The 44,229-nt window shown below is 72.1% G+C and carries 39 protein-coding genes and 1 pseudogene; 14 read left to right on the forward strand and 26 right to left on the reverse strand.

The annotated features are described in order from the left end of the window. Positions 1-147 precede the first annotated feature (147 nt). From AB0K34_RS21770 to AB0K34_RS21790, 5 genes are all read right to left on the reverse strand, one after another. Positions 148-837: an RDD family protein gene (locus AB0K34_RS21770; RefSeq protein ID WP_138639534.1), complete on the reverse strand. Its 690-nt coding sequence runs from the start codon at positions 835-837 to the stop codon at positions 148-150. Between the two features lie 88 nt (positions 838-925). Continuing rightward, complete coding sequence (locus AB0K34_RS21775) at positions 926-1,375, reverse strand: DUF2752 domain-containing protein (RefSeq protein ID WP_240808288.1); 450 nt, start codon at positions 1,373-1,375, stop codon at positions 926-928. A gap of 404 nt (positions 1,376-1,779) precedes the next feature. Next, positions 1,780-2,565, reverse strand: a complete 786-nt coding sequence (locus tag AB0K34_RS21780; protein WP_138639535.1) for a protein phosphatase 2C domain-containing protein — start codon at positions 2,563-2,565, stop codon at positions 1,780-1,782. Between the two features lie 36 nt (positions 2,566-2,601). Continuing rightward, positions 2,602-3,294: a response regulator transcription factor gene (locus AB0K34_RS21785; RefSeq protein WP_364550509.1), complete on the reverse strand. Its 693-nt coding sequence runs from the start codon at positions 3,292-3,294 to the stop codon at positions 2,602-2,604. Beyond that, on the reverse strand, positions 3,294-4,433 hold the full coding sequence (locus AB0K34_RS21790; protein WP_138639537.1) for a GAF domain-containing sensor histidine kinase: 1,140 nt from the start codon (positions 4,431-4,433) through the stop codon (positions 3,294-3,296). The genes AB0K34_RS21785 and AB0K34_RS21790 overlap by 1 nt, the downstream gene beginning before the upstream one ends. Before the next feature lie 223 nt (positions 4,434-4,656). Between AB0K34_RS21790 and AB0K34_RS21795 the strand changes: the two genes are divergently transcribed. From AB0K34_RS21795 to AB0K34_RS21820, 6 genes are all read left to right on the forward strand, one after another. Then, positions 4,657-5,325: an SDR family oxidoreductase gene (locus tag AB0K34_RS21795; RefSeq protein ID WP_138639538.1), complete on the forward strand. Its 669-nt coding sequence runs from the start codon at positions 4,657-4,659 to the stop codon at positions 5,323-5,325. An 83-nt stretch (positions 5,326-5,408) separates the two neighbouring features. After that, positions 5,409-6,695: an MFS transporter gene (locus tag AB0K34_RS21800; protein ID WP_240808289.1), complete on the forward strand. Its 1,287-nt coding sequence runs from the start codon at positions 5,409-5,411 to the stop codon at positions 6,693-6,695. After that, positions 6,692-7,708 carry an S-adenosylmethionine:tRNA ribosyltransferase-isomerase gene (locus tag AB0K34_RS21805; RefSeq protein WP_364550512.1) on the forward strand — a complete coding sequence of 339 codons (1,017 nt, stop codon included), beginning with the start codon at positions 6,692-6,694 and terminating at the stop codon, positions 7,706-7,708. Before AB0K34_RS21800 ends, AB0K34_RS21805 begins: the two co-directional genes overlap by 4 nt. 63 nt (positions 7,709-7,771) lie before the next feature. Then, on the forward strand, positions 7,772-8,995 hold the full coding sequence (serB, locus tag AB0K34_RS21810) for a phosphoserine phosphatase SerB (RefSeq protein WP_138639541.1): 1,224 nt from the start codon (positions 7,772-7,774) through the stop codon (positions 8,993-8,995). A 29-nt stretch (positions 8,996-9,024) separates the two neighbouring features. Next, positions 9,025-11,178 (forward strand): hypothetical protein, encoded by a 2,154-nt coding sequence (locus AB0K34_RS21815; RefSeq protein ID WP_364550514.1) that lies wholly within the window; start codon positions 9,025-9,027, stop codon positions 11,176-11,178. Between the two features lie 72 nt (positions 11,179-11,250). Continuing rightward, positions 11,251-13,500: an FUSC family protein gene (locus AB0K34_RS21820; RefSeq protein WP_364550516.1), complete on the forward strand. Its 2,250-nt coding sequence runs from the start codon at positions 11,251-11,253 to the stop codon at positions 13,498-13,500. A gap of 2 nt (positions 13,501-13,502) precedes the next feature. Here the strand turns inward: AB0K34_RS21820 and AB0K34_RS21825 are convergent, their stop codons facing one another. From AB0K34_RS21825 to AB0K34_RS21840, 4 genes are all read right to left on the reverse strand, one after another. After that, positions 13,503-13,970 (reverse strand): histidine phosphatase family protein, encoded by a 468-nt coding sequence (locus AB0K34_RS21825; RefSeq protein WP_364550518.1) that lies wholly within the window; start codon positions 13,968-13,970, stop codon positions 13,503-13,505. Positions 13,971-14,326: 356 nt separating this feature from the next. Continuing rightward, complete coding sequence (locus AB0K34_RS21830) at positions 14,327-16,789, reverse strand: sodium-translocating pyrophosphatase (RefSeq protein ID WP_138642175.1); 2,463 nt, start codon at positions 16,787-16,789, stop codon at positions 14,327-14,329. 868 nt (positions 16,790-17,657) lie between these two features. Further along, positions 17,658-18,098 carry an ATP-binding protein gene (locus tag AB0K34_RS21835; RefSeq protein WP_138642076.1) on the reverse strand — a complete coding sequence of 147 codons (441 nt, stop codon included), beginning with the start codon at positions 18,096-18,098 and terminating at the stop codon, positions 17,658-17,660. A gap of 18 nt (positions 18,099-18,116) precedes the next feature. After that, on the reverse strand, positions 18,117-18,470 hold the full coding sequence (locus tag AB0K34_RS21840) for an STAS domain-containing protein (protein WP_021597910.1): 354 nt from the start codon (positions 18,468-18,470) through the stop codon (positions 18,117-18,119). Between the two features lie 235 nt (positions 18,471-18,705). Here AB0K34_RS21840 and AB0K34_RS21845 point away from each other — a divergent pair, with 235 nt between their 5' ends. Continuing rightward, entirely contained in the window at positions 18,706-21,018 is a 2,313-nt protein-coding gene (locus AB0K34_RS21845) for a DEAD/DEAH box helicase (protein WP_138642077.1), read from the forward strand. 14 nt (positions 21,019-21,032) lie between these two features. Here AB0K34_RS21845 and AB0K34_RS21850 read toward each other — a convergent pair whose 3' ends face one another. The 3 genes from AB0K34_RS21850 to abc-f form a co-directional block, all read right to left on the reverse strand. Next, the gene (locus AB0K34_RS21850; protein ID WP_138642078.1) at positions 21,033-21,404 is read right to left on the reverse strand and encodes a hypothetical protein; all 372 of its coding nucleotides are present in this window, start codon (positions 21,402-21,404) and stop codon (positions 21,033-21,035) included. Between the two features lie 138 nt (positions 21,405-21,542). Beyond that, a complete protein-coding gene (locus AB0K34_RS21855; protein ID WP_364550521.1) occupies positions 21,543-22,307 on the reverse strand; it encodes a CatB-related O-acetyltransferase in 765 nt (254 codons plus the stop codon). Positions 22,308-22,343: 36 nt separating this feature from the next. After that, positions 22,344-23,963, reverse strand: coding sequence for a ribosomal protection-like ABC-F family protein (gene abc-f, locus AB0K34_RS21860; protein ID WP_364550522.1), 1,620 nt, complete (start codon positions 23,961-23,963; stop codon positions 22,344-22,346). Positions 23,964-24,097: 134 nt separating this feature from the next. Here abc-f and AB0K34_RS21865 point away from each other — a divergent pair, with 134 nt between their 5' ends. Continuing rightward, complete coding sequence (locus AB0K34_RS21865; protein ID WP_301173903.1) at positions 24,098-24,691, forward strand: TetR/AcrR family transcriptional regulator; 594 nt, start codon at positions 24,098-24,100, stop codon at positions 24,689-24,691. A 612-nt stretch (positions 24,692-25,303) separates the two neighbouring features. Here the strand turns inward: AB0K34_RS21865 and AB0K34_RS21870 are convergent. The 11 genes and pseudogenes from AB0K34_RS21870 to AB0K34_RS21920 all read right to left on the reverse strand — a co-directional run bounded on the left by AB0K34_RS21870 (position 25,304) and on the right by AB0K34_RS21920 (position 35,300). Continuing rightward, positions 25,304-26,557: a hypothetical protein gene (locus AB0K34_RS21870; RefSeq protein ID WP_364550523.1), complete on the reverse strand. Its 1,254-nt coding sequence runs from the start codon at positions 26,555-26,557 to the stop codon at positions 25,304-25,306. A gap of 207 nt (positions 26,558-26,764) precedes the next feature. Further along, positions 26,765-27,232, reverse strand: coding sequence for an Rv3654c family TadE-like protein (locus AB0K34_RS21875; protein WP_364550525.1), 468 nt, complete (start codon positions 27,230-27,232; stop codon positions 26,765-26,767). A 752-nt stretch (positions 27,233-27,984) separates the two neighbouring features. After that, positions 27,985-28,111: pseudogene (locus AB0K34_RS21880) on the reverse strand (alanine racemase); the annotation flags it as partial. Between the two features lie 7 nt (positions 28,112-28,118). Continuing rightward, positions 28,119-28,499, reverse strand: coding sequence for a TadE family type IV pilus minor pilin (locus AB0K34_RS21885; RefSeq protein ID WP_364550527.1), 381 nt, complete (start codon positions 28,497-28,499; stop codon positions 28,119-28,121). An 11-nt stretch (positions 28,500-28,510) separates the two neighbouring features. Then, entirely contained in the window at positions 28,511-28,705 is a 195-nt protein-coding gene (locus AB0K34_RS21890; RefSeq protein WP_364550529.1) for a DUF4244 domain-containing protein, read from the reverse strand. A gap of 88 nt (positions 28,706-28,793) precedes the next feature. Next, complete coding sequence (locus tag AB0K34_RS21895; protein ID WP_364550530.1) at positions 28,794-29,618, reverse strand: type II secretion system F family protein; 825 nt, start codon at positions 29,616-29,618, stop codon at positions 28,794-28,796. Between the two features lie 359 nt (positions 29,619-29,977). After that, a complete protein-coding gene (locus AB0K34_RS21900) occupies positions 29,978-30,487 on the reverse strand; it encodes a type II secretion system F family protein (RefSeq protein ID WP_364550532.1) in 510 nt (169 codons plus the stop codon). Positions 30,488-30,669: 182 nt separating this feature from the next. Next, complete coding sequence (locus tag AB0K34_RS21905) at positions 30,670-31,821, reverse strand: TadA family conjugal transfer-associated ATPase (protein ID WP_301173902.1); 1,152 nt, start codon at positions 31,819-31,821, stop codon at positions 30,670-30,672. Positions 31,822-31,885: 64 nt separating this feature from the next. Beyond that, on the reverse strand, positions 31,886-32,962 hold the full coding sequence (gene ssd / locus AB0K34_RS21910; RefSeq protein ID WP_138641057.1) for a septum site-determining protein Ssd: 1,077 nt from the start codon (positions 32,960-32,962) through the stop codon (positions 31,886-31,888). An 895-nt stretch (positions 32,963-33,857) separates the two neighbouring features. Then, positions 33,858-34,475 (reverse strand): pentapeptide repeat-containing protein, encoded by a 618-nt coding sequence (locus AB0K34_RS21915; protein WP_138641058.1) that lies wholly within the window; start codon positions 34,473-34,475, stop codon positions 33,858-33,860. A 33-nt stretch (positions 34,476-34,508) separates the two neighbouring features. Next, positions 34,509-35,300, reverse strand: a complete 792-nt coding sequence (locus AB0K34_RS21920; protein ID WP_138641060.1) for an oxidoreductase — start codon at positions 35,298-35,300, stop codon at positions 34,509-34,511. A 283-nt stretch (positions 35,301-35,583) separates the two neighbouring features. Between AB0K34_RS21920 and acs the strand changes: the two genes are divergently transcribed. The 5 genes from acs (at position 35,584) to AB0K34_RS21945 (ending at position 40,892) form a co-directional block, all read left to right on the forward strand. Beyond that, positions 35,584-37,551 (forward strand): acetate--CoA ligase, encoded by a 1,968-nt coding sequence (gene acs, locus AB0K34_RS21925; protein WP_138636937.1) that lies wholly within the window; start codon positions 35,584-35,586, stop codon positions 37,549-37,551. 220 nt (positions 37,552-37,771) lie between these two features. Beyond that, complete coding sequence (gene nhaA / locus AB0K34_RS21930) at positions 37,772-39,010, forward strand: Na+/H+ antiporter NhaA (protein WP_301173899.1); 1,239 nt, start codon at positions 37,772-37,774, stop codon at positions 39,008-39,010. Between the two features lie 13 nt (positions 39,011-39,023). After that, positions 39,024-39,482, forward strand: a complete 459-nt coding sequence (locus tag AB0K34_RS21935; RefSeq protein ID WP_301173898.1) for a phage holin family protein — start codon at positions 39,024-39,026, stop codon at positions 39,480-39,482. Positions 39,483-39,490: 8 nt separating this feature from the next. Beyond that, complete coding sequence (locus AB0K34_RS21940; RefSeq protein WP_138636939.1) at positions 39,491-40,414, forward strand: alpha/beta hydrolase; 924 nt, start codon at positions 39,491-39,493, stop codon at positions 40,412-40,414. A 22-nt stretch (positions 40,415-40,436) separates the two neighbouring features. Then, entirely contained in the window at positions 40,437-40,892 is a 456-nt protein-coding gene (locus AB0K34_RS21945; RefSeq protein WP_364550536.1) for a DUF309 domain-containing protein, read from the forward strand. A 167-nt stretch (positions 40,893-41,059) separates the two neighbouring features. Here the strand turns inward: AB0K34_RS21945 and AB0K34_RS21950 are convergent, their stop codons facing one another. The 3 genes from AB0K34_RS21950 to nth all read right to left on the reverse strand — a co-directional run bounded on the left by AB0K34_RS21950 (position 41,060) and on the right by nth (position 43,882). Then, on the reverse strand, positions 41,060-42,256 hold the full coding sequence (locus AB0K34_RS21950) for a MarP family serine protease (RefSeq protein ID WP_171069032.1): 1,197 nt from the start codon (positions 42,254-42,256) through the stop codon (positions 41,060-41,062). A gap of 164 nt (positions 42,257-42,420) precedes the next feature. Beyond that, positions 42,421-43,080, reverse strand: a complete 660-nt coding sequence (locus AB0K34_RS21955; protein ID WP_301173896.1) for a CoA pyrophosphatase — start codon at positions 43,078-43,080, stop codon at positions 42,421-42,423. Positions 43,081-43,141: 61 nt separating this feature from the next. Further along, positions 43,142-43,882 (reverse strand): endonuclease III, encoded by a 741-nt coding sequence (gene nth / locus AB0K34_RS21960; RefSeq protein ID WP_138636941.1) that lies wholly within the window; start codon positions 43,880-43,882, stop codon positions 43,142-43,144. 119 nt (positions 43,883-44,001) lie between these two features. Here nth and AB0K34_RS21965 point away from each other — a divergent pair. Beyond that, positions 44,002-44,229: hypothetical protein (locus AB0K34_RS21965; RefSeq protein WP_364550538.1), on the forward strand; the 228-nt coding region annotated here is incomplete at its 3' end.

The following is a 44,229-nucleotide window of genomic DNA, read 5'->3' on the forward strand; positions in this document are numbered from 1 at the left end:
GGTGTCTTCCGCGAAGCTCCAGCGGAGCGGAAGACACCCTCAACCCGCGCCGCGGGGGGTGTGGGGGGTCGCCCCCCCACACACACAGAGCGGAAGACACCCTCAACCCCCGCCGCGGGGGGTGTGGGGGGTCGCCCCCCCACAATGTCAGGCCCGAACGACGATCGTGTTGCAGATCTTGTCGGCGAAGGTCTGCTTGCGGTCGTCCCACAGCGGCCAGAGGAAGCCGATGTAGCACAGGAAGCTGTCGGCGATGTGGGCGATCTTGCGGACGAACGCCATGCCGAAGCCGATGGGCTGGCCGGTCTGCGCGCTCACCAGGCGGATGCCCATCTGGCGCTTGCCGATGGACTGGCCGGTGGTGCCCTCCTGGTAGCAGATCCACAGGCCGCCCGCGATGGACAGCGCCATGCCGACCAGCATGAACAGCAGGCCGAGCACTGCGGCGCCGCCGCTGCCGGAGCTGGTCAGCAGCATGCTGAGCAGGTAGAGGACGAAGACCGGACCGGCGAAGATCAGGTAGTCGATGATGTAGCCACCGGCACGCGAGCCCCATTCGGCCAGTTGGCCGGTCGAGCCGTAGTGGTGGTGGTGGACCTCCTGGTAGCCCGGCTGGGCGGGAGGCTGCTGGCCGTAGCCCGGCTGCGCGGGGGGCTGCTGGCCGTATCCGGGCTGCGCCGGGGGCTGGCCGTAGCCCGGCTGCGCGGGCGGCTGGCCGTAACCGGGCTGCGCCGGGGGCTGGCCGTAGCCGGGCTGGGCCGGGGGCTGCTGGCCGTACCCGGGCTGTTGCTGCCCGTAGCCCGGCTGCTGACCGTACGGGTCGTAGGGGTTACCCACACTTGCTCCTTTTTGATTGACCCTGTGGTTATGTGACGCCCGCCGGACCCGGTGGGCTCCGCAAGTCTGGCCGAGGTTCGACTTCGGCTCAAACCCGCAGGACGTCCAACCGGACGAGCTGCCACAGCTCCGACCCCACGAGGGCGGTGCCGAGCATCCAGGCACGGGTCTTCGGCTGGAGTGCCCACCACCGTCGTCCCAGGCCCAGCGGTGCGGCGGCGACGGCGATCGCGCCGGTCAGGGCGACCGGGTTCGCGAGGACGGCCTGGACCGGACGGCCCGAGCCGAGCTCGATGAACACGGTCGTGCCCCCGCACATGGGACACGGGATTCCGGTGAGCGCCCGTAGGGGACAGAGCACGCCGGGGTCGTTGACGCGGTGGATCCATGACGCGCCGATGGCCGCGACGGCCATCGCCGCAACGCGCAGCGCCGTCCCCAGGGGGCCGTGCCGCGCTGCGGTGAGGGTCCGGCTGACGATCCCGCCGAGCGCACCTTGCGGTGCACCGGTGGCCGCCGCCCCGGGCGCTCCCCCCAACGAATCCTCCGCCTCGATGACATACAGGTGAGTGCACCCGTATATCGGGTGCACCCGGAGGCAGGTCAAGTGCGGGCAACGATCCGCGACAGGACCGTTACGGAGTGCACGGCGACTCCACCCCAGGGGTAAGAGTAAGACAAATGGGCAGGTACGTGGGCACTCTTTCTTGCTAAGAGTTTCATGAATCGTCGGCGGCGCACGCGTGGGGGAAAGCAGGGGCGCGAGAGGAACGCGTGCGGAACGCGCCGGCCGAGATCACGATGCCTCGTACCGAGATCACCGTGCCACGTACGAGGAGGACCCGACGTGCGGTGAGAACCCGACGTGCGGTGAGAACCCGCCGTGCGGTGAGAACCCGCCGTGCGGTGAGGGCCCCGGTGCGACGCGAGGCCCCGGGGGCGTCAGCTCTGCGCGGCGGCGCCGACCACAAGCGGACCGCCGGGGGCGGGCAGGTGCTCGGCCTCGACGACGTCGGCGATGACGGCGGTGATGTTGTCGGGGCCGCCGTTGTCGCGGGCCAGCTCGATCAGCCGGTCGACGGCGCGCTGCGGATCGGCCTCCGCCGACACGACCTCGTAGATCGCCTGCGCGTCGACCGGGCCGCTCAGGCCGTCCGAGCACAGCAGGTACCGGTCGCCGAGCCGGGCCTCGCGCAGGCGCAGGTCGGGCTCGCGGTCCTCCCGGCCGTCCAGCACCCGGTACAGCACGTGGGAGAGCCGCGACGTCTCGGCGGGGTCGGCCTGCTGGCCGGCCTGCTCCGCCTCCGCCTTCAGCAGCTCGTCCATCGTGTGGTCCTGGGTCATCTGGAACAGCTCGCCGTCGCGGAGCAGATAGCCGCGCGAGTCGCCGACGTGCGCCAGTGCCACGGACTCCCCGGACCAGAGCATCGCGGTGAGCGTGGTGCCCATCCGGCTGAGGTCGGGACGTTCCTCGCGGACGATGCGGAGCTTCTCGTTGGCCTCGGCCACCGCGCGGCCCAGCATGTCAACAAGATCGTCCTTGGGGGCAGCGGTGTCCAGCGAGCGCAGTGAGCCGATGACGGTCGAGCTCGCGACCTCGCCGCCCGCATACCCGCCCATGCCGTCCGCGACCGCGATCAACCACGCACCGGCGTACCCCGAGTCCTCGTTGTTCTCGCGGTTGCACCCGATGTCGCTGCCTGCTGCGTACCTGATTGCTACGTTCATACCAATTTCGATGACGATCCTGTCAGAGGAGTTGTATCAGTAGCGGACAGTGGATTCCCCGGTTTCCCCGGCGGAGCCGGACGATCCGACACCGTGCCGGACCGCGTACAGCGCCGCCTGCGTCCGATCCTGGACTCCCAGTTTCATGAGCAGATTACTGACGTGCGTCTTGACCGTCTTCTCGGACACCACGAGCGCGCGCGCGATCTCCCGGTTGGACCTGCCCCGCGCGATGTGCACGAGCACCTCCCGTTCCCGTTCGGTCAGCGCGGCCATGCCGCGGTCGTCGTCCCGCTCCGCCGTCCCGTCCCGCAGCATCGCCTCGGCCGCGTCCGGCGCGAACAGGACGTGCCCGTCGTTGACCGCCCGGATCGCCTGGACGAGCGCCTGCGGATCGACGTCCTTGTACAGGTACCCGGCCGCACCCGCCTGCACGGCCGGCAGCACCTGGCCCCGCTCCGTGACGCTGGTGAGGACCAGGACCCGTGCCGTCACCCCACGAGCCCGCAGCTCCGTCAGCGCGGCCAGACCGTCGGCGCCCGGCATCTTGAGGTCCATGAGCACGATATCGGGCTCCAGCGATTCGGCCAGTGTCACGGCCGACGCGCCGTCCTCGGCCTCGCCGACGACCTCGATGTCGTCCTGGATGCCGAGGAACGTGCGCAGCCCCTGCCGGACGACCGGATGGTCGTCGGCGATGAGCACCTTGATGACACCCGGCTCCGCCATCACAGCGCCACCTCCAGCCGGACGGTCGTGCCCCGGCCGGGCACAGCGTCGATCGTGAGCTCACCGCCGATGGAGTGCGCCCTGGCGCGCATGGAGGCGAGCCCCAGCCCGCCCTGGGGCTCGGTGTCGGACGCGTCGAAACCGGTCCCGTCGTCGGCGACCTCCAGCACGGCCTGGCCGTCCGCCGTGGCGAGCCGTACCTCCACAGTGCTCGCGCGGGCGTGTCGCAGCGCGTTGTAGAGCGCCTCCTGGGTGACCCTGAACGCGACGGCCTCGTGCTCCTCCGGCAGGACGACGGCCTCGTCGGCGGAGAAGCGCACCTCGGCCTCGTGCGCCCGGTCGAGGACCTCGACGTGCTTGCGCAGCGACGCGACCAGGCCGTCCGCGAGGTCGGCGGGGCGCAGCTCGAAGATCACGGCGCGCAGCTCGGCGAGGGCCGCGGCGGCGAGCCGCTCGACCTGCGCGAGCTCCTGGACGGTCCGCGCCGGGTCGCGCTCGGCCAGCGCGGACGCGGTGCGCGCCGTCAGCCGCAGCGAGAACAGCTTCTGCGCGACGGCGTCGTGCAGCTCGCGGGCCAGCCGGTTGCGCTCCGCGACGACGGTCAGCTCGCGGTTGTGCTCGTAGAGGCGGGCGTTCGCCATCGCGATCGCGGCGTGCGCGGCGAACAGGGTGAGGAGTTCCTCGTCGCCCTCGGTGAAGCCGCCGGGGGTGCGCTTGTTGGCCAGGAAGACGATGCCGAGCACGTCCTCGCCGTCGCGTATCGGCACGCCCAGGAAGTCCTTCAGGACGGGGTGCGCGACCGGCCAGCCCTCGAACTCCGGCTCCCGGCGGATGTCGCCGAGCCGCTTCGGCACGTCGCCCTTCAGCATCGCGGCGAGCATGCCGTGCTGGCGGGGCAGCGGGCCGATCCGCTCCCACTCCTCCTCCGACACGCCCTCGACGACGAACTCGGCGAACGACCCCTCGTCGTCGGGCACGCCGAGCGCCGCGTAGCGGGCGTCCAGCAGCTGCGCCGCCGCCCGCACGATGACCTGCAGCACCTCGTGCACGGACAGGTGCCGGGTCACCGCGAGCACGGCGGAGCTGACGGCGTGCAGGGTCGCGCCCTGGTCGCCGCGGCACCCGTCGTCGGTCTGCATCCCGGCCTCTCGTCCTCCCGGGCCGCCCCTCGCGAGCGGCCCGGATGAGCTCCCCGCGGTGCTCACTGCTGAAGACCGTACTCTCTGGGCGGGTCTTCCCGAATCAGCCTGGACGAGTATCCCCGCCGCCGGAGCGGGACCCGGGTCCTACGACCATCAGACGAGCCGCCGGGGAACCGGCGGCCGATGCCGCCGGACGCCCCGGATTCCTAGCGTCGGTGACATGAAGACGGCACTGATCACAGGAGGCTCCCGGGGCCTCGGGCGGGCGCTCGCCGCCGAGCTGGCGCGGGACGGCTGGACGCTCGTCATCGACGGCCGCGACCCCGTCGTCCTGGCGGCCGCCGCCGCGGAGACGGGCGCGACCGGCATCGCCGGGGACGTCGCCGACCCCGCGCACCGGGCCGCCCTCGTCCAGGCCGTGTCCGGCGGGCTCGACCTGCTCGTCAACAACGCGAGCACCCTCGGGCCCACGCCGATGCCCCGGCTGGACGCGCTGCCGGTGGCCGACCTCGCGGACACGCTCGCGACGAACGTGCTGGCGCCGCTCGCCCTGATCCAGGAGGTCCTGCCGAGCCTGCGGGGGCGGCGCGGCGCGATCCTCAACATCACGTCGGACGCGGCCGTGGAGGGCTACGAGACATGGGGCGGCTACGGGACGTCCAAAGCGGCGCTGGAGCAGCTGTCGAACGTCCTCGCGGCCGAGGAGCCCGACGTGGCCGTGTGGTGGGCGGACCCCGGCGAGATGAACACGGACATGCTGCGCGCGGCCGGCGAGGACGCGGACGCCGCGCCCCCGCCCGCCGAGGCCGCCGCCGCCCTGCACCGGCTGATCGCCGACCGCCGCCCGAGCGGCAGGTACCGCGCCTCCGACCTGGTGAGCGGGCGATGACGGCCGTCCTGGACCATGATCGCGTGGTTGATTCGGGGCGAAGTGTCCTTTCTGCAGGTTTTCGTGGTCCGACGTTCGGGATCGTGCTGGTCGTCACGCTGCTGGCGTTCGAGAGCATGGCCGTCGGCACCGTCATGCCGGTGGTCGCGTCCGACCTGGACGGCCTGGCGCTGTACGCGTGGGGGTTCAGCGCGACGCTGATCAGCAGCCTGCTGTCCACGGTCCTGGCGGGCGGCTGGGTGGACCGGTCCGGCCCGGCGCGGCCGCTCATGATCGGGCTGAGCACGTTCGTCGTCGGGCTCGTGGTCGCGGGCGCGGCGCCGGCCATGGGCGTCTTCGTCGCCGGCCGCGCGGTGCAGGGCCTCGGCACCGGCGTCTCGCTCGTCGCGATCTACGTCGTGATCGCCCGCGTGTACCCGGAGGCGCTGCGGCCGCGGGTGTTCGCGGCGCTGTCGGCGGCGTGGGTGCTGCCGTCGCTGATCGGCCCGGCGGTCGGCGGCGCGGTGGCCGAGCACGCCGGCTGGCGGTGGGTGTTCCTCGGGCTGATCCCGCTGGTGATCCCGCCCGCGCTGCTGCTGGTGCCCGTGATCCGCCGCGTCAAGCCGGTGGACGCCGCCGCTGGGGCCGGCGCCGGGGCCGGCAAGGCGCGGTACGTCGCCGCCGTGGCCGTCGCGGGCGGCGCCGGCGTCCTCCTCTACGGCCTCGACGGCGCGGGCTGGGCGATGCTCCCCGCCGCCGTGGCGGGCCTCGCCGGGCTCGCGTACGGCCTCCCCCGGCTGCTGCCCGCCGGGACGCTCCGGCTGCGCCGCGGGCTGCCCAGCGTCGTCCTCGTCCGGGGCCTGCTGTCGGGCGCGTTCGTCGGCACCGACGTGTTCATCCCGCTGGCGCTGACGAAGCTGCACCACTTCAGCCCGACGCAGGCGGGCATCGTCCTCACGGTCGGCGCGCTCGGCTGGTCGGCCGCGGCGCAGATCCAGGGCCGCTCCCGGCGCCCCCGCGAGTTCTACGCACTCCTCGGCGCCGTGCTCGTCACCGCCGGGATCGTCCTCGCCGCCGTCGCGCTGCAGCTGTCCGGCTGGCTCGCCGCCCCCGCGTGGATCGTCGGCGGCGCCGGGATGGGCTTCGCGATCGGCAGCCTGTCCGTCCTGCTCCTCGCCCTGTCCCCGGAGGACGAGCAGGGCGTCAACTCGTCCGCGCTCCAGATCAGCGACACCCTCGGCTCCTCCCTCGTGGTCGGCGCCGCGGGCGCGCTCGTCACCGGCTTCGGCGTCGACCGGCTCGGCACCGGGCTCGCCGTCGCCGGCGTGCTGTTCGCCGCGATCGCCCTCCTCGGGGTCGTCGCCGCTCTCCGGCTGGAGGTCTCGAAATGACCGTCGACTTCACCCTGCCGCCCGCCCTCGAAGCCCACGAGCCGCCGGAGGCGCGCGGCCGGACCCGGGACGGCGTCCGCCTCCTGGTGTCGCGGCGCGCGTCCGGCGCGGTCTCCCACCACGCGTTCCGCGACCTGCCGGCGCTGCTCGACCCCGGCGACCTGCTCGTCGTGAACACCTCGGCGACGCTGCCCGCCGCCGTCCGGCTCGACCGGATCAGCGTGCACTTCTCCACCCCGGTGCCCGGCGGCGACGACCGGCTGTGGCTCGTCGAGCTGCGCCGCCTCGCCGGGAAGGCCAGCCGCCCCTACGCCGGCGGCTGCCCCGGCGAGTGGATCCCGCTGCCCGGCGGCGCCACCCTCACCCTCGTCGAGCGGCACACCCGCCGGCTGTGGCGGGCGCGGCTCAGCACCGACGTCGTGCCCTACCTGCGGCGCCACGGGACGCCGATCAGGTACGGGTACGTCCGCCGCGACTGGCCGGCCGCCGCCTACCAGACCGCGTTCGCCCACGACAGGACGACCGGCAGCGCCGAGATGCCGAGCGCGGGCCGCCCGTTCACGCCGGAACTGGTGACGGAGCTGGTCTCGCGCGGCGTCCTGATCGCCCCGATCACGCTGCACACCGGCGTCGCGTCCCCCGAGGCGCACGAGCCGCCGTACGCCGAGCGCTACCGCGTCCCGGAGCCGACCGCGGCGCTGGTCGAGCACGTCCGCGCCCGGGGCCGGCGGGTGATCGCCGTCGGCACGACCGCCGTCCGCGCCCTGGAGACGGCCGTGGACGCCTCGGGACGCGTCCGCCCGTCCTCCGGGTGGACCGAGCACCTCGTGACGCCGGAGGGCGGCGTCCGAGCCGTGGACGGCCTCCTCACCGGCCTGCACGAGCCCGCGTCGTCCCACCTGCGGATGCTCACCGCCATCGCGGGCCGCGACCTGCTGGCCGCCACCTACGCGGCGGCCCTGGCCGAGCGGTACCTGTGGCACGAGTTCGGCGACCTCAACCTGATCATGTAGCCGTCTCGCATGCCGGACCTGCCGCACGCCCCCCACGTCAGGGCCGGTACCGTGAAAACAGTTATGGACGGGTCAGCACAGCGCACGCTCCTCATCACACTCACCGGACGCGACCGCCCCGGCGTGACCTCGCGCCTGTTCCGGACGCTCGCCGACTTCCCGCTCACGGTCGCCGACGTGGAGCAGGTCGTCATCCGCGGCCGGCTCGTCCTCGGGGTCCTGCTCGCCTACAGCGAGGGCGCCGACATCGGCCGCGTCTGGAACGCCGCCGAGCACGTCGCGAACGACCTCGACATGGAGATCGAGCTCTCCACGGGCCGCAACCGGCGGATGCCGAAGCGCACCGGGCGGCTGCACGTCACCGTCCTCGGCGCCCCGCTGAAGCCCGCCGCCATGGCCGGGATCTCCGGGCGGATCTCCGCGCACGGCGCCAACATCGACCGCATCGAGCGGCTCGCGCAGACCCCCGTCACCTGCATCGAGATGGACGTCTCCGGCGCCGACCCGGACGCGCTCCGCGCCGCCCTCACCGCCGAGGCCGCCGAGCAGCAGGTCGACGTCGCCGTCCAGCAGAGCGGGCTGAGCCGGCGCGCCAAGCGGCTGATCGTCATGGACGTCGACTCCACCCTCATCCAGGGCGAGGTCATCGAGCTGCTCGCCGAGCACGCCGGCTGCCTCGACGAGGTCGCCAAGGTCACCGAGGCCGCGATGCGCGGCGAGCTCGACTTCGAGGGCTCCCTCCGCGAGCGCGTCGCGCTGCTCGCCGGGCTCGACGCCGCCGCCATCGACGACGTCCGCGAGAAGCTGCGGCTCGCCGCCGGCGCCCGCACCATGGTCCGCACGCTGAAGCGCCTCGACTACAAGTTCGCGATCGTCTCCGGCGGCTTCACCCAGGTCACCGACGCCCTCGTCGACGACCTCGGCATCGACTACTCCGCCGCGAACACGCTGGAGATCGTCGACGGCAAGCTCACCGGCCGCGTCACCGGCCGCGTCATCGACCGCGCCGGCAAGGCCACCGCGCTGGAGCGCTTCGCCCGCGAGGCCGGCATCCCGATCAGCCAGACGGTCGCGATCGGCGACGGCGCCAACGACCTCGACATGCTCCAGGCCGCGGGCCTCGGCATCGCCTACAACGCCAAGCCGGTCGTCCGCGAGGCCGCCGACACCGCCGTCAACGTCCCCTACCTCGACACGATCGTCTTCCTCCTCGGCATCTCCCGCGAGGAGGTCGAGGCGGCCGACGCCGCCGACGCCGCGGCCGACCGCCCGAACCCCGCCGCGTAGGCCCGCCGCCCCCGCTAGGGTCGCGGGTCATGATCTTTCGGCGTACGGGCGGCGCCGGGGCGGTCGACTGGGCCTCCCTCCGGCACGCGTGCGGCCCGGCGGACGACGTGCCGCGGCTGCTGCGCACCGCCGTCGGACGCGACGACGGCGCCGCGCGGGAGGCGCTGGGCGAGCTGGCCGCCCGCCTCGCCCACCAGGGCACCCCGTACCCCGCCACGGCGGCGGCGGTGCCCGTCCTGATCGAGCTGGCCGCCGCGCGGCGGACGCGGCGGCGCCCGGAGCTGCTGTGGCAGCTCGCCGTCATCGCCGAGAGCACCGGCGCCGCACCCGAGCTGGTGGAGGAGATCCGGGCGGCGCTGCGCGCGGGCGCGCGGCGGCTGCTGAAGCTGCACGCCGACCCCGACGTCCGGGTGCGGCGGATGGCGTCCTACACGGTGGGGCAGCTCCCCGCCGACGGCGTGCCCCTCGCGCGGCTGCGGGAGATGCGGGACGCCGAAGGCGACGACGAGGCCGCGGCCGAGCTGCTGCTGGCCGCCGGGGCGCTGCACCCGAAGGAGGCGGCGCCGTGGCTGGCGGACGAGCTCGCGGCGGGACGTCCCGTCCTCACGCGGGCCGCCGCCGCCTGGTCGCTGGCGGTGTACGGCGAGTCGTTCGGCCCGGCCGCCGTGGCCGCCGTCCGGGAGTGCTGGGCGAAGTACGACCCGTTCCGCGACAGCCCGTGGTCGGACGGCTCGCTCAGCGAGATCATCTCCTCCGCTCCCCTGGAGGACGCCGTCGAGCTGGCCGGCGCCTTCCTGCGGGACGAGCCGGGGGAGAACGCCTCGCGGGTCGTCGGCGGAATGCGGTGGCGCTGCCTGTTCTTCCGGTCCGCCCGGACGGGGTTCGGGGACGTGCTCGCCGAGGCCGTCTCCCATCCCGACATCGAGGTGCGTGCGGCGGCGGCCGCGCTGCTCGTGGAGGTCGGGCAGGCCGTCCCCGCCGCCGTCGCCGTACTCGCGGAGTACGCGAAGGCGCCGCCGGAGACCGCTCTCACCGACCGGCGGCACTGGCTCCACGGCCTGCGCACGTCCGAGGGGCGCCTCCTCGCCGCCGCGCTCCGCCTGCTCGTCATGGCCGACCACCCGGACTGGCGGCCCGCCGTCCTCGGCGCCTTCGGCGCGGGATGGTTCGACGGCGAGACCGTCGGCCTGCTCGCGGAGCGCGGGCTGCCGCCCGACCCGGCGCTGCTGGACGTCCTGCGCCCGCACCTGGCGTCCGCCGAGAGGGAAACGCTCATGGCCCACGAGCCGGACGTCGCCATACCCGCGCTCCTGACCGCCTGGGGCCCGGACGCCGCCGCCGCGACGCCCGAGCTGGCCGGCCTCGTCTCCCACGAGCGGCTCGCCGCCGTCACGACGCTGCGGGCGATCGGGCCGGGCGCCTCCGCCGCAGTGCCCGCCCTCACCGAGGCCGCGACCGGTTCCGGCTCTTGGGATTTCCGCGAGGCGTGCGCCGAGGCGCTCGCCGCCATCACCGGCGACGGCGAGCACCTCGCCCGGTTCGTGCGAGACGCGGCGGCCGCCGGCGAGACCGTCCCGGCGGCACGCCTCGCCCGGACGCACGGGCTCCCGCTGGACGACCTCCTGCCCGCCCTGCGGGACCTCGCCGCGACCGACACGGCGGACTTCGACGGCTGCGAGCGGCGGATCGGCGCGGCCGAGATCGTCCTGGACCTCACCGGCGACACCGCCACCGCCCTGCGCGCCGCCGAGGCGGTGCTGGCGGACGGCCGCGCGCCCGCGATCCGAGCCGCCCGGCTCGCCGGACGGCTCGGCGCGGAGGCCGCCGCCCTCGTGCCCGCCCTGCGCGCGATGGACGACGACGTCACGTCCCACTACCCGGCCGCCCTGGCGATCAAGGAGATCACCGGGGAGAGTGGTCCGCTGCTCGACGCCGTCGCCCGCCGGCTCCTGGAGCACGGCGCGGGCCCCTGGCTCGCCGAGGCCGCCCGCGAACTGGGCGACGCGTTCGAACCGCTGGTTCCGGGCCTGCGCCGGCAGGCGGGCATGGACCGCAACACCCTCCCGCCGACGTCCCTCGACACCCTCATCCCCGGGGACCTGGAGCAGCTGTCCGTCCTCGCGGACGTGCTCGCCGCCTGGGACGGCCGCGACCGCCCGGCCGATCCGGGCCTTAGGCAGTGATCATCGGGGTACGGGTGAGGCGCGGGGAGAGGGCTCTCCGCGGGCGGGCGACTGAAGGCGGAGGGACCGGCGGTGCTGCAGCGTGCGCGCGAGGCGTACGTTCAGGCGAACGGGCAGGCGACGCCCATGTACGGGGTCGCCGCGGCCGTCGCCGTGGCGGTGCCGTTGATCGCCGGGGCGCTGACCGGGCACGCCGCGCAGGGCTCCATGATCGCCCTCGGCGCGTACCTGGTGGCGCTGCGGGCGCCTGAGGGACCGTACGGGGCGCAGGCCCGCAGCCTCACCGTCGGGGTGCTGGTCGTCGCGGTCGGGGCCGGGGTCGGCGGGCTGCTCAGCGGGCACCTGTGGCCGACCGTGATCGTGGTGCCGCCGCTGATCGCGCTCGGCGTCGCGGTGCCGCGGATCGGGTCCACGGCCGGGCTGGCGGTGCTGCTCAGCGCGGTCCGGCCGCCGTCCGCCGACGTGATCGACATCGGGCTGCTGGAGCTGATCGGCGGCCTGTTCACCGCCGGGCTGCTGCTCGCGCCGTGGCCCGCGCGGCGGCTGCGCCCGCTGCGCGCCTCGCTCAGCGAGTGCGCCGACGCCGTCGCCGAGGCGCTCGACGCCGTCGCCGAGGACGTCGCCCCGCACGACGCCGGACCGCTCGACGCCGTCGAGATCACCAACCCGGACCTGCGCGCCGTCACCCGGATCCCCGACTGGGAGGCCAAGCGGCGGGCCGCGTCCGAGGCGCTCACCGAAGCCCGAGCGACCTACCGCCTCTACCGGACGGGACGCGGCCGCAGCGACCCCACCCGGCCCGAACGGCTCATCGACGCGCTCGGCCGCGTCCTCCACGAGACGGTGACGCTGCAGGCCGTCCTGGAGGCGGCGAAGAACTATCCGCCGGACCGCGAGTGGCAGCTGGAGACGCAGACCGCGATCTCCGCGCTCGCCGCGCGGCTGCGGCTGCTCGCCGGGGCCGTCGCGACGGCGGGCGAGGCGCCGCTCGGCCGGGAGGAGTCCGCGGCCGTCCGGCGGATGGGGCGGGCGGCCGAGCAGATCCGGCGCGCCGGGCTCGCCGGCGACGAGGACCTCGTCGCCGTCGCGCTGATCGGCCAGGTGCGCCGCTCCATCGACCGCATCGCCGGCGAGGTCGCCTCCACCCGCCGGATCGTCGCGAGCGGCCTGCGGATCGGGTTCGGGCCGCCGCGCCTGCCCGGCAGCCTCGACCCGCTGCCGGCGTGGGACCGGATGGGGCATGCCGTCCGCACCCGGTCACCGGCGTTCCGGCAGGTGGCGCGTGTGTTCGTCACGGCGGTCGTGTCGATGGCGCTGGCCGCCGCGCTCGGCCTCTCGCACGGGCACTGGCTGACGATCACCGCGATGCTGAGCCTGCGCGCCACCTACGGCGAGACCGTCGACCGGCTCGTGCAGCGCGTCGGCGGCACCGCGGCCGGGTCCGCCGTCGCCGCGGTCATCCTCACCCTGGCGCCGGGGCAGCTCACCGTCGCCGTGATCGCCTTCGCGTTCGCGTTCGCCGGGTTCGCGATGCGGTCGGTGAACTTCGCCTACTGGGCGCTGTTCGGCACGCCGCTCGCGATGATGCTGCTCGACTTCTCCACACCCGCCGGCTGGGCCACCGCGGGGGAGCGGATCGCGCTGACCATCGCCGGGACTGCGCTGTCCTACCTCGCCGTCCGGCTGCTGTGGCCCGCCGGGCACCTGGAGCGGCTGCCCACGCAGCTCAACCGGCTGCTGCGCACCCACGCCGACCTCGTCCGCGCGACGGCGGACGTCCTCGCGGGCGAGCAGGTCCGGCTGCCGCACGACACGATCGTCGCGGCGGAGCGGGCGGCGGAGGCCGTCGCCGAGACCCGCACCCGGCTCGGCCACGAGCGGCTGCCCGACACCGAGCTGATCAACGAGCTGCGGACCGCCGTGGACGCCGCGCACCGCACCCGCGACCACCTCATCGCGGTCGCGCGGCTGTCCCGGGAGAAGGCCGTCGACACCGGGCCCGTCCCCGAGATCCTCGACCGGCTCGCCGACGAGTTCGAGGAGACCGCCGTGCTGCTGGAGGAGCCGGAGGAACTCGACCCGAAGCACGTCCCGCCGGTCGAGGAACTCGGCGAGGAGCTCGCCGACCTCGACTCGCACCTGTCCACGCTCACCCGGCGGCGCCGCGCCGAGATCAAGGCGGGCATCGACCGCGACGAGGTCACCCCGCTCCGGCAGGCGCTGCTGCAGGTGTCGGGCACCCGCTACACGATCAGGTCGCTGCGCCGGGACGCCGGGACGGTCGTCGAGTCCTCCCTCATCGCCGCGGCGCCCCGCCCCTGAAGTCAGTCCTTCGGCGTGTGGACGGTGCGGAGCGTCCCGAGGCCGGGCCGCACCTCGCTCCACGCGCCCGGCAGGTCGATCACCGCGAGCGCGCAGGTGGGGAACGTGGCCGGCGCCTCCCCGGTCAGGTCGTGGACGAACTGGTGCACGGACGGGTTGTGCCCGACCAGCAGCAGCGTCCCGGCGTCCTCCGGGGCCTCGGCGACGAGGCCGAGCAGCTCGTCCGGGTCGTTGGCGTAGATCACCGGCTCGTGGTCCGCCGGCGCGTCCACCGCCAGCAGGTCGAGCGTCTCCCGCGTGCGGGCCGCCGGCGAGCAGAGCACCCGGTCGGGGACGAGTCCGTTCGCGCGCAGCCACTCCCCGGCCGCCGCGGCGTCGCGGCGCCCGCGGTCGTTGAGGACGCGGTCGATGTCGGCCGTGCCGAACCCGGCGACGGCCTTCGCGTGCCTGAGCACGATGAGCGTGGGCATGACCGCAACATTAGGCGGGCGGTCACGGCGCGGCGAGCGCCGCCAGCCCCCACAGCACGAGAAGGATGCCGAGCATCCCGCAGATCACGAGGGCGAACCCCTTGGGCCCCGACATCGCCGGCTTGCCGCCGCCGCTCGTCACAGCGCCTCCCGATGGTCCCGTCCGGGGCCGGAGACGTCCGGCCCTCCCCCCAAGCGTACGGCCGCCCACCCATGCTCCGAACCCGCCCCCGCCCAAGCCGATGACCAGCGGGCTCCGAGCCGGGAGACCCCCTCCAGGTCCTGGGACGCTTCGTCCCCCGGACATGCGAAGGGCCGGCGGTGGCTGCGCCGCCGGCCCTTCCAGGGTGATGCGTCTAGCCGTTCTTCGCGGACTCCTCCTCGGAGGTCGCGGCGCCGTTGGAGTCGGCGCCGACGGCCGCCTCCTCGGGAGCGGCCTCCTCGACGGCCTCGGCCTTGCCGCCGTCCACGGACGCCTTGCCGGACGTCCCGCCCTCGACCGGCGAGCCGCCCGCGGGGGCCGCCTCGGCGATCGGGTCGGCGCGCCGCTTGGAGATCACGATCGCGGCGACGACGACCCCGACGGACAGCACGGTCACGCCGACGCGCAGCGCGGTGTTGCCCGCGTAGGTCACCACCGCGTCCGCGATCAGCAGCGCGACCAGGTTCATCACCTTGATCAGCGGGTTGATCGCGGGACCGGCGGTGTCCTTGAACGGGTCGCCGACCGTGTCGCCGATGATCGTCGCCTCGTGCGCCTCGCTGCCCTTGCCGCCGAGGTGGCCCTCCTCGACGAGCTTCTTGGCGTTGTCCCAGGCGCCGCCGGAGTTGGCGAGGAACACCGCCATCAGCACGCCCGCGGCGATGGCGCCGCCGAGGAACGCGCCGAGCGGCGCGTACCCGAGCGCGAAGCCGACCGCGATCGGCGCCATGATCGCCAGCAGCCCGGGGGTGGCCAGCTCGCGCTGTGCGTCCCGGGTGCAGATGTCCACGACCCGGTCGTAGTCGGGCTTCTCGGTGTAGTCCATGATCCCGGGCTTGGTGCGGAACTGCTCGCGCACCTCCACCACGACCCGGCCGGCCGCCCGGCCCACCGCCATGATCGCCACGCCGGAGAACAGGAACACCACGGCCGCGCCGACGATCAGCCCGATCAGCACGTTCGGGCTCGCGATCGACAGGTTGAAGTCGAGGAACTCGGCGCCGATCGCGTCCTTCGCGCTGCTGGACGCGTCACCGAGCGCCGCGATCACCGTCGTCCGGAACGAGCCGAACAGCGCGGTCGCGGCGAGCACCGCCGTCGCGATCGCGATGCCCTTGGTGATCGCCTTGGTGGTGTTGCCGACGGCGTCCAGCCGCTCCAGGACGGACGCGGCCTCGCCCTGCACGTCCCCGGACATCTCCGCGATGCCCTGGGCGTTGTCCGACACCGGCCCGAAGGTGTCCATCGAGACGATGACGCCGACCGTGGTCAGCAGCCCGGTGCCGGCCATCGCCACCGCGAACAGCGCGACGGTGGTGTTGCCGAAGCCGAGCAGGAACGCCCCGTACACGGCGCCGCCGATGACGAGCGCGGTGTAGACGGCCGACTCCAGGCCGAGCGAGATGCCGGACAGGATGACGGTCGCCGGGCCCGTCCGGGCGCTGTCGGTGACCTCCTTGACCGGCTTGCGGTTGGTCTCGGTGAAGTAGCCGGTGAGCAGCTGGATGATGCTCGCCAGCACGATGCCGATGATCACCGAGCCGAGCGCGACCCAGCGCGGGTCGGCGTCCAGCCCGCGGATCGACTCGTCCGCGACGCCCTTCAGGTCGGCGAACGACGACGGCAGGTACACGAACGCGGCGATCGCCACGAGCACCGCCGAGATGCCCGCCGAGATGAAGAACCCGCGGTTGATCGCCGACATGCCGGAGCGGTCCCCGGCGCGCGGCGCCACCGCGAAGATGCCGATCACCGCGGTGACCACCCCGATCATCGGGACGATCAGCGGGAACACCAGGCCCTCGGTGCCGAACGCCGCGGTGCCGAGGATGAGCGCGGCGACCAGCGTCACCGCGTACGACTCGAACAGGTCGGCGGCCATCCCGGCGCAGTCGCCGACGTTGTCGCCCACGTTGTCGGCGATCGTCGCGGCGTTGCGCGGGTCGTCCTCCGGGATGCCCTGCTCGACCTTGCCGACGAGGTCGGCGCCGACGTCGGCGGCCTTGGTGAAGATGCCGCCGCCGACGCGCATGAACATGGCGAGCAGCGCGGCGCCGAAGCCGAAGCCCTCCAGCACCTTCGGCGCGTCGCCCTGGTAGGCGAGGACGACGACCGCCGCGCCGAACAGGCCGAGGCCCACGGTGAACATGCCGGCGACGCCGCCGGTGCGGAACGCGATCCGCATCGCGGTCTTCTCGCCGTCCGCCTCGCGGGCGGCGGCGGCGACCCGGACGTTGCCGCGCACCGCGAGCCACATGCCGGTGAACCCGGTGACGGCGGAGAACAGCGCGCCGATGACGAAGAAGATCGACCGGCCGATCCGCTCGCTCGTCGAGTCGGCGGGAAGCAGCAGCAGAACGAGCGGGATCAGTACGACGAAGACCGCGACCGTTCGGAACTGGCGTTTCAGGTAGGCACTGGCGCCCACCTGTACGGCCCGCGCGATCTCTTGCATCTTGGCGGTGCCCTGGCCCGCGGCCAGGACATCGCGGACGAGACCCGCGGCGACGGCCAGTGCGAGCAGCGCGATCACGGCGACGACGACGACCAGGGAGAGGTCGCCGCCGCCGAGATCCACTTCTGCGCTGGCCGGGCTTGACAGGGAAAACCCGGACATCCGTCCTCCTCGACAGGGGCGTTGCGACTCGATCGTCACAAAGAAGACGATCTTTACCGCGTACCCCGCGAGTCATGATTTCGAACACCTCGCACGGCAACGCGGGTGCCGGGAGTCTACGCACGCGCAAGTCGAATGTTAAGGCCGCACGGCCCTTCACAGAGATGTCGCCGAAATGCAACGAGCAATACGCCGGGATTTGACCCATACGCCCGCCCAGCCGCCATCACCCCAGGTCAACTGGGGTAAACCGTCCCTTACCTCACCGTCACCCTGACGAGGGCATACGACATTGGACGCACCGGCCCGACGCCCGGCGTCCCATTCAAGCTAGGCATTAACACGGAATATGTCCAGACCCAAATCGGCCGAACCGAGATCAACTACAAGAGAATCTCACAACCCTCGCAACACCAGCCCCACCACCCCCAAATCCAGAACCGGCCAACAGCCCCCACTAGACGAGAACAGCACCAACCCCAGCAACGAACACGCCCCACCCCCACCGACCACGCGCAGCGATGGCAAGAGAGAGCGTGTGCGTGGGTGAAGGACGGGCTCTAGTCAGTGATGGGGAGCGTGCAGTGGGCGTCCCAGACGGGAGGCCAAGGACGTCGCGGTCGGACCGGTCGTGAAGGTCGCGCTGCCGCGCGGCGGCTGGGCGGCCGGGTGTGGCACCTGGGCGGCGGCGGACGAGAGCGAGTGGCAGGCGCGAGTGGGTGCGTACCTGCACAGGAGAGCGGTGGGGAGGTGCCTTGGCGGTCCCGGCGGGCGGGCCGAGGGGTCGCTGGGGTGAGGTGCGTGAGGACGACTGAGGCCCCGCCGGGGGTGGCGGGGCCTTGGGTCGTCAGTGGGGGCGCGCGTGCTTCTAGATGGTCGCCTCGGCCTCGGCCGGCCAGCTCATCCGGATCTGGACTCCCTTGGGCGTGGCGGCGATCTCCACGTCGTCGGCGAGGCCGGCGATGACCGCCAGGCCCAGCTCGGCGGTGCCCTCGCCCCAGCCGGAATCGAACTCGCCCTCGTCCAGTGCCGCCGAGAGGTCGCCCGGCGTGTCGTCGCCGGGGACGGTGTCGCTGACGGTCACCTCGAAACGGCGGTCGGCGCCGTTCAGTTCGAGGCGGACGGGCTCGTCCGGGCAGTGCCGGCGATGCGCCTCCACGGCGCGCGAGCACGCCTCGCCGACCGCGAGCCTGACCTCGTCCAGCAGCGGCTCGGCGACGCCACTGCGGCGGGCCACGGCGGTCACGATCAGGCGGGCGGTCCGCACATGGACGGGCAGCGCGCTGAAGGACAGTTCAACGGTCGACATCTTCGAGCCGCGGGCCGCCTACTTGGCGCCCTTGCGCTTCTCCTCGGCCTCGGCGATCGAGTCGTGGATGCCGAAGACCTTGGTCAGCCCCGTGATCCGGAAGATCTTGAGGATGCGCTCCTGGGTGCAGACCAGTTCCAGCGAGCCGTCGTGCGCGCGGACGCGCTTCAGCCCGCCCACGAGGACGCCGAGCCCGGTGGAGTCGAGGAACTCCACCTTCTCCATGTCCACGAGCAGGTGGAACTTGCCCTTGTTGACCAGGTCGATGAGCTTCTCGCGAAGCTTCGGCGCCGTGTAGACGTCGATCTCGCCCTCCACGTTGATGACGGTGAGGCCATCGTCGGTGGTGTAGTCGTTCACCTTCAGGTCCACAGATCCTCCACGCGCCGTGCAGCACTATCCGATCTCGATGCCCGGTGGCCGGCCATCGAGACTTCGCCGTGATTCAACCACGCTCCGGCGTCGTACACGCACGTAATCGCCCACTCGGGCGAAAGTTCGCGCCATCCCGTCTGACCTGCTGATCTACCGGCCAGGTCGGGGGGACGGGCATACCGGCGCCGGGGCGTTCCCGTAGTTCTGCCCAGGCTGGCAAACTGAAAACCTGATGGGCGTCCAAAGATCTTCAACTCCCCTCGACCGGCTCCTCGCGGACCCTTCGCGGCGCGACCGCATCACCCATGTGGAGAGCGTTCCCGCACGTCAGGGCCGCCGGGCCGGGTGGCCGTCCTGGGCGCCGCCGCTCCTGGTGGAGCGGCTCGCCGCGGCGGGCATCGAGGCGCCCTGGGAGCACCAGGTCGCCGCCGCCGAGCACGCCCGTGCCGGACGGTCTGTGATCATCGCCACAGGGACCGCGTCCGGGAAATCCCTCGCCTACCTGCTGCCCTGCATCGATGCCATCTATGCGGGGGAGGAGAATCCGCGCCGGGAAGGGACCGTCCTCTACCTGTCTCCCACCAAGGCCCTCGCCGCCGACCAGCTCCGTGCGCTCCGTTCCCTGCACCTCACGCGTGTGCGCGCGGCGACCTACGACGGCGACACCCCGCAGGATGAGCGGACGTGGGTCCGCCAGCACGCGAACTACGTGCTGACCAACCCCGACATGCTGCACCGGTCGATCCTGCCGGGGCACGCACGGTGGTCGTCCTTCCTGCGGCGCCTCCAGTACGTGGTCATTGACGAAGCCCATGGCTACCGCGGTGTCTTCGGGTCGCACGTCGCACAGGTGTTGCGCCGGCTACGCCGGATATGCAAGCGGTATCACGCGTCCCCCACGTTCATACTCGCGTCGGCGACGACGTCCTCGCCGGCGTTGGCCGCGTCCCGTCTCACTGGGGTGGACGTGGTCGCGGTAGACGACGATGCCTCACCGCGTGGCCCCGCGACGTTCGCGCTATGGGAACCGCCGTTGACGGAGCTGCGCGGTGAGCGCGGTGCGCCCGTCCGTCGTACCGCCACGGCCGAGGCAGGTGACCTTCTGGCCGACCTTGTTGTCGAGGGTGTTCAGACGCTCGCGTTCGTCCGCTCTAGGCGCGGGGCAGAGTCGGTGGCGCTCAGCGCCAAGCGCGCGCTGCACGAGGTAAGCCCGGACCTGGCCGACCAGGTCGCCGCCTACCGTGCGGGTTATCTGCCTGAAGAACGGCGTGCTCTGGAGGCCGCCCTCCGCTCGCGTTCGATCATCGGCTTGGCCAGCACGAACGCGCTGGAGCTCGGTGTTGACGTCTCCGGGCTCGACGCCGTCCTCGTCTGCGGCTGGCCGGGCACCCGCGCGTCCCTCTGGCAGCAGGCCGGACGCGCCGGACGATCCGGGCAGGCCGCCCTCTCCGTCCTCGTCGCCCGGGACGACCCGCTCGACACGTTCCTCGTCCACCACCCCGAGGCGATCTTCGGGACGCCGGTCGAGGCGACCGTTCTCGACCCGGACAACCCGTACGTCCTGGAACCGCACCTCTGCTCCGCCGCGTCCGAGATGCCGCTCACCGAGGACGACCTCCCGCTGTTCGGCCCGGCGACCGCCGACCTGCTGCCCGACCTCGTCCGCCGGGGCTTCCTCCGGCGTCGCCCTGCGGGCTGGTACTGGACGCGCCGCGACAAGGCCGCCGACCTGGCCGACATCCGCGGAGCCGGCGGCGCACCCATCCAGGTGGTGGAGCTGGCAACGGGTCGCCTACTCGGCACCGTGGACGAGGCTTCAGCGCACACCACCGTCCATGAAGGCGCGGTGTACATCCATCAGGGCGAGTCCTACATCGTCCAAACCCTGGACCTAGACGACTCTGTCGCGCTCGTAGAGGCGGCCGACCCCGACTATTCGACGACCGCCCGCGATGTAACCGACATCAGCATCGTCGAACGGCTGCGCTCGACCTCCTGGGGCGAGGCCACGCTCAACTTCGGAACCGTCGAAGTCACCCGTCAGGTGGTCGCCTACCAGATGCGCCGTCTGCAAACGGGTGAGATGCTCGGCGAGAAGCCTCTGGACCTACCGCCTCGCACCCTCCGCACCCGCGCCGTCTGGTGGACGCTCTCGGAGACGCAGGTTTCCGCTCTGGACGACGACCTCGATCTGGCGGGCTCTGCCCACGCCGCCGAACACGCCTCGATCGGCCTGCTTCCACTGTTCGCCACGTGCGACCGCTGGGACATCGGGGGCGTGTCCACCGCCGTCCACCCCGACACAGAGCTCCTTACCGTCTTCGTGTACGACGGCCATGAGGGCGGTGCGGGATTCGCCGAACGCGGCTACGGGGACGCCGCCTCCTGGCTGCGCGCCACGCGCGACGCGATCGCGTCCTGCGAATGCGACTCGGGCTGCCCGTCCTGCATCCAGTCACCGAAGTGCGGCAACGGCAACGACCCCTTGGACAAGCACGGCGCGATCACCCTGCTCGACGTCCTCCTGTCCGGAGCCTCCGAGTAGCCCGGCGGCGGGCCTCAGTTCGGTGCGACGCGCTGGGCCGGGACCGGCGGCTGGTCGTCCATGCCGCGGCGCGCCTGGGCGAGCGCCTGCTGCAGCTTCCGGCGCTCGAGTTCGAGCGTCTGCAGGGACTCCTCGTGCTCGTCCCGCAGGTCGCGCAGCTCCCGCCGCACGTTCATCGCCCGCCGGAACCCCAGCGTGGCGACCATCATCCCGGCCATGAACACGATCGCGACCACGGCGCCGGCCATGAAGATGTGCCACTGCTGCGTGATCCCGGGTATCTCGTCGCCGAACACTGCCAACCGCGCATCACCAGTGTTGTCCAGCACGACGGCGACACCGGCCGCGGCGGCGGCGAGCGCGACGATCAGCCCCAGAATGATCATGCGGGGTCTCCTCTCCATCAGGCCCGGCGGGGACAGGGCCGAGGTCTCGGACGACAGGGACGCATTGCCGGACGATCCGGGCGATCCGACTGGCAAGGCAGCCTAGACCCTGCCCATACGCCCCGCCAGCCCACCTGATCAGCGGGCGTCCCGCCCGCCCCACGTCCGGCCACCGCGCTCCGCCCCCGTCGTCACAGCGCCCCGGGCAGGCTCAAAACGCCCAATGACCGGGCAAAAGACCTCCGATCGGCGGCCTCCCCACCCGGTCGGCGCCGCGCGCTCCAGCTCGTCGATGCCACCGGCCATGATCGTGCGGATGTGCTCGGTGATGTGCTGGAGCGGCCAGTCCCACCAGGCCAGGGCCAGGAGCCGCCGGATGTCGTCCTCGCTGTAGCGGCGGCGCAGAAGCCTCGCCGGGTTGCCGCCGACGATGCCGTAGTCGGGGACGTCGTCCACCACCACGGACCCGGAGGCGATGATCGCGCCATGCCCGATGCGGACGCCGGGCATCACCATGGCGCGGTAGCCGAGCCAGACGTCGTTGCCGAGCACGGTGTCGCCGCGTCCGGGCAGGCCGGTGATCAGGTCCATGTGCTCGGCCCAGGAGCCGCCCATGATCGGGAAGGGGAACGTCGACGGGCCGTCCATCCGGTGGTTGGCGCCGTTCATGATGAACCGCACGCCCTCGCCGAGCGCGCAGAACCGCCCGATGACGAGCTTCTCCGGCCCGTAGTGGTACAGGACGTTGCGGGTCTCGAACGCCGTCGGATCGTCCGGATCGTCGTAGTAGGAGAACTCTCCGACCTCGATCAGCGGCGAGGTGATCAGCGGTTTCAGCAGCACCACGCGCGGCTGGCCGGGCATCGGATGCACCACGGTCGGGTCGGCGGGGGCAGACGGCATGAAGGAGTCCTTTCTCGATAGGTATGCAGGGAGACGTCAGGCCCGGGCGCCGGACGTCCGATCCGCCCGTACGGCCAGCCGGGCGCCCCACCAGCGCCGGCTCAACCGGCGGTCATGGCTGACGATGACGACGGCGCCGTCGTACCCGGTCAGAGCCGTCTCCAGCTCCTCGACGAGGGCGGGCGACAGGTGGTTGGTGGGCTCGTCGAGCAGCAGGACGTCCGCCGGCTCACTGAGCAGCCGCGCCAGCGCGAGCCGCTGGCGCCCGCCGGTCGACAGCCGGCCGACCGGCACCGCGAGCCGGTCGGCGTCGAACAGGCCGAGCGACAGCAGCACTTCGGCGTGCTCGTCGGGCTCGCCCTTGCGTCCGCGGGCGAAGGCGGCCAGCACCGACTCGTCCGCGTCCTCGAATCCCGGTTCCTGCGGCAGGTAGCCGATCCGACCGCGCCGGGTGACACGTCCCGCATCCGGTTCAAGCTCACCCGCCAGGACGCGGAGCAGCGTGCTCTTACCCACGCCATTCGGCCCTGTGACCAGCAGATGCTCGCCCGCAGAAAGGGTGAGGCTCATGCAGTCGAGCCGATCGGCGACGGCAACACCGTCCGCCTCCAGCACGGCGCCCCGCAGCGAGCGAGCCCCCAGCACGGGAGTGAAGCGCAGCGGCTCCGGCGGCGCCGGGACCGGATCGGCGAGGAGGCGGCGCAGCCGTTCCTCGGCGTTCCGCACCCGGCTGGCCAGAGACTGCTGCACGCGGCCGCCCGCCCGGTCGTAGGCCATCTTGTTGCCGTCCTTCATCGGACGGCCGGGAGCCACCTGCCGGGCCGTGGTCGCCGCGGCCTCGCGGAGCCGCTCGACATCGGCCCGCCACCGCTCGTGCTCCTGCGCCCAGCGCTGCCGCGCCGCGGCCTTCTCCGCGAGGTAGCCGGCATAGCCGTTCCCGTACCGCACGACACGGCGCCGGTCGGCGTCCACCTCCAGCAGGTCGGTGGTGACGCGTTCAAGGAAGGCCCGGTCATGCGACACCGCGACCGTCGTCCCCCGCCGGGTGCGCAGGTGCTCCTCCAGCCAGCCCAGCGCACTCTCGTCGAGATGGTTGGTCGGCTCGTCCAACAGGAGCACCTCGGGCGCGGACGCGAGAAGGGCCGCCAGCCGCAACCGGACCTGCTCCCCACCGGACAGGCTTCCCGCAGTACGGTCACGCCCCACCAGCCCGAGACCAAGCCCGTGCAGCGCACGCTCCACGCGGGCATCGGCGTCGTAGCCGCCGCGCAACTCGAAGACGGTCAGCAGCTCGCCGTACTCGGCCAGCCCCGACTCGTCGCCGGCGGCCATCGCCGCCTCCAGGCGGCGCATCCGCCGCTCGACCTTCCGGAGATCGCTCAGCGCCCGGTCGATGACCTGCTGGACGGTCTGGTCTGGCGGCAGCCGCTCGTCCTGGGCGAGGTAGCCGACGCCGCCGTCGGCCTGGACGACGACCTCACCCCGATCGGGGCGTTCACGTCCGGCGAGCAGCCGCAGCAAGGTGGTCTTGCCGGAGCCGTTCTCGCCGATGATCCCGGTGCGCCCGCCGGCGGCGAGCGAGCAGGTCACCGAGTCGAGGACGACCCTGCCGTCAAAGGACTTGCCGACGGCGAGCGCGGTGATCTGTACGGGCAAGCGTGCACTCCAAAGCATTCGGGGACGGGACGGGGCGAACGCTTCGGATGAGCACCGACGACTCCACTAATACGACAACTGATGCATTAAGATGGTGCCACAGCCCATCCCTCCAAGCAATCGGACAACCGGCGATGACCTCCGCGACAGCCGGCCGCCGCCCCGGCGGCCGCACCGCCCGCGTCCGCGCGCAGGTGCTCGACGCCGTCCGCGCGGAACTCGGCGAACACGGCTACGACGGACTCACCATGGACGCCGTCGCCGCCCGCGCCGGCGTCCACCGCGCCACGGTGTACCGGCGCTGGACCGACGTCGGCGGCCTCCTCGCCGACGTCCTCGACGCGGCGGGCGACGACGACTGGCGCCCACCGGACACCGGCACCCTGGAAGGCGACCTGGCGGCCCTCAACCACGAGATCCAGGACGCCATGGCCGCCGAACCCCCGATCATGGCGGCCCTGATCGCCGCCTCGTTCCGATCGGAGAAGGCCGCCCGCGCCCAGCAACGCCTCTGGGAGGACCGCTACACCCGCTGCGAGATCGTCGTCACCCGCGCCATCGAACGCGGCGAAACCCCGCCCCGCACCAACGCCCGCCGCCTACTGATCTCCGCCACGGCCCCCATGTACCACCACCTCGTCCTCCTCCGCACACCCCCCGACCCGCACCTCCCCGCCCAAGCCGCCAGAACCACCACCCTCGCCGCCAAGTCCGGCGCCTTCACCTGACCAGCGGCCGTGCGGCCTCCACCCACATCACTCAACGCCTAAGCACTGGCACCACCGCGCGTGGCCGGAAGAACGCCCACGTAACCGAGAACGCCCGCGTCACCGAGAGCGCGGGCGCACACGTGTCGGAGCGCCCGCGTGGTGGAGAAGCGCACGGGTGGCCAAGACGCAGGGGTGACCGAGTACGTCCGCGTGGCGGAGAGCGCGGGCCTAGCGGAGATGCGGCATGGCGGAGACGCGGCGTGACCCAGACGCGGCGTGCCCCAGAGCGTGGGCGTGACCCAGAGCGTGGGCGTGGCGGAGAGCGCAGGTGTGACCGAGAGCGCGGGCGTGGGCCCAGAGCGCGGGCGTGGGCGTGCCCGAGATGCTGTGGTTGCGCATGACCTTCCGGCCGGCCGCACATGTGGCCAGCGCAACCGAGCGGCTCGCATCACTGGACACGGCAAACGGCTGCGCTAGCAACCACGACAGGCCGGGCTTGCCAGAGGCACCAGCGAGAACCGCCGACTCCCAAGCATGGCTAGGCGGAACTCGGCTAACGCATGCCCACGGACCTTGCGCCCCGGCCTAGCCGCAGCGCTTCATCAGTCTCTAGAAGGGCACGCCAGCGGATCACTTGCGGCGGCGGCCGCCGCGCTTGGGCTTGTTCTCCGGGGCGGCGATCCGGACGTTCACGCCGCTGGGACCCTTGCCCGGACCCGCATGGCGGCGGGCGGGCTTGGTCTTCGACGCAGGACGTCCAGCGTCCTTCGCCCCAGCCGGCTTGGCCGACGCGACAGCGGACATGACCGGGGCCGTCTTGGCGCGGGCCTCAGCGCGGGCGATCTGCTCGCGGGCCTTCTTGACCCGCTTGCGGCCGGTTCCACCGCGCGCCATGCGGGCCGCCATGCCGTTGCTGCTCGTCCCCGCCTGGGCGACGCGCAGGCGGCGCGTCCAGGTGCCGAGGTGCGCGGCGACGATCAGGAGCACCAGCGCGATGCCCACGCTCTTGCCCCACTGGAGCCGGTCGGTCGCCGCGACGTTCTGCGCCTTCGGCGTGTCGGTGGCGATCTGCGGCGCGGGGTAGGCGAAGCCGGGCGTCGCACCTTCCGGCTGGACGGACGGCAGCGTGATCGGCGACTCGTTGTTGAACGGCGTCAGCGGCGTACTGGCGCTGGGCACGCTGGAATTGGACGGCAGGGACGGAGCCGCGCCGCCCGGAACCGTCGAGCCGACTCCGCCGCCCACCATGGCCGACGCCGTGGAGGTGGGGGAGTACAGCGTTCCGCCGTCCCCGTTGGACCGCTGTGCCCGGACACCCACGGAGACCACACCGCTCGACCTGGTCAGCGACAGGGTGGTGGAGCAGCTCGTCCCCTGGCAGAGGGAAGCCAGGGAACCGGACCTGGACTTCACGCCGGAACCCGAGAGCGCGTAGCCGGTGAGGTCGTCCTCAACGCCCCGGCTCCATTTCACGGCGAGCTTGCTGCCCGACACGGTCGCGCTGACGCCGCCGGGAGCTGCCGGGGCGATCCGGACGGTGAAGGTGTTGGAGTCGTAGATGTGACCGGTCTGCTTGCCCCGCAGAAAGACCTTGTAGGTCCCGTTCTGGGTGATCGGGAAGGTCCCGGACATGTCGCCGGAGAAGCCGCGCTCCGCGAGGAAGGTGTCACCGAGCCCGGGGCCGCTCACCCGCAGCTGCATCGTGATCGCGAAGTCGAAGTGGGCCTTGGCCGTCACCTGGGAGCCGCTCGTGATCACCGCACCGTCCGCCGGGCTGATCACACTCGTCGAGGCGGCCTGCGCGGGCAGAGCGCCGAGGATCGGGAAGCTCATCGCAAGGGGCGCCGCGAGCGCGATCGCACCGATCCTGCGAATGATGGTCACGCCTCAGTCCCTTCGACAGTGTCCTGCTCGTCTCATCCCGCCGGACCTCGCGGGGGCACACCGCTTCTGGTGATAACTATGCGCTTACGGCAGCGTAACGTACCACTGGGTAGCAGAAGTCACAGGACGATGACAAAGCGAAACGTGTTGGCATCCTCCGCGACTCCTCCCATCCTATTGACAATCAGTGCAACGAGTCGTGTCGCGTTAGGGTACGCCGTCCCGTCCCACAGGACCAGCCCTGGCCCGAGAAATGACTCGCAAGTCCCCGATCCCCATCGGCACCTTCAGCCGGACGGTCACCGTGACCTCAACGTCGTCACCCCTGACCCGGCACTCCGCCAGTTGCGCACCGGAACCGGCCGCGATCTCTCGAGCCCGCCCACACGCCGAACGACCACCATCCGCCACCCGCGCCGCCGCAGCCAACGCGGCCATATCAGCGGCTGCATCACCCCGCTGCCGCGCTCCCCGCACCCCGCCCACGGCAATCGCCGCCACCCCCGCCACCCACACGACAGCAGCAAACGCCACCACCCACACGGTCCCCGCCCCCCGATCCACCCCGCCCATCCGCCTCACAACCCCCACCTCCGTCCTCGTCCCGGCGCGCCCGCCGCGCACCCGCTCCTCGCCACCAGTCCCGCCCCCTCTCCCCTGCAGCCTGTCGATCATCACCGCCAGCCGCCCACACCCGCGCGATCACCCCTCGGCCTCGTCTCGGTGCCCCCCGCGCACCCGCTCATCGACACCGCTCCCGACCCGATCCGCGCAGCCTGTGGACCACCCCTAGGCGCGCCCTGCACACCCAACTTCATCGCCCCCCGGTAACGAGCCGGCTGGTGGCCGCCGCCTACCGGGACGGGCATGACGCGGCCGACAAGGCCGTGCGGCTGGGTCGGGCGTCGACGTCTGCCTGCTCGCCCCCCAGCCGTTCTCCGCTACCGCACCCGGCCCGCTCCCACGCACCCGCTTCGTTGTCATCGCCCCCGATCACGTCCCGCGCAGCCATTTCGTCGCCACCACTCCGGCTCCATTTCCGCGCGCAGCCGTTCACCCCGCACGCTCCCGGCGTCCCGCGTGCCCGCCTCGTCACTACCGCTCGCATCCCGTGAGTCGTTCAGCGCCATCGTCACCGCCCGCGATCCGCCCGGTGCCGCTTCACTCATCACCGCTTCGACCTCATGCAGTCCTCCCTCTTAACCCGACCGGACGCATCCCGACCGTCGGTATCCGGCCCGGGCCCGTGTCGTGCCTCTCGTTACGGACGCATATGCGAGTGGTTCCTCCCGGCTGGCAAAGGCGCGTGGCAGTTGCTCAACCGGGAGGGACGCGCACTTGAGGACGCCGAGTCCTCCTGCCCGGCGTCACCTGCAAGGCCGACACCGCCGACCAGCGCGAGTCGTCGGCCCGCCCGGCGGCGTGGCCGGGGCCATGGTCGTCTTGCCGTGCGGCGCGAACGCCAAGCCCGTGCTCGCCGCAGAACGCGGCGAGCGCCGCGATGTTGTGGTCCAGCGCCGACCGCCGCGCCACCATGACCGGCCAGGTGAACGGCCGCCGGTCAGGAGGTTGGGTGCCGCGTCTGGCTGACGGGCGGGGAAGCGGCGTCGCGGCCTACACCGGGCTCGGTCGCGGCGGCCACTTGGGCTTGGACCATCAGGGGTGGAAGGCCGATCGCGGCCGGGGGACGCACCGCGACGGAGACGTCCACGTGGACGGTGGCCTCGTCTCGGCGCACTCGCACGGTCGCGCCCTTCGGGACCGCCCGGATCACCAGTTCGCGCACCGCGGTGAGGGACTCACCCCGGGCTGCCGCACGAGCCCCAGTGCGGGCGGCGTCCGTGCAGGTGAGTTGCACGGACACCGCCATCAGGCCCCACAGCGCGGCCGCCGTGATCAGGACTAGGGCGGGGAGAGCCACGGCGATCTCCGCCGTGGCCATCCCTCGGTCCCTCAGCTCGCGATCTTGAGGGCCTTCTCGATGATCTGTAAGAGCAGCGACCTCACCTGCGAGCTCGTCACAATCTTGAACAGCAGGCCGGCGAACGCCGCTGCGGCGATGGTGCCGACCGCGTACTCCGCGGTGGACATTCCTCGGTCTACAGACATCCTGGACCATCGACGCATCACCATCTTCATCGCCCGCATGCGGGCTCCTTTCACTCGTGATTCGCCTTCAGGCTGCCGGGCGGGTGCCCCGGCCGGTGAGCGAACCGAATTCTGTGGAAAACCCGGCTCACCTGGGCAGGAGGATCGTCGCGGCGATTCCCGCGACGGCCGGGACGACGCCGAGCAGCACGAAGGCGGGCAGGAAGCACAGTCCGAGAGGGGCGAGCGCTCGGATTCCCGCCGCACGGGCCCTGGTGGCGGCCGCCGTCCGGGCTACGCGACGCTGATCGCGCGCGAGGCGGCTGAGAGAGGGAGCCAGGGCCGCGCCTGTGGTCGTCGCTCGGACGGCCGTACGAGCGAGCGGCGCGAGCATCGGTTCCCTCGTGAGCGCGAGCCAGGCGTCCACCGGGTCTGCACCGAGGCTGATCTGAACAGAGACGTCCCTAAGTTCGTCCCCCAACGGGCCTCCCACCGCATCCGCGACCGCAGTGACCGCGCCATGCCAGGGAGCACCGCCACGCAGGCAGGCGGCTAACAGGTCCACCGCGATGGGAAGGTCAGCGATAAGGCGCGCACGTCTGCGTCGGTCCTCCGCACCCCCAACGCGGCCGAACCAGAACCAGGCGGCCCCCGCGGCGCCGACACCGACCACGGCACCGAGCAGACCACCCAGCAACACCAGGCACAACACGCCTGCGGAGCCCGCAGCTGCACGCCGTAGGAGAGCGTCACGCCGTCGCCTCTCCTGTGAGTCGCCTTCCTTCTCACCATCGGCCCGACCACGACCATCGTGCCCCGAGCCCCTGGGCGTCAGAGCTCGCTCACCTGCGATGCCTTGCCTCGGACGAGAAGTTTGGAACTGACCCTCCAGCCTCTTCTCGGCGGCGTTCGTCCCCCTGGGAAGAAGGAACGCCGACAGCGCCGCACAAAGCACGGCCGCCAAGGCGATCATCACCTCACCTGCTCCCTCTCACCTCATGGCCACCTAGGACCTTCGTTCCGCCGGACCAGGCCCCAACGGCACACAGGGATGCGAACCCCAGCCGTCGACCCACAACAGAGAGACCCGTAGGGCTCCACGCGAGGCGATCAGCCGCGCGACAGCGAAGAGCACCTCCTCAGGGCACCGACACACCTGCTTGGCACGTCGCCGGTGTCACCGACGCGCCGTACTCCCCCGTCGCTGCCCTGCTCTACCAGGACGGCCGGACCAACAGCCTCGGCTTCATCGGCCTCGCCTCCATGTCTTCGGCAACAGGCGGTCCGGCGGGCTCGCTGCTGTTCGGCTGCACCCTGTGGACGTGATGCGGATTAGGTGGGGGATTCGGCGGATCGGGCGAGGCGGCGGGTCCAGTGGAGGCCGAGCAGGTTGAGGGTCGTTCCTGTGATCAGGCACGCCAGGCCGGGGAGGGTGCCGCAGAGGAAGGGGATCGGGTGGGCGCCCAGGGCCGCCGCCATGCCTAGGCCGAGGAGCGGGAGGGCGGCGAGCAGGCGGGCCGTGGCGCGAGGCCCCGCCAGTTGGACGGCCACGTCCTGGCGTTGGGCCTCTTCGTCGCGGAGGGCCCCCGCCAGGCCGTCCAGGACGGTGGCGAGGGTGCCGCCGCGTTCCGCACCGATGCGCCAGCAGGCAGCCAAGAGGCGCAGACCTTCGGCCCCCGGACGCGTCGCCAGGTCGTCCAGGTGCTCGGGGGGCGCGCGAGTGGCGTGGAGGAGCTCTGCGGATATCTGAGGGTGGAGGACGGCTGCGGCGGCGGTGAACGCCTCATCCGGAGTTCGGCCGGCGGCGAGTTCGGCGGCCATGGCGTCGCAGAGTTCGATCACCGACGTCCGCCATCGTTGCGGTTGGGCTCTGCGCTCTTTCAGTGCGTCGACTCTGGCTCTCAACAGGTGAAGGGGGTGCGTTGAGCGAGGCGTTGTGAGGCGGTCGAGGCGGCGTCGGGCGACAGGGGGCGCGAGGACCGTCCAGACGGCGGCGGCCGAGCAGAGCGCCACGAGCGCGATGATCAACGGTCACCTCGCAGCCGGGCGTGCAGCGCGGGGGCGCCGTCGGCCGGGACGACCTCGCCGGACGCGGTGAACGAGACTGCGGGAATCACGCCTACCAGCCCATCGGGCGCTCTGTGCAGGACGCAGATCTCGGCCACGCGCCGCCGTCCACCGGCCGGGTCGCGCGCGAGGTGGACGACGATGTCCAGCGCGGCGGCCAGCTGGCTGTGGACCGCCTCCCTGCTCAAGCCCGCCGCGCAGCCCAAGGCTTCAAGCCGGGCGGGCACGTCTGCGGCGGTGTTGGCGTGGAGGGTGCCGCAGCCGCCTTCGTGGCCCGTGTTGAGCGCCTGCAGCAGAACAACTACCTCCGGGCCTCTGACCTCCCCGACCACGAGGCGGTCGGGACGCATGCGGAGCGCTTGGCGGACGAGATCGTTCAGTGTCACGCCCCCGGCGCCCTCCATGTTCGGCGGACGGGCCTCCAGCCTCACGACATGCGGATGGGACGGTTTCAGCTCGGCGGAGTCCTCGACGAGGAGTAGTCGTTCGGCCGGGTTCACCAGGGACAACACGCTGCTCAGGAGGGTGGTCTTGCCGGTTCCGGTACCGCCGGTGATCAAGAACGCGGCGCGCGACTTGATCAGGGCGGCGAGGATTTCGGCGCCCTCGGGCGGGACGGTCCGGGCCGCGACCAACTCGTCCAGGGTGAACGCGCGACGCCTGGGCAGCCGGAGCGACAGGCACGTGCCACTCGCGGCCACCGGAGGCAGGACGGCATGGAGCCGGACCCCGCCCGGCAGGCGGGCGTCGGCGTAGGGGGCCGCGTCGTCGAGTCGGCGTCCGGCTGCGGCGGTGAGGCGCTGCGCCAGGCGCCGCAGCGTCGCCTCGTCCGTGAAGCGGACCGGCGTGCGGACGAGACCGGCGCCCGTGTCAGCCCACACCTCGTCCGGGCCGTTGACCAGGACGTCGGTGACGTCCGGGGAGCGCAGCAGCGGTTCCAGCGGCCCGGCGCCGACGAACTCTGCGCATAACTCGTCCGCCAGGGTCAGTACCTCACGATCACCAAGGAGGCGTTCCTCCGCCCGCAGCGCCGCGGCGACCCGGCCGGTCGTCGCCTCCCCGCCACTACCGGCGAGCCGATCCCGCACCGCGTCCGACAACCTCGTCATACCGCCTCTCCTCGTCTCCTTCTGAGTGGCGCCTTGTGGTGCACACCGTCGCCAGCGGGGTGGGTCAGGCTGCTTCTCGGTAGGCGTAGGGCTGGAGGGCCAGGTCGGCGAGGGTCTTGGTGCAGAAGTCGGCCAGCGGGCCGCGGCGGCAGGCTCGTTGCAGGTCGCCCTCTTCGACGGCTGCGGGGAGGCGGCGGTCGCGGTCGTAGGTGCCGGCGGACGGGATGTCGAGGGCGTGGGCGATCGCCTCGGCGGTGAGGCCGCCGGGGGCCGGGCCCTGGACGACCAGGCGCAGGTCGGTCGTGTAGCGGCGGAACGTCGCGGCTATGCCGGCGGCCGCCACGGTGGCGCGGACCTCGGCGGGGACGAGTAGGAAGGTGGCGGCGGCGGCGCTGAGCGCGGCGCGGCCGATGTCGCCGGGGTAGCGGGGGACGTCGGCGATGACCAGGTCGAAGCCGCGGGCGGCGGCGTCGAGCAGGGCGCGCACGGCCTCGTCGGGGATCGGGACGGGTTCGCCGCGCCGCCAGGACAGGACGGACAGGTCGCCCGTGCCGGGGAGGGTCTCGCGGAGGGCGGCGGTGTTCAGGCGGCCGCGCCGTTCGGCGAGGTCGGGCCAGCGGACGCCCTCGTGGCCCTCCAGACCCAGCATGAGGTCGATGCCGCCACCGAACGGGTCGGCGTCGAGGAGGAGGGTGCGCAGGCCCTGGCCGGCGGCGGCCAGGGAGAGCGCGGCGGCGAGGACGCTGGCACCGACACCGCCGCGGGAGCCGCCGACGCAGACGGTGGTGGCCCAGCCGCCCTCGGGTTCGCAGGCGGCGGCGAACGCGTTGATCAGCCAGTCCTCGTGGTCGGGGAGCACGGCGACGTCCTGCGCGCCGGCCTCGACCGCGAGGCGGTACGCCTCCGGTGTGTCGCCGTCGCCGGTGACGAGGACGATGCCCTGGCGGCGCGGGAGGCCGGCGGACGCGACGTCCTCGGCCATGTCGGCGCCCACGAGGATCAGGGCGGGCCAGGTCCAGGCGGGTCTGGCCTCGTCGGCACCGTAGGCGACCTCCGCGTGGGCGTCGGCGGCGGCCGCGAGGCGGAGCAGGCCGTCGGCGAGGGCGGGGTCGCTCGTGACGATCAGTGCCGCAAGGTTCATCGGATGCTCCCTCGATGTTTCCGGAGACATCCACCTTGCGGAGCGGGGCGGCGCCCGCGACGAGGTTCCTCGAACTGTGGATAACTTCGCCGGCGGGCGGGCGGTGGCGGGGAACCGCCACCGCCCGGCCGCTCGACGACTGGGCGACCCCCGCCGGGGGGGAGAGCGGGGGTCGCCGGGCGGTCCGGCTCCGGGGGGGTAGAGCCGGTCCGCTTTCCCAGGAAAGTCTCAGTGGAGTTCGGGCCGAGCCGTGCGTAAGTCCGCCTATGGGAGAGGCAAACTCACTGACTCCAGTCTAGGAAGTACAACATATGCTGCCCGATCGTCGAGAGTTCCGTCGAGACGCAAACTCACCCGGCGCATGGCGATTTTCTCATCCGCCGGTACGACGCGCTCGCCGGGGCGCCCGCACGGCGCCCGTGCCCCTCCACGGCAGGGCCTCCCGCGCCCGCGCACGGCCCGCGTGCATCGGGGCGGAAGTGGGAGCGTACAGCAGAACTAAAGATCTTTCCGGCCGCATGGCAGATCGGCCGCCAAAAAGAAACGATCACAGTGAGTGATCAATTCTCTGACCGGCATGGCGGTTACGGATAGCCCGGAATATCCCGCAGCGGCCGCACCGGGCGCCGGCGTCCCGTTCGGCGCCGCCCGCCACCGCGGTCGGCACTTTGCGAATAGGGGCTTGTCAACAGGGAGAATGAGGCGTAGACAGGTTGTTAGGACCACGGTCCTGGCACGGCAACCGGGCACCCACGCGCGACCAGCCGCGGGAGGCGCGTCGAGACGGGCTTGACCCGATCCGACGGATTTGAGGTGCACGCTTGGTAACCCGGTGTGACGTGCTTGGCGGCGGCGCTCCCCGGTGGGGCGCCGCCCGCTTCGTGTCCGGCCGGCGCTAGTCGCGGACCTCCAGCCCGAGGGCCGTCGCCAGGGCGATCGCCTGGTGCGGGTCGATCACCGCGCCCTTCAGCACGGTGGCGGACGGGTCCACGGCCGAGAGGTCGCTGCCGCGCAGATCGCAGCCGGACAGGTCGGCTCGGTGGAGGTACGCCCCCGACAGGTCGACCCGGCGGATCTCCGCTTCGGCGCACCGCGCGCCCGTGAGGTCGGCCTCGCGCATGCGGACATCGGTGAACGACGTGCGCCGCAGGTCGGCGCCCGGCAGGCCGGTGAACGACCAGTCGCCGCCCTCCACCTTCAGCAGGTCGTACGTACACGAGTCGAACATGCTGCCCACGAGCTTGCAGCCCGCGAAGGTGGCGTCGAAGAAACCGCACCGCACGAAGGTGCAGTTCACGAACGCGGCGTCCGTGTGGGTGGACGCGTTGAAGCGCACCCCGCGGAACGTGCACTCGGTGAAGACGGCGCCGGTCCCGGTGGCCTCGGTCATGTCCACGTCCACGAACAGGACGTTCTCGTGGTGCTCGCCCGTCAGGTCACGCGAGTCCCAGTTCGCCGACGCGATCGTGGTCTCGGTGGGTGCCGCCGGTCGTCCGTGCATGCGTTCGGCCATGCGGTCCAGCATGGCCGAACCCTCCGACAGAACTCAGCCCCGCATGAACGCTTCGCAGATGGCCTGCGAGTCCCGGGCGGCGGCGGCCACGGCCGTCGAGCAGTGGACGACCCACCGCGCGACGCCCTCGGACGTGCCCGACGAGTAGTCCCGCAGGGCGGGCGCGTAGTCGTCCACCAGTTCCAGGTGGCCGACCTCGGGTGCGACCAACGATTTGGGGTCGAGCCCACGGGAGACCAGCGTGAGCCGCTGGGCGGCGCGTGCGACCAGCCCGTCCCCCCAACCGAAGGGGCGCAGCATCAGCAGTTCACCGTGCACGATGGCCGCGACCACGAGCGCGGGGGCCTTCGTGGGGGAGGTCAGCAGCCCGCTGAGCGCGTCCAGGCGCGCCGCCACCTCGGACGGCGACGGCGGCTCACCGAGGCCGAGAACGTCCTTCACGGCGGCGTCGGTGGTGCGGGGGCGTCCGAGGTCGGCGCTGTCCACCACGTCGGCCGCCGCCAGGACGTGGAGCCGGGCGAGCGCCTGCCGGGGAGCGTTGCGCCAGACGTCCGTCAACGTCCCGAGCTCGGCCGACACGCGCAGCGAGCCCTGTACGACGGGGTCGGACGGGCTCTCGGTGGTGCGGAGCTCGTCCAGCGTGACCGACGCGCCGTCCAGGACGGCCGAGGCCCTGGCGCCGCGCAGCGCGGACTCCGTGGACACCTCGGCACTGCGCCGCCGCAGGATGCGGTGGCCGAGCAGCCGGTCAACGGCCTTGCGCGCGTCATCGACGGCGCCGGCCACCCCGGGCAGTTGTGCTACATCAGCAAGGGCATCGGTCACGGCCCGACTTTATGCGGTCCCCATCCGCGCCCGCGCAACGCCCCGCCCTCCCCTTGGTCCGCCTGGGCGCTCGCGTAAGGCGCCGGGGAGGCGTAGAACGGAGACGGTTCCCGGATAGTGGACCTGGGAAGGCCAGTCGTGTCGGGGATCACAACATGCCCGAGTCGTGGGAGCCGGTCGCGTTCGTCTTCCACTTCAGGGGGTCCGGCCTTGTGAAGACCGGGATGTTCCTGGTGAAGTGGGGATACCGGGCGACCCCGCATCACCTAGCAAGGAGTTCGCGTTGAGCCAGAGCCAAGAGACACTGTCGAACCTTCTGCAGGAGACGCGCCGCTTCGCCCCGCCCGCCGATCTCGCCGCCTCCGCCAACGTCAAGGCCGACGCCTACGAGCAGGCCGCGGAGGACAGCCTGGGCTTCTGGGCCGAGCAGGCCGAGCGCCTCACCTGGACCAAGCGGTGGGACGAGGTCCTGGACTGGAGCAATCCCCCGTTCGCCAAGTGGTACGTGGGCGGCGAGCTGAACGTCGCCTACAACTGCGTCGACCGGCATGTGGAGGCCGGGCGGGGAGCGAAGGTCGCCTACCACTGGGAGGGTGAGCCGGGGGACACCCGTACGCTCACCTATGCCGACCTCCAGCGCGAGGTGAACAAGACCGCCAACGCCCTGCTCGAACTGGGCGTGCGCAAGGGCGACCGGGTGGCGATCTACCTGCCGATGATTCCCGAGCTGCCGATCTCGATGCTGGCGTGCGCGCGCATCGGCGCGACCCACTCGGTGGTGTTCGGCGGCTTCTCGTCCGAGGCCCTCCGGACCCGCATCGACGACGCGCAGGCCAAGCTCGTCATCACCGCGGACGGCGGGTTCCGGCGCGGCAAGCCGTCCGACCTCAAGGGCATCGTGGACGAGGCCGTCGCGCAGACGCCGACGATCGAGCACGTCCTCGTGGTGCGCCGCACCGGCGAGCAGGTCGCCGAGAACGACCGCGACCTGTGGTGGCACGACGTCGTGGAACGGCAGAGCGAGGAGCACACCGCCGAGCCCATGGACTCGGAGCACCCCCTGTACATTCTGTACACCTCCGGGACGACGGGTAAGCCGAAGGGCATCCTGCACACCACCGGCGGCTACCTGACGCAGTGCGCCTACACGCACTGGGCCGTGTTCGACCTCAAGCCAGAGACGGACGTCTACTGGTGCTCGGCCGACATCGGCTGGGTGACCGGGCACTCCTACATCGTGTACGGCCCGCTCGCCAACGGGTCGACCAGCGTCATCTACGAGGGAACCCCTGACACCCCCAACCGGGGGCGCTGGTGGGACGTCATCCAGAAGTACAAGGTGTCCATCTTCTACACGGCGCCCACGGCGATCCGTACTTTCATGAAGTGGGGCGACGACATCCCCGCGCAGTACGACCTGTCGTCCCTGCGCGTCCTCGGGTCGGTCGGCGAGCCGATCAACCCGGAGGCCTACATCTGGTACCGCAAGAACATCGGCGCCGACCGGACGCCGGTGGTCGACACGTGGTGGCAGACGGAGACCGGCGCCATCATGATCAGCCCGCTGCCGGGCGTCACCGCGGCGAAGCCGGGGGCGGCGATGCGTCCCCTGCCCGGCATCGCCGCGGACGTGGTGGACGACCAGGGCCGGTCGGTGCCGAACGGCGGCGGCGGGTTCATGGTGGTCCGGGAGCCGTGGCCGGGCATGCTCCGCACGATCTGGGGCGACGACGAGCGGTACGTCAAGACGTACTGGTCGCGGTTCGAGGGCCTGTACTTCGCCGGTGACGGCGCCAAGAAGGACGAGGACGGCGACATGTGGCTCCTCGGCCGCGTGGACGACGTCATGCTCGTGTCCGGGCACAACATCTCCACGACGGAGGTGGAGTCGGCGCTGGTGGCGCACCCGAAGGTCGCCGAGTCGGCGGTCGTCGGCGCGACCGACCCGGTGACCGGGCAGGCGATCGTCGCGTTCGTCATCCCGCGCGGCGACGCGGGCGGCGACGTGGAGGGCGAGGACTTCCTGCGCGAGCTCCGCGAGCACGTGTCGAAGACGCTCGGCCCGATCGCCAAGCCGCGCCAGATCATGATCGTCCCGGAGCTGCCGAAGACCCGCTCCGGGAAGATCATGCGACGGCTGCTCCGCGACGTCGCCGAGAACCGCAGCATCGGTGACGTCACGACGCTGGCCGACAGCACGGTCATGGACCTGATCGCGGAGAAGCTCCCCGCCGCCAAGTCCGACGACTGACCGCCGCCGGCGTCCCTCGCCGCACCGTGAGAACGGCCCGCGCCCACCCTGGGCGCGGGCCGTTCCGCGTCGCAGGAGGAGGCCCGGCTTGGCGGACGGGACGATCCAGCAGGTAAAATGTCCTCTGGTGCGCCGGGAAGTCTGGTCGGCAGGGACGTCCCGTCGTGGTGTACGGGCCGTGCCTTGACCGACCGTCCGCCACCTTCCCGGGGGTTTTCGCATGGCGCGCCCGACCATGAGGCGCCGCGTCGCCGCGACGTGGCCTGTCCGCCCGACCGTCCGCTACAGCGCGCAGGTCGCCAGCGCGTTGCGCATGGAGACGATCGGCGGGGTCGTCATGCTGCTGGCGGCGGTCGCCGCGCTGGTGTGGGCCAACACTCCCTGGGCGGACGCCTACGAGAGCCTCCGCACGTTCGAGATCAGCCCGCACTGGCTGCATCTCGGGCACATGGACGTGCAGCACTGGGCGTCGAGCGGTCTGCTGGCGGTGTTCTTCTTCATCGCCGGGCTCGAACTGCGCGAGGAACTGACGCACGGCGAACTCCGCAACCCGCGGGACGCGGCCCTGCCGGTGATAGCGGCGGCGGCCGGTGTGGTGATGCCCGCGCTCATCTTCCTCATGGTGAGCGCGGGGGAACCGGGGGCGTTGCGGGGCTGGGCCGTGCCGACGGCGACGGACATCGCGTTCGCGCTGGCCGTTCTCGCCGTGACGTTCACCTCATGCCCGGCGCCCCTGCGCGCGTTCCTGCTGACGCTTGCCGTGGTGGACGACCTGATAGCCATCGCCATCATCGCGCTCTTCTACACGGACACCTTGCACTGGCTGTTCCTGGGCCTCGCGGTGCTCCTCATCGTCGTCTACGGGGTGCTGCAGCGAAAGAACTTCCGCTCACCATGGGTGTACGTGCCCATCGCCCTCCTGGCCTGGTACTTCCTACAGCGGAGCGGGATCCACGCCACGGTCGCCGCCGTGGCCCTGGGGATGCTCACCAGCCCCAAGGAGACCCCTGACGGACGGGCCACGAACGCGGAGCGCGCCGACCACTTCCTCCGGCCTTTCTCGGCCGGCGTGGCCGTGCCCGTGTTCGCCTTCGTGTCGGCCGGTGTCGGGCTCGGCGCGTCCCAGTTGGGTGCCGTGTTCACCGACCGGGTGGCCCTCGGCGTGATCGCCGGACTGGTGATCGGTAAGTTCTTGGGGGTCTTCGGCGGCGCGTGGGCGGCGGTCAAGCTCAACCTGGCGACGCTCGGTGAGGACCTGCACTGGCATGAGATCGCGGGGGTCGCGCTCCTCGCCGGGGTGGGTTTCACCGTTTCGCTGCTGATCGGCGGTTTGGCCTATACCGACCCGTCACAATTCGAGAGAGTGACGACTGCGGTCCTGATCGCGAGCGTTCTCGCCTCGGCGGCCGCGGCCGTCGTCTTCCGGAGAAGGGTGCGTGTGCGCGCGCGCCCGGACTAAGGAGTAAAGCGATATGTCCGAGGCACTACCGGGCGAGCGCATGGAGGACAAGTCCGTCGGCGAGCTGGTCGCGTTGGCGTCGGGCAACGTCTCCGACCTTGTCAGGGCCGAGATGGCCCTGGCCAAGATGGAGTTGAAGGCCGACGCCAAGAAGGCGGCGCTGAGCAGCGTGATGGTCACCATCGCCGCGGTGATGGGCGGACTCGTCGTCATCCTGCTGTCGATCTCGTTCGCGCTCGGGCTCGCTGAACTGGGCATCTGGCCGTGGCTGGCGTTCCTGATCGTCTCGATCGTCTACGTGGGGCTCGCCGGGGGGCTGATGCTCCTCGCCAAGCGCTTCATCAAGCGGATCGAGGGCGCGAAGCGCACCCGCAAGACGCTGAAGGACGACTTCACCGCGCTGCGCCGCCGCGGCGACTCCGACGAGATCGAGGCCGGCGGCAAGGACGCCGGCCTCGAGCCGACGGGCTGACCGACGCCATGTCCGGGCACGACGCGTCGCTGATCGAGGTCGACGGGCCCTGGGTCCACCGGCAGGTCAGCGCCGGCGGGACGCGGTTCCACGTCGCCGAGGCCGGCGAGGGCCCGCTCGTCCTGCTGCTGCACGGCTTCCCGGAGTTCTGGTGGTCGTGGCACAACCAGCTGGTCTCGCTGTCCGCGGCCGGCTACCGGGCCGCCGCCGTCGACCTGCGCGGGTACGGCGGCAGCGACAAGCCGCCGCGCGGCTACGACCTGGTCACGCTGGCCCGGGACGCCGCCGGGCTGGTCCGCGCGCTGGGCGAGGCGAACGCGATCATCGTCGGGCACGACTGGGGCGGGCTGCTCGCGTGGACGACGGCCGTCTACCACCCGAAGACCGTCCAGCGGCTGGCGGTGGTGAGCGCCCCGCATCCGCTGCGGCTGCGGCAGGCCGTCGCCGGAGACCCGCGCGGCCAGGGCTGGGCGACGCGGCACACGTTCGGCTTCCAGGTGCCGCTGTGGCCTGAACGGCGCCTTGTCCGCGACGACGCGGCGCTGGTGGGCAAGCTCCTGCACGACTGGTCCGGGCCAGGCTGGCCTGACGAGCGCACAGAGCAGCTCGTGCGGAAGGCAGTGCAGATCCCTGGCGCGGCCCATAGCGCGCTGGAGTACCACCGTTGGCTGATCCGGTCGCAGGCACGCCCGGACGGCATCCGCTACGCGCACCGTATGCGCACCCCCATCCAGGTGCCCACGCTGCAACTGCACGGCGCGCTCGACACGTGCACCCTTCCGGCCAGCGCACAGGGCTCAGGCCGCTACGTGTCGGCCCCCTACCGGTGGAAGCTCATCGAAGGCGCCGGTCACTTCCCCCATCAGGAACGTCCTCGCGCGTTCGACGCGCAACTCCTCGGCTGGCTGGCCGACCCGGAGCCGGAACGCTGAACCCCGGGCGTACGGTGGAGCCATGCGCGATCGGGACGAGTCTGGACGCCCACGCAACGCACGCCCGCGGGACGCCTACGGACGTCCACTGCCCCACGGCGCCACAGGCATCCCCACCATGCCGGACGACCTCGACATGCCGCCGGCGGACGCGCTGGCCGAGGCGCAGCGCCTGCTGGACGCCGACCGCCCGTTCCACGCCCACGAGGTACTGGAGGCGGTCTGGAAGGCCGCTCCTGAGCCCGAACGGGAGCTCTGGCGGGGGCTGGCGCAGGTCGCCGTAGGGATAACCCACCTTCGCCGGGGAAACGCACGCGGCGCCGAAGCACTCCTGAGCCGCGCCGCTGAACGCCTCGTCCCCTACGAAACCGACGCCCCGCACAACATCGACGTACGGGGAGTCGTCAAGCAGGTACGAGAGCTGGCAGCAAGCCCCGAGGACGGCCCCATCACCCTCCGCCTAACCCCCACGGCCTGAGCACGGCATGAGCTAGACCCTGCTCTGACCGGCCCTGCCCTGACCGGCCCTGCCCTGACCGGCCCTGCCCTGACCGGCCCTGCCCTGAGCAGACCCGCTCTGAGCAGCCCTTGTCTGACCAGCGATGGCCTGAGCAGTCCTACGCGCTGCCCTAGCGGCCCTCAGCCTCAGTCAGAGCAGTTCTGGGTGGAGACCGGGGTCGTGGCCTGAGCGCCCACGCGCGCGTCGGCGGCGACCTCCTCGGCGGTGAGCGCGTAGCCGGTGGACGGGGTGTCCAGCGCGGCCGCGAAGATGACGCCGTAGACGCGGCCGTCCGTGGACAGCAGCGGCCCGCCGGAGTTCCCCGGCTCGACCTTGCCGCGGATGGCGTAGATCTCGCGGCTGACCTGCCCGGAGTGGTAGATGTCCGGGCCGCGCGCCGTCTGCCGGGCGCGGATCCGGGCGGCGCCCGGCGTGAACGGCTGGTTCTTCGGGAACCCGGCGATGATCGCGTCGTCGCGGACGCGGGCCTCCTTGGCGAACTGCAGCGCGGGCGCCCGGAGCCCCGGCACGTACAGCACGGCGACGTCCCGCTTGGGGTCGTACAGGACGACCCGCCCGCGCTCGCTGTCGCCGTTGATCAGCGACACCTTCGAGGAGCCGCGCGCCCCGGCGACGACGTGCGCGTTGGTCATGACGTGCTGCGGCGCGAACACGAACCCGGTGCCCTCTATGCGCCGCTGGCACTGCGGCGCGGTGCTGACCACCTTCACGATGCTGTTCTTGGCGGCCTTCAGCCCCCGGGTGCTCAGCACGGACTCGTCCGGCGGCGGCACCTGCACCACCGACTCGCCGCCGAGCCCGTTGAAGACCTGCGGGAACTCGCTGCTCTTCACGAACCCCTGGAACGAGGTGAACCAGGTCTGCGCCTGCCCGGGCATCACGTCGTTGATGCCGTTGATGATCGAGGAGCCCTTGACCTGCGTCCGGACGGGCTTGAACTCGGAGTTGGCGACCAGGCTGCCGAAGAACCAGGCGACGATCAGCAGCGACATCGCGCTGACGAAGGTGCCGCCGACCGCGTCCGCGGTGCGGGCGTTCATGCCGGTCACCCGGTTGCGCAGGACGGCGCCGACGGAGGAGGCGATCAGCTGCCCGAGGGTGGCGGACAGGAACGCGACCACGATGGCGAGCAGGGCCTGCTGCGCGGCGCCGTCGACCGCGGCCTCCGCGATCGGCGGCGCGATCAGCACTCCGATGACGCCGCCGCCGACGAAGCCGGCGAAGCTCAGCAGGCTCACGATGAAGCCCTGCCGGTAGCCCGAGACTCCGAACAGCACGACGAGCACGAGCAGGATCAGGTCGAGAACGTGGTCGTGCAGCACCGCTCAACCGTATAGTGCCGCGCCGCCGCCGCACGTCCCCTCGATGTACCAGATTGGGGTGCGTCGGGTAGCCGTCAGGGGTGACACGCGGCCGTGACCATGGCCATGCTCTCCGGATACGGCGCTGTGACCTGCGGATCCCGCACGCCCGTCAGCTGAGATTCTCACCCGCGGGAGGCGAGGTCCACGTCCTCGGGCGGCAGGTCCTCGACATGAGACATGTCCCACGGCCGGTTCCAGCCCCCGGCGTCCAGCACCTGGATGAGCAGCGCGGCCGTGAACCCCCAGACGAGCATGTCGCGGACGCGGAACGCCGGCCCGAGCCTGGTGCCGGACGGGTGCCGGATCATCAGCCGGTTCGCGGGGTCGACCAGCTCGCCGATCGGGACGCGCGCGACCATCGCGACCTCGCCTGGGTGGCCGGGGGCGATCTCCGACGGCTCGCGCCACCAGCCGGCGACGGGCGTGACGCGGTGCTCGCTGTGCGGCAGGTACAGCTCGGGCAGCGTGCACAGGACGTCCACGCCGGACGGTTCGACGCCGGCCTCCTCCCACGCCTCGCGCAGCGCGGCGGCGACCGGGCCGTCGTCCTCGGGGTCGATGCGGCCGCCGGGGAACGCGGGCTGCCCGGCGTGCTTGTTCAGGGTGGCGGCGCGCTCGGTGAGCAGCACGTCGGGGCCGTCGGGACCGTCGCCGAACAGGATCAGGACGGCGGCGGCGCGGGCGGCGGGCGCGGGCCGGAACATCGGCGGCACCTGCATCCGGGGGCCTTCCACACGGAAGCGGGCGAGCCAGTCGGGAGTGTTGGGGGCGGTCTCGGTCACATCCGTCCCAACTCCGGAACACCCGCGTTACTTCCCGCCGCCTTCCCGACGCCTTGGGCCGTCATGAGAACGGCCCCGGCTTGACGAGCTTGCGGGCGGTCTCCTCGTCGGTCGGCCCTTCACCGAACGACGGGCAGAGGCGCGCGAGCGGGCACGCACCACAGGCAGGACGGCGGGCATGGCAGATCCTTCGGCCGTGCCAGATGAGCCTGTGGGACAGCATCGTCCAGTCCTTGCGCGGGATGAGTTCGCCGATCTCCTGCTCGACCTTCACGGGGTCGTCTTCGGCCGTCCAGCGGAACCGCCGTGCGAGGCGGCCGAAGTGGGTGTCGACGGTGATTCCGGGGACGTCGAACGCGTTCCCCAGGACGACGTTGGCCGTCTTGCGTCCGACACCGGGCAGCTTGACGAGGTCTTCGAGCCGCCCTGGGACCTCGCCGTCGAACTGGTCGCGCAGTGCCGCGGACAGCCCCATCACCGACTTGGTCTTGGCGCGGAAGAACCCGGTGGGCTTCAGGATCGCCTCGACGTCCTCCGGGTCGGCGGCGGCGAGGTCCTCCGGCGTGGGGTACTTGGCGAACAGCTCCGGCGTCGTCAGGTTCACCCGCATGTCGGTGGTCTGCGCGGACAGGACGGTCGCGACGAGGAGCTGGAACGGGCTGCCGAAGTTCAGCTCGCAGTGCGCGTCCGGGTAGGTCTCGGCCAGGATCCGGTTCATCCGGCGCGCCCGCCGGACGAGCCCCAGCCTCGTCTCGTCCTTCCACTTCCGAGCACGCGCCTTCGGGGTCGCCTCCGTCGCCATACCGGCCAGCCTAGAGCGTCCGCGGCCGGATCCGGCCGTACCGGGGTTTTCGGCCGAGGCGCGTAATCGGGCCGGGGGCGCGCCGTCTCCCCTGCACGTCGTTCCCCGAAGGAGATCTCATGTCCGACCTCAGCCAGGTGGTCCGTCTGCCGGTGCGCCGGATCGAGCTCGACCTGTCGTTCGAGGGCGCCGCCCGGATCGCCGAGGATCTCCGTGACCATGTGCCGGGCATCGCCGCGGAGGCGGTGCGGCGGATCGAGCTCGACCTGTCGTTCGAGGGCGCCGCCCGGATCGCCGAGGATCTCCGTGACCATGTGCCGGGCATCGCCGCGGAGGCGGTGCGGCGG

It is taken from the genome of Actinomadura sp. NPDC049382, from assembly GCF_040677125.1.
In the GTDB taxonomy this organism is placed as follows: domain Bacteria; phylum Actinomycetota; class Actinomycetes; order Streptosporangiales; family Streptosporangiaceae; genus Spirillospora; species Spirillospora geliboluensis.

Excerpts from the sequence above, each read along its gene's own strand:
- nhaA (WP_301173899.1), top strand. The coding sequence starts at position 37,772 with ATGGCGCGCCCGACCATGAGGCGCCGCGTCGCCGCGACGTGGCCTGTC.
- AB0K34_RS21875 (WP_364550525.1), bottom strand. The coding sequence starts at position 27,232 with ATGATCGACAGGCTGCAGGGGAGAGGGGGCGGGACTGGTGGCGAGGAG.
- AB0K34_RS21915 (WP_138641058.1), bottom strand. The coding sequence starts at position 34,475 with ATGGCCGAACGCATGCACGGACGACCGGCGGCACCCACCGAGACCACG.
- AB0K34_RS21850 (WP_138642078.1), bottom strand. The coding sequence starts at position 21,404 with ATGATCATTCTGGGGCTGATCGTCGCGCTCGCCGCCGCCGCGGCCGGT.
- ssd (WP_138641057.1), bottom strand. The coding sequence starts at position 32,962 with ATGAACCTTGCGGCACTGATCGTCACGAGCGACCCCGCCCTCGCCGAC.
- AB0K34_RS21825 (WP_364550518.1), bottom strand. The coding sequence starts at position 13,970 with ATGCCCACGCTCATCGTGCTCAGGCACGCGAAGGCCGTCGCCGGGTTC.
- AB0K34_RS21855 (WP_364550521.1), bottom strand. The coding sequence starts at position 22,307 with ATGCCGTCTGCCCCCGCCGACCCGACCGTGGTGCATCCGATGCCCGGC.
- AB0K34_RS21795 (WP_138639538.1), top strand. The coding sequence starts at position 4,657 with ATGAAGACGGCACTGATCACAGGAGGCTCCCGGGGCCTCGGGCGGGCG.
- AB0K34_RS21940 (WP_138636939.1), top strand. The coding sequence starts at position 39,491 with ATGTCCGGGCACGACGCGTCGCTGATCGAGGTCGACGGGCCCTGGGTC.
- AB0K34_RS21845 (WP_138642077.1), top strand. The coding sequence starts at position 18,706 with ATGGGCGTCCAAAGATCTTCAACTCCCCTCGACCGGCTCCTCGCGGAC.
- AB0K34_RS21890 (WP_364550529.1), bottom strand. The coding sequence starts at position 28,705 with ATGCGGGCGATGAAGATGGTGATGCGTCGATGGTCCAGGATGTCTGTA.
- serB (WP_138639541.1), top strand. The coding sequence starts at position 7,772 with ATGGACGGGTCAGCACAGCGCACGCTCCTCATCACACTCACCGGACGC.
- AB0K34_RS21865 (WP_301173903.1), top strand. The coding sequence starts at position 24,098 with ATGACCTCCGCGACAGCCGGCCGCCGCCCCGGCGGCCGCACCGCCCGC.
- AB0K34_RS21805 (WP_364550512.1), top strand. The coding sequence starts at position 6,692 with ATGACCGTCGACTTCACCCTGCCGCCCGCCCTCGAAGCCCACGAGCCG.
- AB0K34_RS21935 (WP_301173898.1), top strand. The coding sequence starts at position 39,024 with ATGTCCGAGGCACTACCGGGCGAGCGCATGGAGGACAAGTCCGTCGGC.
- AB0K34_RS21905 (WP_301173902.1), bottom strand. The coding sequence starts at position 31,821 with ATGACGAGGTTGTCGGACGCGGTGCGGGATCGGCTCGCCGGTAGTGGC.
- AB0K34_RS21895 (WP_364550530.1), bottom strand. The coding sequence starts at position 29,618 with ATGATCGCCTTGGCGGCCGTGCTTTGTGCGGCGCTGTCGGCGTTCCTT.
- AB0K34_RS21815 (WP_364550514.1), top strand. The coding sequence starts at position 9,025 with ATGATCTTTCGGCGTACGGGCGGCGCCGGGGCGGTCGACTGGGCCTCC.
- AB0K34_RS21835 (WP_138642076.1), bottom strand. The coding sequence starts at position 18,098 with ATGTCGACCGTTGAACTGTCCTTCAGCGCGCTGCCCGTCCATGTGCGG.
- AB0K34_RS21780 (WP_138639535.1), bottom strand. The coding sequence starts at position 2,565 with ATGAACGTAGCAATCAGGTACGCAGCAGGCAGCGACATCGGGTGCAAC.
- nth (WP_138636941.1), bottom strand. The coding sequence starts at position 43,882 with ATGGCGACGGAGGCGACCCCGAAGGCGCGTGCTCGGAAGTGGAAGGAC.
- AB0K34_RS21790 (WP_138639537.1), bottom strand. The coding sequence starts at position 4,433 with ATGCAGACCGACGACGGGTGCCGCGGCGACCAGGGCGCGACCCTGCAC.
- AB0K34_RS21945 (WP_364550536.1), top strand. The coding sequence starts at position 40,437 with ATGCGCGATCGGGACGAGTCTGGACGCCCACGCAACGCACGCCCGCGG.
- AB0K34_RS21830 (WP_138642175.1), bottom strand. The coding sequence starts at position 16,789 with ATGTCCGGGTTTTCCCTGTCAAGCCCGGCCAGCGCAGAAGTGGATCTC.
- AB0K34_RS21785 (WP_364550509.1), bottom strand. The coding sequence starts at position 3,294 with ATGGCGGAGCCGGGTGTCATCAAGGTGCTCATCGCCGACGACCATCCG.
- AB0K34_RS21885 (WP_364550527.1), bottom strand. The coding sequence starts at position 28,499 with ATGGCCACGGCGGAGATCGCCGTGGCTCTCCCCGCCCTAGTCCTGATC.